Source organism: Streptomyces sp. NPDC093065 (assembly GCF_044754585.1).
Lineage (GTDB): Bacteria > Actinomycetota > Actinomycetes > Streptomycetales > Streptomycetaceae > Streptomyces.
Genome location: NZ_JBIVPJ010000032.1, coordinates 1 through 56,004 on the forward strand (window position 1 = coordinate 1; position 56,004 = coordinate 56,004).

Annotated in this window: 51 protein-coding genes, 3 pseudogenes and 1 riboswitch (1 of these 55 only partly in view); of the genes and pseudogenes, 26 read left to right on the forward strand and 28 right to left on the reverse strand. The window is 69.9% G+C overall.

Annotated elements, in window-relative coordinates; translation table 11 throughout:
- Positions 1-83 precede the first annotated feature (83 nt).
- Complete coding sequence (locus ACIQFU_RS35375) at positions 84-611, forward strand: LysR family transcriptional regulator (protein ID WP_402557180.1); 528 nt, start codon at positions 84-86, stop codon at positions 609-611.
- 12 nt (positions 612-623) lie between these two features.
- Here the strand turns inward: ACIQFU_RS35375 and ACIQFU_RS35380 are convergent, their stop codons facing one another.
- The 3 genes from ACIQFU_RS35380 to ACIQFU_RS35390 all read right to left on the reverse strand — a co-directional run bounded on the left by ACIQFU_RS35380 (position 624) and on the right by ACIQFU_RS35390 (position 2,987).
- Complete coding sequence (locus tag ACIQFU_RS35380) at positions 624-1,025, reverse strand: hypothetical protein (protein ID WP_402557181.1); 402 nt, start codon at positions 1,023-1,025, stop codon at positions 624-626.
- Positions 1,022-1,420 (reverse strand): hypothetical protein, encoded by a 399-nt coding sequence (locus ACIQFU_RS35385; RefSeq protein WP_055592324.1) that lies wholly within the window; start codon positions 1,418-1,420, stop codon positions 1,022-1,024. The genes ACIQFU_RS35380 and ACIQFU_RS35385 overlap by 4 nt, the downstream gene beginning before the upstream one ends.
- 325 nt (positions 1,421-1,745) lie before the next feature.
- Positions 1,746-2,987, reverse strand: coding sequence for a hypothetical protein (locus ACIQFU_RS35390; RefSeq protein ID WP_402557183.1), 1,242 nt, complete (start codon positions 2,985-2,987; stop codon positions 1,746-1,748).
- Positions 2,988-3,106: 119 nt separating this feature from the next.
- On the opposite strand from ACIQFU_RS35390, the gene ACIQFU_RS35395 reads away from it, so the two are divergent.
- Both ACIQFU_RS35395 and ACIQFU_RS35400 read left to right on the forward strand, forming a co-directional pair.
- Positions 3,107-3,523 (forward strand): hypothetical protein, encoded by a 417-nt coding sequence (locus ACIQFU_RS35395; protein ID WP_402557185.1) that lies wholly within the window; start codon positions 3,107-3,109, stop codon positions 3,521-3,523.
- A gap of 58 nt (positions 3,524-3,581) precedes the next feature.
- Entirely contained in the window at positions 3,582-3,884 is a 303-nt protein-coding gene (locus ACIQFU_RS35400) for a hypothetical protein (protein WP_402557269.1), read from the forward strand.
- 22 nt (positions 3,885-3,906) lie between these two features.
- Here ACIQFU_RS35400 and ACIQFU_RS35405 read toward each other — a convergent pair whose 3' ends face one another.
- Entirely contained in the window at positions 3,907-4,701 is a 795-nt protein-coding gene (locus ACIQFU_RS35405; RefSeq protein WP_402557187.1) for a DUF6193 family natural product biosynthesis protein, read from the reverse strand.
- A gap of 225 nt (positions 4,702-4,926) precedes the next feature.
- Between ACIQFU_RS35405 and ACIQFU_RS35410 the strand changes: the two genes are divergently transcribed.
- The 3 genes and pseudogenes from ACIQFU_RS35410 to ACIQFU_RS35420 all read left to right on the forward strand — a co-directional run bounded on the left by ACIQFU_RS35410 (position 4,927) and on the right by ACIQFU_RS35420 (position 7,814).
- Positions 4,927-5,505, forward strand: coding sequence for a TetR/AcrR family transcriptional regulator (locus ACIQFU_RS35410; protein ID WP_402557188.1), 579 nt, complete (start codon positions 4,927-4,929; stop codon positions 5,503-5,505).
- 77 nt (positions 5,506-5,582) lie between these two features.
- Positions 5,583-6,364 (forward strand): annotated as a pseudogene (locus ACIQFU_RS35415) (oxidoreductase).
- Between the two features lie 64 nt (positions 6,365-6,428).
- Positions 6,429-7,814: a serine hydrolase domain-containing protein gene (locus ACIQFU_RS35420; RefSeq protein ID WP_402557189.1), complete on the forward strand. Its 1,386-nt coding sequence runs from the start codon at positions 6,429-6,431 to the stop codon at positions 7,812-7,814.
- A 70-nt stretch (positions 7,815-7,884) separates the two neighbouring features.
- Here the strand turns inward: ACIQFU_RS35420 and ACIQFU_RS35425 are convergent, their stop codons facing one another.
- Together ACIQFU_RS35425 and ACIQFU_RS35430 are read right to left on the reverse strand one after the other, a co-directional pair.
- Positions 7,885-8,337, reverse strand: coding sequence for a GNAT family N-acetyltransferase (locus ACIQFU_RS35425; protein WP_402557191.1), 453 nt, complete (start codon positions 8,335-8,337; stop codon positions 7,885-7,887).
- A gap of 19 nt (positions 8,338-8,356) precedes the next feature.
- Positions 8,357-8,821, reverse strand: coding sequence for a MarR family winged helix-turn-helix transcriptional regulator (locus ACIQFU_RS35430; protein ID WP_402557192.1), 465 nt, complete (start codon positions 8,819-8,821; stop codon positions 8,357-8,359).
- Between the two features lie 140 nt (positions 8,822-8,961).
- Here ACIQFU_RS35430 and ACIQFU_RS35435 point away from each other — a divergent pair, with 140 nt between their 5' ends.
- Complete coding sequence (locus tag ACIQFU_RS35435; RefSeq protein ID WP_402557194.1) at positions 8,962-10,173, forward strand: MFS transporter; 1,212 nt, start codon at positions 8,962-8,964, stop codon at positions 10,171-10,173.
- Positions 10,174-10,289: 116 nt separating this feature from the next.
- Entirely contained in the window at positions 10,290-10,709 is a 420-nt protein-coding gene (locus ACIQFU_RS35440) for a heme-binding protein (RefSeq protein ID WP_402557195.1), read from the forward strand.
- 95 nt (positions 10,710-10,804) lie between these two features.
- On the opposite strand, the gene ACIQFU_RS35445 is transcribed toward ACIQFU_RS35440, so the two are convergent.
- The 6 genes and pseudogenes from ACIQFU_RS35445 to ACIQFU_RS35470 all read right to left on the reverse strand — a co-directional run bounded on the left by ACIQFU_RS35445 (position 10,805) and on the right by ACIQFU_RS35470 (position 15,474).
- Positions 10,805-11,671, reverse strand: a complete 867-nt coding sequence (locus ACIQFU_RS35445) for a GNAT family N-acetyltransferase (protein WP_402557196.1) — start codon at positions 11,669-11,671, stop codon at positions 10,805-10,807.
- 77 nt (positions 11,672-11,748) lie between these two features.
- Positions 11,749-12,231, reverse strand: coding sequence for an NUDIX domain-containing protein (locus ACIQFU_RS35450; RefSeq protein WP_402557198.1), 483 nt, complete (start codon positions 12,229-12,231; stop codon positions 11,749-11,751).
- Positions 12,228-13,164: pseudogene (locus ACIQFU_RS35455) on the reverse strand (LysR family transcriptional regulator). The gene ACIQFU_RS35450 and the pseudogene ACIQFU_RS35455 overlap by 4 nt, the downstream one beginning before the upstream one ends.
- A 257-nt stretch (positions 13,165-13,421) precedes the next feature.
- The gene (locus ACIQFU_RS35460) at positions 13,422-14,600 is read right to left on the reverse strand and encodes a cystathionine gamma-lyase (protein ID WP_402557199.1); all 1,179 of its coding nucleotides are present in this window, start codon (positions 14,598-14,600) and stop codon (positions 13,422-13,424) included.
- Positions 14,597-15,091, reverse strand: a complete 495-nt coding sequence (locus ACIQFU_RS35465; protein WP_402557201.1) for a low molecular weight protein-tyrosine-phosphatase — start codon at positions 15,089-15,091, stop codon at positions 14,597-14,599. The genes ACIQFU_RS35460 and ACIQFU_RS35465 overlap by 4 nt, the downstream gene beginning before the upstream one ends.
- Positions 15,092-15,096: 5 nt before the next feature.
- A complete protein-coding gene (locus ACIQFU_RS35470; protein WP_402557202.1) occupies positions 15,097-15,474 on the reverse strand; it encodes a phage holin family protein in 378 nt (125 codons plus the stop codon).
- 59 nt (positions 15,475-15,533) lie between these two features.
- Here ACIQFU_RS35470 and ACIQFU_RS35475 point away from each other — a divergent pair, with 59 nt between their 5' ends.
- The 4 genes from ACIQFU_RS35475 (at position 15,534) to ACIQFU_RS35490 (ending at position 17,798) form a co-directional block, all read left to right on the forward strand.
- Positions 15,534-15,851 carry a cupin domain-containing protein gene (locus ACIQFU_RS35475; protein ID WP_053133839.1) on the forward strand — a complete coding sequence of 106 codons (318 nt, stop codon included), beginning with the start codon at positions 15,534-15,536 and terminating at the stop codon, positions 15,849-15,851.
- Between the two features lie 152 nt (positions 15,852-16,003).
- Positions 16,004-16,216, forward strand: coding sequence for a DUF5326 family protein (locus ACIQFU_RS35480; protein WP_030042262.1), 213 nt, complete (start codon positions 16,004-16,006; stop codon positions 16,214-16,216).
- 306 nt (positions 16,217-16,522) lie between these two features.
- Positions 16,523-17,260 (forward strand): IclR family transcriptional regulator, encoded by a 738-nt coding sequence (locus tag ACIQFU_RS35485; RefSeq protein ID WP_402557270.1) that lies wholly within the window; start codon positions 16,523-16,525, stop codon positions 17,258-17,260.
- 100 nt (positions 17,261-17,360) lie between these two features.
- Positions 17,361-17,798: an SsgA family sporulation/cell division regulator gene (locus ACIQFU_RS35490; protein ID WP_007388906.1), complete on the forward strand. Its 438-nt coding sequence runs from the start codon at positions 17,361-17,363 to the stop codon at positions 17,796-17,798.
- 49 nt (positions 17,799-17,847) lie between these two features.
- On the opposite strand, the gene ACIQFU_RS35495 is transcribed toward ACIQFU_RS35490, so the two are convergent.
- Positions 17,848-19,404, reverse strand: a complete 1,557-nt coding sequence (locus ACIQFU_RS35495; protein WP_402557205.1) for a YibE/F family protein — start codon at positions 19,402-19,404, stop codon at positions 17,848-17,850.
- A gap of 71 nt (positions 19,405-19,475) precedes the next feature.
- A riboswitch (TPP riboswitch) is annotated at positions 19,476-19,665 on the forward strand.
- On the opposite strand from ACIQFU_RS35495, the gene thiC reads away from it, so the two are divergent.
- The 4 genes and pseudogenes from thiC (at position 19,658) to ACIQFU_RS35515 (ending at position 24,523) form a co-directional block, all read left to right on the forward strand.
- A complete protein-coding gene (thiC, locus tag ACIQFU_RS35500; protein WP_402557207.1) occupies positions 19,658-21,499 on the forward strand; it encodes a phosphomethylpyrimidine synthase ThiC in 1,842 nt (613 codons plus the stop codon). (Overlaps the previous riboswitch by 8 nt.)
- A gap of 146 nt (positions 21,500-21,645) precedes the next feature.
- Entirely contained in the window at positions 21,646-22,707 is a 1,062-nt protein-coding gene (locus ACIQFU_RS35505; RefSeq protein ID WP_402557208.1) for a pentapeptide repeat-containing protein, read from the forward strand.
- A gap of 126 nt (positions 22,708-22,833) precedes the next feature.
- A pseudogene (locus ACIQFU_RS35510) lies at positions 22,834-22,965 on the forward strand (thiamine biosynthesis protein ThiC); the annotation flags it as partial.
- Between the two features lie 82 nt (positions 22,966-23,047).
- Positions 23,048-24,523, forward strand: coding sequence for a VWA domain-containing protein (locus tag ACIQFU_RS35515; RefSeq protein WP_402557210.1), 1,476 nt, complete (start codon positions 23,048-23,050; stop codon positions 24,521-24,523).
- A gap of 24 nt (positions 24,524-24,547) precedes the next feature.
- Here the strand turns inward: ACIQFU_RS35515 and ACIQFU_RS35520 are convergent, their stop codons facing one another.
- From ACIQFU_RS35520 to ACIQFU_RS35530, 3 genes are all read right to left on the reverse strand, one after another.
- Positions 24,548-25,417: a hypothetical protein gene (locus tag ACIQFU_RS35520; RefSeq protein WP_402557211.1), complete on the reverse strand. Its 870-nt coding sequence runs from the start codon at positions 25,415-25,417 to the stop codon at positions 24,548-24,550.
- Between the two features lie 204 nt (positions 25,418-25,621).
- Positions 25,622-26,728: a Ser/Thr/Tyr protein phosphatase SppA gene (gene sppA / locus ACIQFU_RS35525; RefSeq protein ID WP_402557213.1), complete on the reverse strand. Its 1,107-nt coding sequence runs from the start codon at positions 26,726-26,728 to the stop codon at positions 25,622-25,624.
- A gap of 399 nt (positions 26,729-27,127) precedes the next feature.
- Positions 27,128-28,240, reverse strand: a complete 1,113-nt coding sequence (locus ACIQFU_RS35530; protein WP_402557214.1) for a LacI family DNA-binding transcriptional regulator — start codon at positions 28,238-28,240, stop codon at positions 27,128-27,130.
- A 420-nt stretch (positions 28,241-28,660) separates the two neighbouring features.
- Here ACIQFU_RS35530 and hisC point away from each other — a divergent pair, with 420 nt between their 5' ends.
- From hisC to ACIQFU_RS35560, 6 genes are all read left to right on the forward strand, one after another.
- On the forward strand, positions 28,661-29,740 hold the full coding sequence (gene hisC, locus ACIQFU_RS35535) for a histidinol-phosphate transaminase (RefSeq protein ID WP_402557215.1): 1,080 nt from the start codon (positions 28,661-28,663) through the stop codon (positions 29,738-29,740).
- Between the two features lie 290 nt (positions 29,741-30,030).
- The gene (locus ACIQFU_RS35540; RefSeq protein WP_402557217.1) at positions 30,031-31,536 is read left to right on the forward strand and encodes a cytochrome ubiquinol oxidase subunit I; all 1,506 of its coding nucleotides are present in this window, start codon (positions 30,031-30,033) and stop codon (positions 31,534-31,536) included.
- A gap of 20 nt (positions 31,537-31,556) precedes the next feature.
- Positions 31,557-32,561 (forward strand): cytochrome d ubiquinol oxidase subunit II, encoded by a 1,005-nt coding sequence (gene cydB, locus ACIQFU_RS35545; RefSeq protein ID WP_402557218.1) that lies wholly within the window; start codon positions 31,557-31,559, stop codon positions 32,559-32,561.
- A 57-nt stretch (positions 32,562-32,618) separates the two neighbouring features.
- The gene (gene cydD, locus ACIQFU_RS35550) at positions 32,619-36,137 is read left to right on the forward strand and encodes a thiol reductant ABC exporter subunit CydD (protein WP_402557220.1); all 3,519 of its coding nucleotides are present in this window, start codon (positions 32,619-32,621) and stop codon (positions 36,135-36,137) included.
- A gap of 79 nt (positions 36,138-36,216) precedes the next feature.
- On the forward strand, positions 36,217-37,899 hold the full coding sequence (locus ACIQFU_RS35555) for a GAF domain-containing sensor histidine kinase (RefSeq protein WP_402557221.1): 1,683 nt from the start codon (positions 36,217-36,219) through the stop codon (positions 37,897-37,899).
- A gap of 122 nt (positions 37,900-38,021) precedes the next feature.
- A complete protein-coding gene (locus ACIQFU_RS35560; protein WP_402557223.1) occupies positions 38,022-39,074 on the forward strand; it encodes a peptidoglycan DD-metalloendopeptidase family protein in 1,053 nt (350 codons plus the stop codon).
- 29 nt (positions 39,075-39,103) lie between these two features.
- Here the strand turns inward: ACIQFU_RS35560 and ACIQFU_RS35565 are convergent, their stop codons facing one another.
- The 5 genes from ACIQFU_RS35565 to ACIQFU_RS35585 form a co-directional block, all read right to left on the reverse strand.
- A complete protein-coding gene (locus ACIQFU_RS35565) occupies positions 39,104-39,991 on the reverse strand; it encodes an HAD family hydrolase (protein ID WP_402557224.1) in 888 nt (295 codons plus the stop codon).
- Positions 39,992-40,066: 75 nt separating this feature from the next.
- The gene (locus ACIQFU_RS35570; RefSeq protein ID WP_402557225.1) at positions 40,067-40,972 is read right to left on the reverse strand and encodes an LLM class flavin-dependent oxidoreductase; all 906 of its coding nucleotides are present in this window, start codon (positions 40,970-40,972) and stop codon (positions 40,067-40,069) included.
- Between the two features lie 52 nt (positions 40,973-41,024).
- Positions 41,025-41,483: a hypothetical protein gene (locus ACIQFU_RS35575; protein WP_402557227.1), complete on the reverse strand. Its 459-nt coding sequence runs from the start codon at positions 41,481-41,483 to the stop codon at positions 41,025-41,027.
- Positions 41,484-41,489: 6 nt separating this feature from the next.
- Positions 41,490-42,077, reverse strand: coding sequence for an RNA 2'-phosphotransferase (locus ACIQFU_RS35580; RefSeq protein WP_402557229.1), 588 nt, complete (start codon positions 42,075-42,077; stop codon positions 41,490-41,492).
- A gap of 110 nt (positions 42,078-42,187) precedes the next feature.
- On the reverse strand, positions 42,188-43,939 hold the full coding sequence (locus ACIQFU_RS35585; protein ID WP_402557230.1) for an SDR family oxidoreductase: 1,752 nt from the start codon (positions 43,937-43,939) through the stop codon (positions 42,188-42,190).
- A 234-nt stretch (positions 43,940-44,173) separates the two neighbouring features.
- Here ACIQFU_RS35585 and ACIQFU_RS35590 point away from each other — a divergent pair, with 234 nt between their 5' ends.
- From ACIQFU_RS35590 to ACIQFU_RS35605, 4 genes are read left to right on the forward strand one after another with little or no spacing between them, the layout of a single operon-like run.
- Positions 44,174-45,136, forward strand: a complete 963-nt coding sequence (locus tag ACIQFU_RS35590; protein WP_402557231.1) for an ABC transporter ATP-binding protein — start codon at positions 44,174-44,176, stop codon at positions 45,134-45,136.
- A complete protein-coding gene (locus tag ACIQFU_RS35595; protein ID WP_402557232.1) occupies positions 45,126-46,034 on the forward strand; it encodes an ABC transporter permease in 909 nt (302 codons plus the stop codon). Before ACIQFU_RS35590 ends, ACIQFU_RS35595 begins: the two co-directional genes overlap by 11 nt.
- Positions 46,031-46,942: an ABC transporter ATP-binding protein gene (locus ACIQFU_RS35600; protein WP_402557234.1), complete on the forward strand. Its 912-nt coding sequence runs from the start codon at positions 46,031-46,033 to the stop codon at positions 46,940-46,942. The genes ACIQFU_RS35595 and ACIQFU_RS35600 overlap by 4 nt, the downstream gene beginning before the upstream one ends.
- Before the next feature lie 11 nt (positions 46,943-46,953).
- Positions 46,954-47,673 (forward strand): ABC transporter permease subunit, encoded by a 720-nt coding sequence (locus ACIQFU_RS35605; protein WP_055422078.1) that lies wholly within the window; start codon positions 46,954-46,956, stop codon positions 47,671-47,673.
- Positions 47,674-47,937: 264 nt separating this feature from the next.
- On the opposite strand, the gene ACIQFU_RS35610 is transcribed toward ACIQFU_RS35605, so the two are convergent.
- The 7 genes from ACIQFU_RS35610 to ACIQFU_RS35640 form a co-directional block, all read right to left on the reverse strand.
- A complete protein-coding gene (locus ACIQFU_RS35610; protein ID WP_402557235.1) occupies positions 47,938-48,780 on the reverse strand; it encodes an HAD family hydrolase in 843 nt (280 codons plus the stop codon).
- The gene (gene serS / locus ACIQFU_RS35615) at positions 48,777-50,054 is read right to left on the reverse strand and encodes a serine--tRNA ligase (RefSeq protein WP_402557237.1); all 1,278 of its coding nucleotides are present in this window, start codon (positions 50,052-50,054) and stop codon (positions 48,777-48,779) included. Before serS ends, ACIQFU_RS35610 begins: the two co-directional genes overlap by 4 nt.
- A gap of 509 nt (positions 50,055-50,563) precedes the next feature.
- Positions 50,564-51,496, reverse strand: a complete 933-nt coding sequence (gene pheA, locus ACIQFU_RS35620) for a prephenate dehydratase (RefSeq protein ID WP_402557238.1) — start codon at positions 51,494-51,496, stop codon at positions 50,564-50,566.
- Between the two features lie 80 nt (positions 51,497-51,576).
- Positions 51,577-52,932 carry an iron uptake transporter deferrochelatase/peroxidase subunit gene (gene efeB / locus ACIQFU_RS35625; RefSeq protein ID WP_402557239.1) on the reverse strand — a complete coding sequence of 452 codons (1,356 nt, stop codon included), beginning with the start codon at positions 52,930-52,932 and terminating at the stop codon, positions 51,577-51,579.
- Positions 52,933-52,940: 8 nt separating this feature from the next.
- On the reverse strand, positions 52,941-54,995 hold the full coding sequence (locus ACIQFU_RS35630) for a copper resistance CopC/CopD family protein (protein ID WP_402557241.1): 2,055 nt from the start codon (positions 54,993-54,995) through the stop codon (positions 52,941-52,943).
- 13 nt (positions 54,996-55,008) lie between these two features.
- The gene (locus ACIQFU_RS35635) at positions 55,009-55,500 is read right to left on the reverse strand and encodes a copper chaperone PCu(A)C (protein ID WP_402557243.1); all 492 of its coding nucleotides are present in this window, start codon (positions 55,498-55,500) and stop codon (positions 55,009-55,011) included.
- Positions 55,497-56,004, reverse strand: the 3' portion of a protein-coding gene (locus ACIQFU_RS35640; protein ID WP_402557245.1) for an SCO family protein. 143 nt of this gene lie beyond the right edge of the window; the window shows 508 of its 651 coding nt (coding positions 144-651); its start codon lies off the right edge, out of view — the gene reads right to left on this strand; the stop codon is at positions 55,497-55,499. Before ACIQFU_RS35640 ends, ACIQFU_RS35635 begins: the two co-directional genes overlap by 4 nt.

Here is a 56,004-nt window from a genome sequence, read left to right on the forward strand (position 1 = left end):
ACTGAACGCCTTCGACATCACCTTCGACGGCCGCCTGACGGCGGCCCGCCAGTAACCCCAACCACCCTGGTTACACCGCTCGTTTGACAGACCCGGAGTACGGCATCCCGCTCCGCGAGGGCCCCAAGGACTACAAGCGCCGCGGCACTGTCGAACGGGCCTGGCTCATCGAGCAGTACGTCCACCGCCGCCGGACCCTGCCGGACCTCGCCCGAGAAGCTGGCATGAGCACCGCGAACATGGCCCGCTGGGCCAAGACCCACAACGTTCCGCTGCGACCACGCGGAGGGTCCAGTCACAGCCAGGTACTTCGGGCAATCGACCAGGCCAGCCGAGCACCAAGCATCCTTCGGCCGGCACTCGGCGGCCAGGGGGCCAGCGAACGGTTGAGCCGATTCGCGGCTGCATCTCCCTACCCCAGCCTCGGTGCCGCAGCGAGCGGCCTCGGCCTCAACACGTTCACCCTCGTCGCACAGATCAACCGGATCGAACGAGAACTCGGTGGACCACTCCTGGTCCGGGCGGAACGAGGTAGGCACATGACGCTCACTCCCCTGGGGAAGAAGGTGCTCAAGGCCATTCGAAAGATGCAGGACAACACGATGCCCTGAGACGCGGCGTGATCATTCCGGGTCGGCAATGCGTCGGAACACCCCGTCCAACTCGCCGGAGGCCACGAGCCCGGCAATCACGCGCACCATGCTGCCGATGCCGGGATTCCGCACGATCAGCCCGTCCGCGCAGAAGAAGCACTGCCCGGAGACCGCCTCTCCGCTCGCCTCCCAGCTCCGCATGAGCCGATCCACCTCGGCGAGAGTGAAGATCGTGGAACTCCAGCGCGACCCGTCGGCAAGATGAACCTTGGCATCGACGTTGCAGACCTCTTCGATCGCCTCGTCCGGTTCCACGAGGAAGAGCACCTGGAAGCCGGCGGCCCGAACCCGGTAGTAGGGAGCCTCCCAGTCGGCATCAGAAGTCCGACCCTCGGACGCCGGGCCCGCCTGTTGCGGCATCGACGCCGTCACTGAAGTTCCTCACCCGGCGGTATGAAGGCGTCGGCGCTGTCGGCGTCCTCCACATGCCCCTGAGCATCGACTGTGATGGCAGTCGCCCGGCCCTGCGAAGTGATCAACCAGGCCAGCACCTGCTCCGTGAGAGGTGATCCACCCGGCCCTTCATCCGTCCAGTGTGCCCGCCATCCCCCACCGGGTATCGCGGCGACCACCTGATCGGCCCGCTCCAAGTGGGAGAAGTCCACGTAGTCCGTGACCTGGCGCAGTGCCCCTCGTTGCGGGTCGACCACCAAGGCTGTCCCGGTTGCGGGATCCCATCCCTCCACGCGCACCATGCGACCGATCTCGGTCTCAGTGCCATTGAAGATGGCGGTCCATCCGGTCTGATTGAAGTATCGGAGTTGCATGGCGTCATGATCCCGGAGGTCCGGCGACCTGCTCGACCTCCGTGTCGTGGAAGCCGTGGTTATCAAGAAACCAGCAGGCCGGTGATACTGATGTCAAAGACCCGACGGACTGTGGAAGCGGACCCAGACACTCCTGTAGGGCTCACGGAGCTTGTGGCCGACCAGCGGGCAGCCGGGCCAGCGTTGCTGCCACAGATCCGTCAGAAGCACCCGCACATCTCCAGTCAGTGGAGCCGCGACTGGCTCCCCAAGCAGGGGAGGCCGCCGAGTAGGCGGGAGAGAGTGCGGTCAGTGGATTGCTGCTTTTCTATGCTGGTGCACACATTCACTCGTTGGGGGATTCCGTTGCCAGCGGGATACCGCACCGCCAGCAGTCGTTCGCGTGGTCGTCCTGGCAGACGTAGCCGATGGCACCATCCACGCACCATTCGGCGGCCTCCTCGGAAAGCAGGTCGGGCCCGGCAAGGAGCAGCCGACGAAATTCCGTGGTATCCGCAATGTCGGCCGGCCGGTTGGTGAACCACTCGTTGAACCAAGGCTTGTCCTGGTATATGCCCCAGTGCGCATTCTCCCGGTCGTCGACAGCCGTAAGGAACCGATCGACGATGCGCCCCCAACTCGGTGCTCCGAACCAGCCGTTGTCGGACGCACAGAAGGATTCGATCAGGGTTCGCAGGCCGAACTCCTTCTCGTGAAGGCAGTACCTTCGCCCCCATGAGATCGCGACCTGCGCCATCTCCGCGAGTTCTTCTCGCGGATCAACCTCGTGCGCCGGGTCGTCAGGGTTGTGGCAGGCCAGCCCGAGCTCGAGTACGGACTGCCCTGTCGGTAGAACCCGGGACGGGTTGACGATCGCGAGACCGAGACCGATCCAGTCGACATGGTCGAACGACAGCATCGAGCGCACGAGTCGGGTGGTTGCCGTGTTGATCCGCATCATCGTGCCGTCGTGCAGCGGACTCTTCCCGGCATGCCAGTTCTCGACGGGTGTGTTGCGCCACACGGCGAGCGTGATGCGGGTGGCAGCAAGCCACAGCAGGGCGTCGTCGTCGAGGTGCCCGAACCGCTTGGCACACTCCTGGGCGCCGTAGGTGATCAACTCTTCCGGTTTCGGCCACCTGTGGCTGTCGGGCCCTTCAGGCGCGTACTCATAGTCGTCGGCGTACTCGTCAAGGATCGCACTCAACTCGGTTGCGCTGTAAGCCTCGCTGTACTCGGAGCCGTCCGGCCCCTCGACGGTGTACATGTCGTGGTCCCAGGAGACGTACACGTCGCCCCAGAGCACGACGTCATCGCACTCGCTGGCGTTGTCCGTCACAACCGGCCTGATGGTGATCGGGGCAGTACGCCCGTCGGTTCGCTCGCCGTCCTTCTCGGCGGCCCATGCGGTGATGACCCCGAGCGGCTTCGGAAGGAGAGGACCGACCTCGGTGATGCTGAACGGCTCGTCGTCGTCATCGGTGTCGAACCGGCTGTTGACGAACGCGACCGCCTCGGAGGGCGTGCTGACGATGGACTGGCTACCACTCTCGTTGTCAACCACTCGCCACAACGGGCTGTTCTTCACGGTGCTCTCCGATCGCGGTGAGTGCACCCGGGGTGGGTGCGATGCGCCGGGTCGCTCGGCACTGACACCAACTTATGGGCTGATCAACCCATCCGTAGTCCCGAAGGTACTTGTCGGCGATGACGTTCGGTACGTTCGCGTGCAACCTGCTTTTCGCGCCCGCGGCGACACAGCACAGTCCAACAGCGGAGGAGGCGAAGATGGCGCTGAACAAGAAGGGTTCCCGGCGCATAACCGTTGACGGAATCGAGTACCGCTGGCGGATCCGCAGGAAGCCCTCCTACATGCAGGGACTCTGCTGGACACCGATGACCTACGCGGTCGAAGCGGCCGTCGGCAGCCGGCCGGGCACGACCTTGATCGTCACCAGCGGCCAGGCCCATCCCAGCAACTGGGTGGGCGTCGAGACGGAGCCCATTCGCCCAGCGCACGTTGCTGCCGGCATTCGAGCGGCACGGGATCAGGGCTGGGTTCCCACCCGGGTCGGTTCTCCTTTCCAGCTCGATCGATCCGCAGGATTCATCGCCCAGTCATGAGGCGAAGCGGAGCAGCGCGGTGCACCTGGCCCGTCATCATGGCCTGGTGACCACCTGGATGCGCTGCTACTGGGACGAGGAAGACACCTGGTTCTACTTCGAGGTCGACGCCGAAGGCTGGGTGATCCGGCAGGTCGAACTCGAAGGGCCTGAGCTGACCCCGATCGCAGCTGCCTCCCTCGCCGAGTGGCAGCGGGCCCGCGACGCAAGCCGCCTCGACGCGTACGACAACAGGTTCGGGATCACAGCCGAACAGCCCGTCTCCGAGTGGGAAGGCCACGATCCGGAGCAGCTGACCTCCGACGGGTTCGAGGAGGTCTGGAACTCCGCCCGTCGGCAGATCGCAGCCCGGCCGTCATGAGATCGGACGGGCGGAGGAGGAACTACAAAGACTGTTGATCGTTGACAGTGCCGGCGACTGCTGGTCCGCAGTTCGCCGGAAGCCCGCCCACCACCAAAGCGATCGCGTGCTCAGCGGTGTCCGCCTCACCGATCACTCTTCCTCGTGAAGGGCCGCAGACTCGATATCGCCCGTCGCTCAGGGGATCGATGAACGGCACGTCCCATGAGTACGGGAACCCAGTGCAGGTTGTGAAATGAAGCGACCAGTGGCTGGTGAACGGAAGCAGCTGGCGCAGCTGTGGTTCGGCATGCGCAAGCTCGGCAACCTTCAGCGTCCGATGGGCGAGCTCCCGGCGGTCCGAATCTCGGCGCAGGCCTTCAAGGAGCAAGCGCCACTTCACCGCGACCGCCTCGGCCGGACCCTTTTCATGGGCTTCGGCCAGCTCGGTGACCTTGACGAATGGGCTCACCTCGCGGATCCCTTTGAGCCTCAGGCCGTTCCGCCATGCCTCCAGGGCCCGTGCCATCTCGCCCAAGTCCTGAGTCGCGCCCGAGACCAACTGCACCCCCATGGACCAACCGCTGAAGATGAACCACCGCTCCACAGACCCCAGGCTGATCCAGCACGCCTCACGGTCAGCCACCGTGCTCTCGACGCCTGCCGTCCGGAGCGGGTTCGAATCATCCACAAGAACCCTGCCTAGGGAGAGACCGAGCTCAGCAGCCACGGCTTCCAGCGCTCCGGCGAAGCTGCCGGCGGACGCCAGGTCTGGATACAAGGAAGCGTCGGCCGGGAGTGGCTCGTGCCGGGCAGGGGGTGTCGCGTTCGAGGTCACCGAGGCAGTCTCCCTCGTGCTGAGGAATCTGCCACGTCCGTGAGATTGATCAAGCTCGTCACGCTGTGAGACTCAAAGAGAAGCTGCAGGTCAACGCGATGCTCTATGACACGAACCGCGGGATCCTACACCGACCAGGCAGCTTCCCGCCCGTTGGCGCAGGGTGGCTCCCGGTGTCGGATGCTTCTTGACTTGCAGGTAAAGAATCGTGCTAGTGTCGCGTCCATGGGAAGGCCCAAGCAGTTCGATCCAGACGTCGCCGTCGATCAGGCCATGGACGTGTTCTGGCGAAAGGGATATGCCGGGACCACTCCGCAGGACCTCGTCGAGGCCCTCGGTATCGGCAAGGGCAGCCTCTACAACACCTTCGGCAGCAAGCACGCCCTGTACGAACGGGCGCTCCGCCGTTACCGCGACCAGCAGGCCGCCGCTCTGGTGGCCGCGCTCGAGGAGGGAGGGCCGGTCAAGGCGCGTCTGCGCAGAACGCTGGAGTTCCTCGTCGAGATGGATCTCGCCGACCCGGGTCGCCGGGGCTGCATGGCCGTGAACGCGGCGGCGGAACTCGCCGGGACGGACGAGGTGGCGACCGAACTCGTCCAGCGGATGCTCGACCGAACCGAGGGCGCCTTCCGTGCGCTGATCGAGGAAGGCCTGCGCTCGGGGGAGATCGCGCCCGGCCGCGATCCGGCGGCCCTGGGGAGCATGCTGCTCAACACGGTCGTGGGTCTGCGGCTCATGGCGCGCGTCGCTGAAAGCCCTGACCGGCTCGTCCGGGTGATCGACGCGACGCTCGACTGCCTCTGATCCCACCGCGGCACCCACCGCAGGTGGTCCTTCTCTACCCAAATTTTGTACTCGCAGTTAAAGAATTGGAGAGCGTTGTGGACCTCAACCTCACTTCCAAGGCGGCCGTCGTCACCGGCGCCGGCCGGGGCATCGGCCTCGCCACGGTCCGGGCCCTGACGGCCGAAGGCGTCCACGTCGTGGGTGCCGCCCGCACCATCACGCCCGAGCTGAAGGAAACCGGCGCGCACACGGTGTCGGCCGACCTGAGCACCGCCGAAGGTGTCGCGACCCTCATGGACAGCGCCCTCGTCGACTGGGCGGCATCGACCTGCTGGTGAACAACGTGGGTGGCGGGGACGACGTGGAGCCCGTCGGCTTCCTCGACACCGACGACACCCAGTGGACCCGCGTCTTCGATCTCAATCTGCTCAGTGCCGTCCGCGCGACCCGCGCGGCCCTGCCCAGCCTGATCGAGCGCCGCGGATCGATCGTCAACGTCTCCTCCATCAACTCGCGGCTGCCCGCTGCCGGGCCGGTCGCCTACAGCGCGGCCAAGGCGGCTCTCGCCGCGTTGGGCAAGTCCCTGACCGAGGAGTTCGGGCCCCAGGGCGTGCGTGTGAACACCGTCTCTCCCGGAGCGGTCCGCACTTCCATCTGGGAGGACCCCGACGGTTTCGGTGGCAAGGTGGCGGCCGGACTCGGCGCGGAGCACGCCGCCTTCCTCCAGCAGCTCCCGGAAGCGTTCAACATCACCAGCGGCCGGATCACCGAACCCGAAGAGGTCGCGGCCCTGATCGTGTTCCTTCTCTCCGATGTCGCCGGCAACGTCACCGGGGCCGACTACGTCATCGACGGCGGCACGGTCAAGGCGCTCTGAACCGGAGACGGTGCCACGGGTAAATCGGCTCGACGTGAGGTGCCCCGACCGGTGGACTGGGTGCATGACGACACCTCAGGAAGAGCTGCTGCCCACCACCCGCCGGGCGCTGACTCACCGCATCGCCGTGGCCCAGGCCGAGGGGCGTACGCCCTCGCTCGTCGCGGCGGTGGTCCGGGGCGGGCGGACCGTGTGGCACGGGGCGCGGACCTCGGTCGACGGGCACGGACCGGACGAGAACGTGCAGTACCGGATCGGCTCGATCACCAAGACGTTCACTGCCGTCCTCGTGCTGAGGCTGCGCGACGAGGGCGTGCTCGGTCTCGGGGATCCGCTGGAGAAGCATCTGCCGGGCACCGGAGCGGGGGAGGCCACGATCGCCGAGCTGCTCGCGCACTCGGGCGGACTGGCCGCCGAGTCGCCCGCGCCCTGGTGGGAGCGGACACCGGGCTCGCTTCGGCCCGAGTTGGCCGACGTGCTGGGCGAGCAGCCCTTCCTGCACCCGGTGGGCCGTCGCCACCACTACTCCAACCCCGGCTACACCCTGCTCGGCGCGCTGGTCGAGAAGCTGCGCGGTGCTCCCTGGGAGGAGGTGCTGCAGAGGGAGGTGCTGGAACCGCTGGGGCTGGAGCGTACGGCCACACGCCCCAGCGCCCCGCATGCCGGTGGCTGGGCGGTGCACCCCTGGGCCGACGTGATGCTGGCCGAGCCGGTCGAGGACCTGGGGCTGATGGCGCCGGCAGGTCAGCTCTGGTCGACCACCGCGGATCTGGCGCGGTTCGCCGTCTTCCTGACGCGGGGAGACGACAAGGTGCTCGGCGCGGAGACCGTGCGGGAGATGCGGGAGCCCGCCGCGCCGGCCGAGGCCGCGGACGTGGTGGACGGTGCGGCGTACGGTCTGGGACTTCAGCTTCAGCACCGGGACGGGCGGTTGCTCGTGGGGCACTCCGGGTCCTTGCCAGGCTTCCTGGCCAACCTCACCATCGCGGTGGAGGACGACGTGGCCGCGGTGGTCCTGACCAACTGCACCTCCGGGCCGCTGCTCGCCGGGGTCGGAGCCGACCTCGTGCGCATCGTCGCTGAGGCGGAGCCCCGGATCCCCGAACCATGGAGTCCCCTGCGAGACGTCGACTCCTCCGTGCTGGAGCTGGCGGGGCAGTGGTACTGGGGGACTCATGCCTTCGTCCTGCGGCTGACGCCCGACGGAGGGGTGTCACTGGGGCCGCTGTCGGGCCAGGGCAGGCGCTCACGGTTCCGGGCGGGCGGTGACGGCACCTGGACGGGACTGGAGGGTTACTACACAGGGGAGTTGCTACGAGCGGTGAGGCGCCCGGACGGCACCGTAAGCCATCTGGACCTCGGTTCCTTCGTCTTCACGCGCCAGCCGTACGAAGAGGACGCCGGCGTGCCGGGTGGTGTGGACCCGCAGGGGTGGCGGGGGATCGGCTGACGACAGCCCGGCCCTGTTTCACGTGAAACAGGGCCGGACTGCCGGCCCGGGCCTGCCACGGGGCTCTGCCTCAGAGCTGGAGCTTGAATCCCGTGTGCGAGGCCGAGAAGCCCAGACGTTCGTAGAAGCGGTGGGCGTCGGTCCGCGTCCTGTCGGAGGTGAGCTGTACCAGGTGACATCCCTGCCGCCGGGACTCGTCGATCGCCCACTCGATGAGCTGGGTGCCCAGCCCGCTGCCACGCTCGTCGCCGTGGATGCGTACGCCTTCGACGATCGAACGGGTGGCGCCGCGCCGGGACAGGCCGGGGACGATCGTCAGCTGAAGTGTGCCGACGACACGGCCGTCGCGGACGGCCACCACCAGATGCTGGTTCGGGTCCGTCCTGAGCCGTTCGAACGCGGCCAGGTACGGGCCCAGGTCGTCCGGTGATTCGCGCTGTGCGCCCAGCGGGTCGTCGGCGAGCATCGCGACGACCGCCGGGATGTCGTCGGCGGTGGTGGGCCGTATTTCGAGATCTCCCATGACCGCACTCTAGAACCGGCTAGGCCGGCACCGGTGCCTTCAGGGTCTCCACCGCCCGGACCAGCGGCGCGAGGTCGGGGTTCGTGGCCGCCTCGTCGAGGGCCTCGCGCAGGGCGGCGTCATTGGTGGGCCGTGCCTCGTCCAGCAGCCGCAGGCCCGTCGCAGTGACGTTGGTGTAGATGCCGCGTCGGTCGGTGGGGCAGAGGTAGCGCTCGAGCAGGCCCCGGTCCTCTAGCCGGGTGACCAGCCGGGTGGTCGCGCTCTGACTGAGGACGACGGCGTCGGCGACCTGTTTCATCTGCAGATGCCCCCCGTCGCCGTCGTGCTGCCGGCTGAGCACGTCGAGCAGTGAGTACTCGCGGACACTCAGATCGTGCCCGGTCTGCAGCGCGCGCTCGATGTGCGCCTCGATCCTTCCGTGCAGCAGGGAGAGGGCGCACCAGCCCTGGGAGAGGGCGGTGAGCGCGGGGTCCGTCGCTGTCATGTGGTTCCTCCGTCCAGGAGCGGCTGAGACCAGGGTAGACCAGTGCCGCAATTGCCTGCGCTTGCATATAGCCCGCGTGTGCAATTATTGTGAGCGAGCGAAAGACGCTCCTGCAATGTTCTCGGAAGGTGTACTCCTCCATGCCTCTCGCGCTACTGGCCCTCGCGATCGGGGCCTTCGGGATCGGAACGACCGAATTCGTGATCATGGGTTTGCTGCCCGAGGTCGCGAGCGACTACGGAGTCTCCATCCCCACCGCCGGATACCTGGTGACCGGGTACGCGCTCGGCGTGATGTTCGGCGCCCCGCTGATGACCGTGCTCGGCACCAAGGTGCCGCGCAAGCGGATGCTGATGCTGCTGATGGGCCTGTTCGTCGTCGGCAACCTGCTCTCCGCCCTCGCCCCCGTCTTCTCCGTCATGCTGATCGGCCGCGTGGTCGCCTCGCTCGCGCACGGCGCCTTCTTTGGCATCGGATCGGTGGTCGCGGCCGGTCTGGTCGCCCCGCACAAGAAGGCCGGCGCGATCGCGATGATGTTCACCGGTCTGACCGTCGCCAATGTCATCGGTGTCCCGCTGGGAACGCTGATCGGACAGTCCGTCGGCTGGCGCGTCACCTTCGCCGTCGTTGCCGCGCTCGGAGTCGTCGGCCTGGCCGGGATCGCCAAGCTGGTTCCCGACGTGCCCAGGGCCGAGGGCGTGCGGCTGCGCCATGAGCTGGCCGCGTTCAAGAACGCACAGGTCCTGCTCGCGATGGCCATGACCGTTCTCGGCTTCGGCGGGGTCTTCGCGGCCATCACCTACATCGCGCCGATGATGACCCATGTCGCGGGCTTCGCCGACGGCTCGGTCACCTGGCTGCTGGTCCTCTTCGGCCTCGGCATGGTCGGCGGCAACCTCGTCGGCGGCCGGCTCGCCGACCGCGCCCTGATGCCCCTGCTGTACATCGCCCTGGGCGCGCTGTCCGTCGTACTCGCCCTCTTCACGCTCACCGCGCACGACAAGATCGCGTCCGCCGTGACCGTCGTCCTGATCGGTGCCCTGGGCTTCGCCACCGTCCCCCCGCTGCAGAAGCGCGTCCTGGACCACGCACACGGCGCACCCACGCTGGCCTCCGCGGTGAACATCGGTGCATTCAACCTGGGCAACGCGCTCTCCGCGTGGCTCGGCGGCGTCGTCATCGCGGCGGGCCTCGGATACACGGCCCCCAACTGGGTCGGCGCCGTGCTCGCCGCCGCCGCCCTCGTCCTCGCCGCCCTCTCGGCCGCCCTGGAACGGCGCGCGAGTACTCCCGGGCCGGGCGTCGCGGGCTCCGTACCCGGGGAGCAGCGAGCCGCAGTCGTCCACCACTGAACGACCAGTCCCCTGCCCGGGGTACGGGGCCAGGGCCGCCCCGCATCCCTCGGCCCACGGTGCCTCGCCGACCACCGAGGCACCGCACCACTCGGCACAACCAAGGAGAAGGAACCATGAGCACCACCGCTGTCACCCCGCTGACGATCCAGGACGCCGAAGCCCTCGTCGCCGCTGTCCAGCATGCCGCCGCGGCGGCCGGTGTCACCGTCAGCGTCACGGTCCTCGACGCCGGCGGCCACCTGCTCGCCTTCCGGCGCGACGACCGCGCCGTGCTGATCTCCGGAGAGACCAGCACCCGTAAGGCCTACACGGCGCTCCAGCTGAACGCTCCGACCGCCGACCTCGTCGACGCCGTTCAGCCCGGAGGCCTCTTCCACACCCTGCCCACGGCGCTCGACCGGCCGCTGCTGTTCATCGCGGGCGGCGTGCCCGTGCACCGCGGAGGCCGGCTGATCGGTGCGATCGGGGTGGGCGGTGGCGCGCCCGAGCAGGACCACGGCTTCGCCACGGCCGCCGTGCGGAGCCTCGCCTGACGGCAGCGGTCATTGAGTGACCGTCCGACCGACGCGCGGTACCCGGGCAGCCCGGGTACCGCGCGTCGCCGTGTCGTGGGGGCGTACGGCCGAAGTCAGCCCGCAGCCACCGTCAGCGGCGCGAACCGTCGGGTCCAGTCCCCGGGCAGCTCGGTGATCCCGTAGGTCATGACCGCGTTGGGGGCGACCGTGGACAGGCCGTGCTCCTTCACCCACGTCAGCAGCTCCCTGTGCCGCACGTCGATGTCCGTGCGCAGTGGCCGGTCGGTGCGGGCGGCGAGGGAGCTGATCAGCGCCTTGGCCGTCTCGGTGTCACGGGCGATCATCGGGCCCACGACGTGGGTGTCCATGTTCGGCCAGGCCGCGGCGTACCCGGTGATCCGGCCGTCCTCCTCGGCGATGCGCAGCTGGTCGGCGAAAGCGGGCAGCCGCGCGACGACGTGGGTGCGGTCGGCGCCGAACACCTCCTCGTCGAGCCGGAGGATGGTGGTGACGTCCCCGGCGGTGGCCGCGCGAGTGACGGCCTTCGGTTCCGGTCCGCCCGGGAGGAAGCGGCCGCGCACCATCTCCGCCCCGCCCGTCACCTTGAAGCCGAGCTCCTCGTAGAGCGGCCGTCCGTACGGCGTCGCGTGCAGAGTGAGGGGAACGGTGCCCAGGGCGGAGACGATGTGGCGCATCAGGCGACGTCCGACGCCTTGCCGGGCGTGCCGCTCGGCGACCAGCACCATGCCGATGGCGGCGAGTGCGGGGCGTTCCTGGGGCCCGTACTCGGTAACGGTGCAGGCGGCGACGAGACCGCCACCGGGGTCGTCGATCCCGTATCCCTTTCCGGCCGTGAGGAGGAACCCCCACTTGTGCTCCTCACGCGGCCACCCCCGGTCCTCGGACAGGTCGGCGCAGGCGGTGAGATCGCGGAGCGTCAGACGGCGGATCGGTGCAGAGGCGGGGAAAGGTGTCGGCACGCAGGTCAGGCTGTCCGACGGCGGCCGTCCGCGTCCACCTCTTTCCGGCGTAACACGCGAGCTTTCGGCCACGTCGTTCAGCCGAGGTCGGGGGCGTGCATGGCACGCACACCCTCGATGTTGCCGTCCAGATAGTGCCGCAGCGACAGTGGTACGAGGTGGACCGAGGCGATCCCGACCCGGGTGAACGGCACCCGGACGATCTCGTACTCACCGGCGGGCTCGTCGACTTCGGGGCCGTGCCGCAGGGACGGGTCCATGGACAGCAGGTGGCAGACGAAGAAGTGCTGCACCTTCACACCGGTCGCGCCACCGTCCTCGCCGATGTGCTCCACGGTGTCCACGAAGCAGGGCACCACGTCGCTGATCTTGGCACCGAGTTCCTCGTACACCTCACGGTGCAGGGCCTCCACGACGGTGGCGTCGTCCGGCTCGACCCCGCCGCCGGGAGTGACCCAGTAGGGGTCGACACCGGGCTTGGTCCGCTTGATCAGGATCAGGTGGTCGCCGTCCAGCAGGACGGCGCGAGCGGTGCGCTTGACCACGGGTCGGACGGTCATGGAGGAAATGTGGCCCGGCTGGTTCCACGTGAAACATCGTGAAGCACGCCCGGTTTCATGAGTTCCTGCGTCCAGTTCCAGGTGGTGGCCGCCCGCAGCAATCCCTCGTGGGCCCGGACGATGTGCGGCATCGCCAGTGTGCCGGTGCGTGCCGCCAGGAAATACGTCCGCAACGGCGGCACCGGCGGATCGCGCAGGGCGACGACGTCGCCGCGTTCCAGTGCCGCCGCGCACGGTGCAGGCGAGGACCGCACGCAAGTCGGGGACGACGACGGTGGCCGGGCTGCAGGACAGGCGTCGAAGACGGACGCCCAGTAGCGGGCGACAAAGGGCAGCGACTCGTGCACTTCGACCACGGGGACGTGCTTCAGGGCGTCGGTGTCGCGGAGCTTTTTGGCCGCCGGCGCGCTCTGCCCAGTGAGACGTGGCGATCAGGATGTGTTCCTCGTCGCAGAGTGGAGTCGAGGTGAGCAGTGAGCCGCGTGGGCGAGCTGTTCCGATGGCCAGATCGTGGTGTCCGGCTGCCAAGCCCTCCAGCGTCTGCTCGGCGTTCCCGAACGAGGCGCGCAGGGCGAAGGCCCGGCCGTCCTCGCCGGTGAGCCCGGTGAGCGCGGGCAGCGCCCGCTCGGCGGTGAACTCGGGTGGTCCGGCCAGATGCAGGGTCCGCAGCGAGGAGGCGTCCCCCGGCCCGGCCTCGGCGATCTCCACCAGGGTGTCGAGATGCGGGGCGGCCTTGTGGGCGAGTTCGTCGCCGATGGCCGTCGGAGTCACTCCGCGGGCCTGCCGGAGGAACAGCGGGCGGCCGATCTGAAGCTCCAGCGTACGGATCTGTGAGGTGACGGCGGGCTGTGAGAGGCCGAGCAGGGCAGCGGCGCGGGTGAACGAACCGGCCCGGTGCACGGTGACGAAGGTGCGGAGCAAGGCCAGATCCACGGAAAGCCCGTCCCCTCTCCTGTTCTTCTCCAGCCCCCGCCCGTGCCCAACCATAAATATGTCGACAGGTCGCTGTCGTTTCTGTGATTGGATACTGACGCTCGGTCAACTAGCCTGGAGCGCGCGGTTCTTCGCGCGTGGAAACGGAAGGCGCGTGGAACCGGTGGACGGTCCGAGCCACGAGGGGGGAGGCTCGGACCGTCCGCCGTAAGCGGCCGCGTCTGCCGGTGAGGGTCCGCAGGGGCAGCGCGGCGGCGTCAGTCCGCCGTTTCGTCCAGCGCGCGCAGCAGATCCGCCACCAGGTCGTCGGGGTCCTCCGCGCCGACCGAGAGCCGGATGAAGCCCTCCGGCACCGCGTCGCCGCCCCAGCGTCCGCGCCGCTCCGCGGTGGACCGCACCCCGCCGAAGCTCGTCGCACCCTCGACCAGGTGGAGCGCGTCGAGGAAGCGATCGGCACGCGCGCGCGAGGGCAGCGTGAAGGAGACGACACAGCCGTAGCGCAGCATCTGCTGCGAGGCGACCTTGTGGGACGGGTCGTCGGGCAGTCCGGGGTAGCGCAGAGCGGTGATCTCGGGCCGGGACCGGAGTGCCTCGGCCACCCTGAGCGCGGTGGCGTCCTGCCGGTCCACTCGCAGCTGGAGGGTGGCGATCGAGCGGTGCGCGAGCCAGGCCTCCATGGGGCCGGGAATAGCACCGGCGATCTTGCGCCAGCGCCGTACGGTGGCCATCGCCCGGGCGTCGCGGCCGGCCACGTAGCCCAGCAGGACGTCGCCGTGGCCGGTTAGCTGCTTGGTGCCGCTGGCCACCGAGAAGTCGGCGCCGAGCTCGAGCGGACGCTGCCCGAGCGGTGTGGCGAGGGTGTTGTCGACGGCCACCAGGGCACCGCGGGCGTGTGCCGCCTCGGCCAGCCTCCGCACGTCGCACACGTCGAGCCCGGGGTTCGACGGCGTCTCGATCCACAGCAGCTTCGCTCCGTCCAGCACGTCGAGCTGGGCGTCCTGGCCGGTCGGCGCGGTGCGTACCTCGATGCCGTACGCCTCCAGCTGCGCGCGGACCAGCGGCAGTGCCTGGTAGCCGTCGTCGGGCAGAACGGCCGTGTCGCCGGCGCGCAGCTGCGAGAAGAGCACCGAGGAGATGGCGGCCATGCCCGAGGCGAAGACGAGTGTCTCCACGTCGTCCGGGCCGGGTCCCTCGAGCTCGCCGATGGCGCGCTCGAGGTGGGTCCAGGTGGGGTTCTCGTCGCGGCCGTAGGTGTACGGACCGGTCGGGTCGCCCGGCAGGTGGAAGTGGGCGGCGAACACCGGGCCGGGCAGGGTCGGCTCGTGCTTGACGGGTTCGGGCAGCCCGGCGCGCACCGCGCGCGTGCCGTCACCGGGGACGGAAGCGGATCCGTCCGTACCCGTACCGGCAGTGTCGTTCGTGGCGGAATCGCTCATGCCGCCCGTCCTTCCACTTGCTCGCGTACCGCGGCGAGCAGTCCGCTGCTCGCCGCTTCCACCATCTCAAGGCATTGCTCGAAGCCGTCCTGGCCTCCGTAGTAGGGGTCCGGGACGTCCAGGTCACCGCCGTCGGCGGCGGGGTCGTACGACCGCAGCAGGCGCACCTTGGCCGCGTCCCGCTCCGTGGGGGCGAGGCGCCGCAGGGCCCTGAGGTGCCCGGCGTCGAGGGCGACGACCAGGTCGAGGCGGGAGAACCAGGACTGCTGGAACTGGCGGGCCGTGTGGTCGAGGCCGTAGCCGTTCTCCGCCAGGACGGCCACGGTGCGCGGGTCGGCGTCCTCGCCCTCGTGCCAGCCGCCGGTGCCGGCGCTGTCGGCCTCGACCAGGTCGTCGAGCCCGGCGTCCGCCACGCGCGCGTGGAAGACGGCCTCGGCCATCGGGGAGCGGCAGATGTTTCCCGTGCACACGAAACAGACGCGGTAGGTCATCGCGATCAGTCCCCGTCGGGCAGGAACGCGTTGAGGGCCCAGGAGACGATCGAGACGATCAGGCCGCCCAGGACGGCGGTCCAGAACCCGTCGACGTGGAAACTCAGGTCGAGCTTGTCGGCCACCCACGACGTGAGCAACAGCATCAGGGCGTTGACCACCAGCGTGAACAGGCCGAGGGTCAGGATGAACAGCGGGAAGGTCAGCACCTGCACGATGGGCTTGACCACCATGTTGACCAGGCCGAACACCAGGGCGACCACGATCAGGGTGGCGGCCTTCTCCCCGGTGCTGCCCCCGGTCAGCGTGATTTTATCGAGCAGCCATACCGCGACCGCGAGGGCGCCCGCGTTGGCGATCGTCTTGACTAGGAAATTCTTCATGTGTCTGATCGTGGCAGACGCGATCGGAAACGAACGGTGAGGCAGGGACGGACAAGGCGATGAAGGCATTCCGGCTGGACGAACTGGAGGCGGAGCGCGCCGCCAACGACGGTGCCTATCTGCAGTTCCTGCGTGAGCGGAACATGTCGGTCGGCCTGTACGCCCTCGACGCGGGGACGGCCGACCCGCAGAAACCGCACGCACAGGACGAGGTGTACTTCGTGGTGAGCGGGCGGGCCGCGATCACCGTGGGCATGGAGACCACCCAGGTCGCCCGCGGCAGCGTGGTCTACGTGCCGGCCGGGGTCGCCCACAAGTTCCACCACATCAGCGAGGACCTGCGGGTCCTGGTGGTGTTCTCTCCGCCGGAGAGCTGAGAGGGGCCCCGGGGTTCCCTAGGGGATCGGTCAGGGGGAGACAAGGGGTGCTGGGCCCCTGCCGCGGCGCTCGCGGCTCTAGCATCGAGTGCAGGACATCAGAGGACTCCCCAGGACTTCCTGGGCTCCCCCGAAAGGTAAGGGCAAGGGCGATGCGAGAGATCTTCACGGGACTGCCGTGGTGGGTGAAGTGGGTCGCGGTGCCGGTCATCGCCCTGGTCGTGTTCGGCGGTCTGATCGCCAGCGTGGTCGGGTTCGTGATCGGACTGCTGTTCAAGCTGCTGGTGTTCGTCGCACTCGTCGGCGGACTGATCTACGTCGTACGCAAGTTCATGTCGAGCTCGTCTTCCCGCAGCGACTGGTGAGCGAGGTGGGGCACCGGTGGCGGTAACAGGAACCACCGGTTCCCTCGGCCGGGGGAAGTTTCCCGTACGGGCCGTCGGTAAGCGCTGACCGGCGGTTAGAGTCCGGAACTCCACGCGGGGGCGACCTCGCGAGCGGCGTACACCCCCACCCGTGTTCTCCGCACGGTCTGCCACCTCGCGTTCCGGGAGTGACCCTTGGCCACGGCTGACACCGCATTCGCTCAGCTGCACGCCCTTCCCGTGCAGCCCCGCTCGACGCCTCGGACACCCCCCGCGCCCTCCTCCGCCGACCCGCCCACCGCCACCCTGATCGGCTCCGTGCAGCGGGCGATGCGCCTGCTCGAGTGCGTCGCCGAGCACGAATACGGAGCCCCCGCCAAACAACTGGCCCGGGAGACGGGGCTGGCGCTGCCCACGGCGTACCACCTGCTGCGCACCCTGGTGCACGAGGGCTACCTGCGCCGCGAGAAGGGGCTGTTCTTCCTCGGTGAGGCCGCCGAGCGGCTGAGCAGCAGCGGAGCCGAGCAGAAACGTCGCAGCACGGTGGTCGACACCATGGCACGCTGGCGCGACGCGATCGGCTTCCCCGTGTACTACGCCATGTACCGGGACGGCGAGATCGAGGTCATGTGCGTGTCCGACACCCCGGGCAACCCGGCGGTCGAGGAGTGGGCGGACTTCCGCGAGACGGGACACGCGCACGCCATCGGGCAGTGCCTGCTGTCCCAGTTGGACGAGGACGCCCGCCGCGACCACCTCGACCGCTATCCGGCGCAGCCGGTCACGCCGTACACGGTGCGTGACGGCCACACTCTGCTGAGACGGCTGGAACGCACGCGCCGGATGACGCCGGTGACCGAGCGCCAGGAGTACGCGCTCGGGACGGTCTGCGCGGCGATTCCGATCACTGTCGGCACCACCGCCGCGACGATGGCCATCTCACTGCCCCTGCATCAGGCGGACCGGTTGCTCCCGGCGGCACAGCGTTTGCAGCACGAAGTGGGTCGGCGTCTGGGTTCGCTCGCGCTCTCTATCAGTATCTGAAAACTCACTCCTTGTGATCTGGTGTGTACGTTGAGCAAGATGCCACCAGTGTTAGAGGTTTGATTCCCGGACAGTCGACGGCGAATGACGGGGTAGGCGAATGGGCGAGTCCGTACAGGCAGAGGTCATGATGAGCTTTCTCGTGTCCGAGGAGCTCTCTTTCCGCATCCCCGTGGAGCTGCGGTACGAGACCCGTGATCCCTATGCCGTACGACTGACCTTCCACCTGCCCGGAGACGCGCCGGTGACCTGGGCCTTCGGCCGGGAGCTGCTGGTCGACGGGGTGGGCCGGCCGTGTGGGGACGGTGACGTGCGCATCGCGCCGGTCGACCCCGAGCCGTTGGCCGAGGTGCTGATCCGCCTTCAGGTCGGCAGCGATCAGGCGCTGTTCCGCTCCTCGGCCGCGCCCCTTGTGGCCTTCCTCGACCGCACCGACAAGCTGGTGCCCCTCGGCCAGGAGGGCGCGCTCGCCGACTTCGACAGTCACCTCGACGAAGCCCTGGACCGCATCCTGGCGGAGGAACAGAGCGCGGGCTGAACCGTTACGGCACCGCCCGCAGCGGTGGCGTAACGCTTCGCCCGGCGCGTCAGCGCTTACGGCGGCGGCCCCGCCCGCCACGTGCGGGTGCCCCCGCGGCGGTCGCCGCCCCCGCGGTCCCGGCCGGCCGGTCCGCCGCCACGACCAGGGCGGCGAGGGCCGTGGTGACCGGCACGGAGGCCACCAGCCCGATCGAGCCGACCAGCGTACGCACGATCTCCTCCGCCACCAGTTCACTGTTGGCGACCGTCCCCACGCCGCTCTGCGCGATCGAGAACAGCAGCAGCAGGGGCAGCGCGGCGCCCGCGTAGGCGAGGACCAGCGTGTTCACGACCGAGGCGATGTGGTCGCGGCCGATGCGGATGCCCGCGCGGTACAGGCCGCGCCAGCCCATCGTCGGGTTGGCCTCGTGCAGTTCCCAGACCGCCGACGTCTGGGTGACCGTCACGTCGTCGAGGACACCGAGCGAACCGATGATGACCCCGGCGAGCAGCAGACCGCTCATGTCGATGGACGGGTACAGGCCGTGGATGAGACCCGTGTTGTCGTCCGTGTTGCCGGTGAGTGCGGCCCAGCCGATGAACAGCGATCCCAGCACGCCGATCAGCAGCAACGAGATCAGGGTGCCGAGCACTGCCACGGAGGTCCGGGCCGACAGTCCATGACACAGATACAGGGCGATCAGCATGATGGCGCTGGATCCGACCACCACCACGACCAGGGGGTTCGAGCCCTGCAGGATCGCGGGCAGGATGAAGAAGTTCAGCAGCAGGAAGCTGATGGCCAGCGAGACCAGCGCCATCAGGCCGCGCAGTCGTCCGACGACCACGACGGCGAGGGCGAAGATGCCGGCGAGCAGCGCCAAGGGGAGCCGGCGGTTGATGTCGGTCACCGAGTACTGCAGGTCCTTGGGCGCGGAGGGCTCGTAGGCGACCACCACCTTCTGCCCCTCGTGCAACTGCCGTGACTGGTCCGGCTGGACGATCTCGTCGAACGTACGGCCCTTGTCGTCGCCGGTGTCGACGCGGACGGTGGCCCGCTTGCACTCGCCCGTCGCCTGCTGCACCGCGGAGGAACCCTCGGCGGTGGACGTGTCGCCGGTGGGGGTGGCGCCCGAGCCGTTGACCGACTGGCAGCTCAGTTCGACCACCTTGGTGACGGTGGCCTGCTGTGTCTGCCGGTCGAAGCCGACGCCGGTGCGCTCGTGGGGCGGCGCACCGCCCGGCCACAGCACCGCGAGCCCGATCACCACGGCCGCGGCGAAGGGGATCAGGATCGCCGCGATGACCTTGCGCAGGTGCCGGGAGACGGGTGCCGCGGGCCCGTGACTGTGCGAGTGCCCGTGCCCGTGTCCGCCTCCCGATCCGTGTCCGCCGCCGGCGTCGTGTCCCCCACTCCCCGCTCCGTGCCCGTGGCCTGCCCCGTGTCCGTCCCCCGGACCGGGGCCCTGGCCCGCAGCGTGTCCGTGATCGGCCTCAGGTCTGCCGTCGCTCGCGCCGTGAGTGACGACGGGGACATGGCCGGTGGTACGACCGTCGCCCTCTGCGGCGTTCGGTCCGCGGCGGGGGCGGCGCGGCGGAAAGGAGGGGTGCTGCGGTGTGGTCACCGCCCGATCATCGCAAGAACGAGGGGGGCCCTCTGTTCACCGCGCCCGAATGGGCGCTAGCGTGGAGGCACCTTTGTACACGCGGGAGCTCGGAGCACCGGGCTGAGAGGGCGCTGACCTCCGTCCCAGCGATGTTTCACGGGAAACGTCACCGAAGTCGAGTGACGTATCCCACGAAACACCGTCGGACGGAAGCCGCTGCGTCGACCGCCGAACCTGTTACCGGGTAATGCCGGCGTAGGGAGTAGGTCTCATGACCATCAAGGACGCACGCACGCCTGCCTCCACGCAGAACTCCGCCCAGGCGGACACCGCGGACACCGAGAACGCGAACACCGAGAGCGCGGAGGCCGGGAAGTCCATCGGCTGGCACAAGGCGTACGTCGAGGGCTCGCGCCCCGATCTGCGGGTGCCGGTCCGTCAGGTGCACCTCACCAACGGGCAGTCGGTCACGCTGTACGACACCTCGGGCCCGTACACCGATCCACTCGTCGACACCGATGTCCGCAGGGGACTGGCCCCGCTGCGGGAGAACTGGATCATCGCCCGCGGCGACACCGAGGAGTACGCGGGCCGTCCCGTCCGTCCCGAGGACGACGGAGTCAAGCACACCTCGCCGCGCGGCGGCCTGCGCAACCTGGACGCCGTCTTCCCAGGCCGCCCGCGCCAGCCGCGCCGGAGCCGGAACGGGGTCGCGGTGACGCAGCTCGCGTACGCGCGACGGGGCGAGATCACCCCGGAGATGGAGTACGTGGCCGTCCGGGAGAACGTCTCACCGGAAGTGGTCCGCGAGGAGATCGCCGCGGGACGTGCCGTACTGCCCGCCAACGTCAACCATCCCGAGATCGAGCCGATGATCATCGGCAAGCGGTTCCTGGTGAAGGTCAACGCCAACATCGGTAACTCGGCGGTGACGTCCTCCATCGAGGAGGAGGTGGAGAAGATGACCTGGGCGACCCGGTGGGGCGCCGACACGGTCATGGACCTTTCCACCGGCCGCAACATCCACACCACGCGCGAGTGGGTCCTGCGCAACTCTCCCGTTCCCATCGGAACCGTGCCGCTCTACCAGGCCCTGGAGAAGGTCGACGGCCGGGCCGAGGAGCTGAGCTGGGAGATTTACAAGGACACCGTGATCGAACAGGCCGAGCAGGGCGTGGACTACATGACGGTCCACGCGGGAGTGCGCCTTCCGTACGTCCCGCTGACCGCGAACCGCAAGACCGGCATCGTCTCGCGCGGCGGCTCGATCATGGCGGCGTGGTGCCTGGCGCACCACAGGGAGTCGTTCCTGTACGAGAACTTCGAGGAACTCTGCGAGATCCTCGCCGCCTACGACGTCACGTACTCCCTCGGCGACGGCCTGCGGCCCGGATCGATCGCGGACGCCAACGACGAGGCGCAGTTCGCCGAGTTGCGCACTCTCGGGGAACTCAACCGGATCGCCAAGCGTTGCAACGTACAGACCATGATCGAAGGCCCGGGACACGTTCCGATGCACAAGATCAAGGAGAACATCGACCTTCAGCAGGAGATCTGCGATGAAGCTCCGTTCTATACCCTCGGCCCGCTGACGACGGACGTCGCGCCGGCGTACGACCACATCACCTCCGGCATCGGTGCCGCGATGATCGCCTGGTGGGGCACGGCCATGCTCTGCTACGTCACGCCCAAGGAACACCTGGGGCTGCCCAACCGTGACGACGTCAAGACCGGCGTCATCACCTACAAGATCGCCGCCCATGCCGCCGACCTCGCCAAGGGTCACCCAGGTGCGCAGGAGTGGGACGACGCGCTGTCGGACGCCCGGTTCGAGTTTCGGTGGGAGGACCAGTTCAACCTGGCCCTCGACCCGGACACGGCACGGGAGTTCCACGACGAGACGCTGCCGGCCGAGCCCGCCAAGACGGCCCACTTCTGCTCCATGTGCGGGCCCAAGTTCTGCTCCATGAAGATTAGTCAAAGCATCACAGAGCAGTTCGGCGGCACGGCGGCTGCGGGGGCGACGGCTGACGAGGTCGCTGCGGGGATGCTCCAGAAGTCGAAGGAGTTCGCCGAGAGCGGGAACCGGGTGTACCTGCCGCTCGCAGACTGACTCTCACCTAGCGGTGGTCTGCACTCTCTGGTTGGCCTTCCGCCTGGCCTGGAGTGCAGAACACCGTGTCTCGCCGACCTCAATTTCTGCTCTGAAATGCACTGTTCGGAGGCTGGAGGACAGCGGCAGGGGTCATCCTGCTCGGCATGAAGCCGAAGATGAAGCGAATCGCCTTCACTGTGGTCGCTGTCCCGGCGGTCGTCGGGTACATCCTGCTGCTTTGGCACGGCCCCTGGTGGGTCGATGGCGCCCACCTCCGTAGCACAAACCTTCAGCCGGCCGACGGTGTTGTCATCACGGGCTTCCGCACCATGCTCGTTGCGCTCGGCGCGGGGGCGGTAGCCGCTGTCAGCCTTTACTACACCCACCGCAACCATTTCTTGGGTTTGCGGCAGTACGAACAGGTACAAGAGCAGTTTGAGCATACGAGGGTTCGTGATCAGGAGCAGTCTGAACTAACTCGTGAAGGTCAGGTCACCGAAAGGTACGTTGAAGCAATCAAGCTCGTGGCGTCGGAGAACGTCACGGAGCGACTTGGCGGCATTTATGCGCTAGAGCGTATAATGCGAGACTCCAAGAAAGATCACGCAACCGTGGTCGAAGTGCTGGCAGCCTTTGTTCGACAGCACGCCGCTGCTGGGAACGAAGAGGGCTCAGACGAGAAGGATGTTAAGCCTAATGAGGACGTACAAGCTGCGCTAACTGTTCTTGGCCGACGACCGATCCATGATGACGTTCCCATCTACATCGACCTTCGTCACACAGATCTCCGTGGTGCGGACTTCAGCGATGCCAAGCTCGATCAGGCAGACCTGAGGGGCGCTCGTTTGCAGCGGGCCTACTTCGCCCGGTCTTTTATGAGGGATGCGGTCTTCCAGGGCGCTGCACTGCACAACGCGGACTTCTCTTTCACGCACCTCAACGGGGCAATTTTCTACCGGGCCGACATGGAAGAAACCACACTATGGCAGGCTGACGCCAGAAACGCCGTCTTTTCTTACGCCAAGATGGAGCGGGCTCGCCTGAGGGAAACCAATCTTCAGGGCGCTGCCTTCATTGGCACTCAAGTAGCATCTGCCGAGTTCCATGGCGCTAATCTCAGGGGTGCCGTGCTGAAAACGTGCATCTATCCTCCTCGCAGGGCCTACGCATCGAACAACTCGCCACTGCGGCTCTTTCTCAAATCCAGGACCTTCCCCCAGGGATGAGTCTCGAAGAGCTTGAGAAAGCCAAAGGGAGCATCGCGCCGCTTCGACGGTCGTGAGTGCCGGTCCTGGGCGTAGAGTCTCCCGGCATTGAGTAGGAGAACATAGGCATCATGACGGGTGTTGTCGTCCATGAAGATCTCGCAGGACATTCGCCGGGAGCACGGAGGCAGCAAGGGCGAGATCGAGCAGGGCATGGCGCAGAAGTCGAAGGAGTTCGCGGCGGCGGGCAACCGCGTGTACCTGCCGATCACGGACTGAGCGCCCGGGTGCGGGGAGGGGGGGACAGGCCGCAGGGCCGTCCCTCTCCCCGCCCAGGGGTCCCGCTCGGCAGACTGGAGGCATGACAGCCACCTCACTGAGCAAGGGTGCCAACATCGCCGTCGCCTCCCCCGCGGTGCGCGTCGAACTGGTGTGGTCCGCAGGGCCGGGCGTCCCGGAGGTCGACGCCTCCGCGCTGCTGCTCACCTCGGCCGGACGGGTGCGGGATGACGGTGACTTCGTCTTCTACAACCAGCCCCGTCACACGTCCGGCGCGGTACGGCACCTGGGCAAGCGGGGCGGCCCCGGCGGGGACGCGGGCGTGACGAGCGATGCCGTCGAGGTGGATCTGCGGTCGGTGGAAACGGCCGTCGAGCGCATCGTCCTGTGCGCCTCGGCTGACGGCGGGACGTTCGGCCGGGTTCCGGGGCTGTCGCTGCGGATGCTGGACACCGGGACCGGTGCCGAGCTGGCCCGGTTCGACATCACGGCCGGGCCGGAGACCGCTCTGGTCGGCGGCGAGTTGTACCGGCGCCAGGGGTCGTGGAAGTTCCGCGCGGTCGGACAGGGATACGCCGCCGGACTCGCGGGGCTGGCCACGGACTTCGGCATCACCGTGGACGACACTCCCCCGGCGGCGGCTCCCGCCCCTGCCCCCGGCGCGCCGACGACCACCGCTCCCCCGGCGTCCCCGCCGTCCGCGGCGCCGGTAGCCCCGCCGATGCCCCCTGCGCCGCCCGTACCGCGGAGCGCGCCGCCCGTACCGCCCAGCGCGCCGTCGGCCGCCACCGGTCCCCGTCTCACCAAGGGCGAGGAACGCCTCCCCGTGGACATGCGCAAGCGGCTGTCCCTGCGCAAGGAGCAGGTGGCGGTCAGCCTGAGCAAGCACGGAGCAGCCGGTGTCACCGCGCGTGTGGTCCTCGTACTGGACGCCTCCGGGTCCATGGCCCCCCTCTACTCCAAGGGCGTCGTCGCGGACGTCGTGGAGCGGATGGCCGCCGTGGCCGCGCAGTTGGACGACGACGGGGAGATGCAGGCATGGACCTTCGCCTCGAACCCGGCGCGCCTGCCCGACCTGCGCCTGGGCGAGCTGCCGGAGTGGCTGCGGCTGCATGTCCGCGTGGGGGAGATCAGCCTGTTCCGGCGGGGCAGGAAGAAGGGTCTGCACCCCGAGCAAGTCGACATGCGGGCGGTCGGCATCCAGAACGAGGAGCAGAAGGTGATCGCCGAGGTCCGCGCCTTCGTCCGGGCCGACCCGGCGCCGGTGCCGACCCTGGTGCTGTTCTTCTCCGACGGCGGTGTCTACCGTAACGCCGAGATCGAGCGGGAGCTGCGGGAGGCCGTGGAGGAACCCGTCTTCTGGCAGTTCGTCGGGCTGGGGCGGGCCGGCTACGGGGTACTGGAGCGGTTCGACACCCTGCCGGGCCGTCGCGTCGACAACGTGGGCTTCTTCGCCGTCGACGACATCGGCACCGTACCGGACGCGGAGTTGTACGACCGCCTGCTGTCCGAGTTCCCGTCCTGGATCACTGCCGCCGGCCGGGCGGGCATCCTCTGAGTCGCTGCCCGCCCGTGCCGGTGGCTACTCGGGCCGGTGTTCCGGGCCGCCGAAGTCCGGACTGCTGTAGTCCGGGCTCGAGTAGCTCGGACGCGAGCCCGCGTCGGAGCCGCCGTCGGGGCTGCTGAACCCGGGGCGGCCGTAGCCGAGGTGCGGCATGCGGCTGCTCGGGGCCGCCGGCCCCGCACGGTGCAGCGCCGCCGCACCCGGGTCGCTGAGCGCCTCCCGCAGGAAGGGCAGGATGCCGCGTTCCAGCAGGGCCTCGTGCCAGGCGTCCCTGGCCCGGGCCACCTCCTCGTCGCGCGCGGTGTAGAAGGCGGACTCGGCGGAGGGGCGGTTGCGCAGCGCGGTGAGCAGCAGTCCGACCGCGGCGACGAGGATCGCCACCGCGGTGACGGCGCCGAACACCCACCCCGTGGTGAGCATGGTCTGCGCGAAGGTCTGCCCGGGGTCGAGCATCTTGAGGAGGTAGCCGACCAGGAGGAAGATCGCCGCGGCGGTGCCGGCCAGGACCGGTGCCAGGACGGCGACGACGGCGACGGCCCCCGCGCCCGTCGCCTCGGCCATCTCGCCCATGGTGGCGGCGAGTCCCCCCGCGCCTGTGCCTGGCTCCTGGGAGCCGGGTCCGCGCGCGGTGGTCGACGGGCCCGACGGAGCCGGTTGGCGCGATTCCTCGCGGACCTTCACGTAGTGCTGGTACTCGGTCGTGGCCGCCGCCGTGATGAGGGCGGATGCGTTGAGTGCCATGGTGCGCAGCTGTTCGGAGTTGAGCCGCTGACCGACAGCGGCCAGTTCCGGGCGGTGTGGTGCGGAGCGCAGCGCCCCGTCGAGGACCCGCTCGTACTCTTGGCGGTCCTCGTTCGACAGGTACTGCGGAACGCTGTTCATGTGCATCCCCCGATGCTCCGTAGGGCTTGGGGCTCGCATGCCAACGAGCCGTCGGGCAGAAACGGAGGGGAGCCTGCTACGGATAAGCCGATGGTAGAGCGGTGACGGTGGAGGGTGACAGGGGGTTTCCAGAAATTGGGTGCCGCTTCGTGAGGACGGCGCTCCCGGAAAGCCCGCGCGAAACCGCCGCGAAGCCCGTACGACGAATGGTCAGGATCCCAGCGGGAGTTGCTGGACCAGCAGCTTTCCGGCCATGGTGACGCCGCCGTCCATCGCGATGGCCAGGCCGTCCGCGTAGACGTGCGGGCCCTCGACGACCGTACGGGTGTCGTCCTCGCCGTCCTCGGAGCCCACTTCGCCCAGCAGGTAGGGGATGGGGCTGTGGCCGTGGACGATCCGGGTGCCGCCGTATGTGTCGAGCAGTGAGCGCACGGCGTCGGCGCCGCCCTCGTCGCGGAAGGAGAAGCGCTTGGTGAGCTTGCGGAACAGGTCCCACACCTCCTCGGCGTCGTTGCGCGTGAGCGTCTCGCGGACGGTGTCGTTGACCTCTTCGATGGAGCGGCCGTAGTCGAGGTAGGTGGTGGCGTCCGAGTGGACCAGGAGGTGGTCGTCCACCTCTTCCATGGCGTCGAGGCGGGCCATCCACTGCAGGTGGTGGTCCTGCAGGCGGTCCATGTCGGTCTTCTGGCCGCCGTTCAGCAGCCAGGCGGCCTGGAAGGTGGCGGTGCCCGCGCCGGAGTTGACGGGGGTGTCGCCGAACCGCTTGGCGCCGAGCAGCAGCAGTTCGTGGTTGCCCATCAGCGCCTTGCAGTATCCGCCGGCCGCGGCGGCCTCCGCGGACAGCCGCATCACCAGGTCGATGACGCCGATGCCGTCCGGGCCGCGGTCGGTGAAGTCACCGAGGAACCACAGCCGGGAGGTGCCCGCGCACCACTGGCCGGCGTCGTCGACGAGGTCCTTCTCCCGCAGGGCGGCCAGCAGCTCGTCGAGGTAGCCGTGCACGTCGCCGACGACGAACAGGGGGCCCTGACCGGTGACGGGCTGCTGCACCGCGACCGGCTCGGGGTCGACCGCGACCTGGACCGTGTCACCACGACGGATGACGGGCAGATCGCGCTGGGTGGGCGTGTAGCCGTCGGGGAGGGCCTCGTCGAGCCCCTCCTCGGAGGGAGGCGCCGACTCGCCCGTGTGCATGCCGGGGCCAGCGTACGGAGCGGCATCGTGGACGTACGCGGGCACTCGGAAGTCGCGCACCGTCGCCGTCCGCTCCACCTCGGGTCCCTGACCGGCCCCCTGAGTCATCGACCCCTCCACCATCGCGCCGCATCTGCACCGCTTCGGACTGCCTGGTCGCAGCGGCCCGCGGTGTGTGGGCCCATCATAGGAATGCGGATCGCGCTGTGTGATGACCCAGGGGTGGTGAATCAGGACAGGACTCCGGTTCCCCGCGGCTTTCGCCCCGATTGGGCCTGGCTTCGCCCGTCCGTAACCGGGGTCCGGTCGTGTTCCGGACGTGCCGGATGTGGCGTTCGCCGCCCTGTTTCGCCGCCGTTCCGCGTCGTTGCCGTTGTTCCGCGTCGTCGCCCCTCGCCGTCCTTCGGCGCTCCCGCCCGCGACCGGGACGCGCCGCCGCGCGGTGCGCCGCTCGGTGGCGCGTCGGCCGCGGGGACGTGTCCCGGTCGGGTCGTGGGTACGGCCCCGGCCCGCAGGGCCGCCCTATTCGCCCTCCGGCGACCGCGGCGGGCTGACCGTCGTGCGTGGTGGCCGCCGCTGCGACGACGTACGCACGATCAGTTCAGTCGGTATCACCTGCTCGACCGGCTGGTCGGTGTGCAGCCCCTCGATCGCGTCGATGAGGACCTGGATCACCGCGGTGCCGATGCGCCGGGGCTTCAGCGACAGGGTGGTGATGGGCGGCTCGGTGCTGGCGTACACGGTGGACTCGCTGCAGCAGACCAGCAGCAGGTCCTCGGGGACGCGCAGACCGTAGCGGCGGGCGGCGGCGAGCAGGTCGGTGCCGTTCGGGTCGAACAGGCCGTAGACGGCGTCGGGCCGGTCGGGGCGGGCGAGCAGCCGGTCGGCGGCTACCGCGCCGGCGCACGGGTCGTGCGCGGGGTAGGACTCGTAGACCGGGTCCTGGCCGACGCGCTCGCACCAGCGCAGGTAGGCGGTGGTCGACAGGTGCGTGTACGTGTCGGTCGTGGTGCCGGTGAGCAGGCCGATCCTGCGGGCGCCGGCGTCGGCGAGGTGGTCCAGGATGCCGAGTACGGCCGCCTCGTGGTCGTTGTCGACCCAGGCGGTGACCGGCAGTGAACCGGCCGGGCGGCCGTCGGACACGACGGGCAGCCCCTGGCGGACCAGTTCGCTGACGACCGGGTCGTGGTCCGAGGGGTCGATGACGACCGTGCCGTCGAGCGCGACGTTGGACCACACGTCGTGACGGGAGGTCGCCGGGAGGATGACGAGGGCGTAGCCGCGGGCGAGCGCGGCCGACGTGGCGGCGCGCGCCATTTCGGCGAAGTACGCGAACTCGGTGAAGGTGAAAGGTTCATCCCCGTACGTCGTCACGGTCAGGCCGATCAGTCCGGACTTGCCGGTGCGGAGCGTGCGGGCGGCGGCCGAGGGCCGGTAGCCCAGACGGTCGGCGACCTCGCGCACATGGCGCCGGGTGGCATCCGGGAGTCGGCCCTTGCCGTTGAGGGCATCGGAGACGGTAGTGATGGATACTCCGGCGGCGGCGGCCACGTCCCTGATACCCGCCCGGCCCGGCCGGCTGCCTCGACGTGAGGTTTCCGCGCGGCTCACCTGGTGCTTCCCTGCTGCTGTCATGGCGAGCCGATAGTAGGGCTCATGGGGTGGGGTAGTGCGGACGCATATGCACGCGTTGACAGTCACGTTTCTGCATGATCATTAACGGTGAACAGCCTTGGAAAGAAAGCTAGTTGGGTCCACCCATCCCATTACCTGACGTGTTGACCAGTGAGGGCCTGCCAAGGGTTGGATGTTGCGAAGAGGTCTCAACTCACCTGCACGAGGGATGCGCGCCACGGCGCGAGCCACCGGCGCGTAGATATATGTGCGGCGCGCCCCCCGAATCGTGCGCCTTCGTGTGCTGATGCCCCTGATGCCGCTGTGACGGATGAGGTTCGGCCACCCGGCATCGGGTCCGGTCCACCTATACGCAGCGGCGGCGAATCCTCATAGGGTGAGAAGTATTCGATGCCGGTGGTGGTCACGAGGAGGACTGCGGTGAGCGAGAAGAGCCCCAAGCTGCGCGCCGAGCTGGAGGGGATTCCCACCTACAAGCCGGGCAAGCCCGCCGCGGCCGGCGGCCCGGTGGCCTACAAGCTGTCCTCCAACGAGAACCCTTACCCGCCCCTGCCGGGGGTGATGGAGACGGTGACGGCCGCTGCCGCCTCCTTCAACCGGTATCCGGACATGGCCTGCACGTCGCTGATGGCCGAGCTGTCGGACCGGTTCGGCGTGCCCCTTTCCCACCTGGCCACCGGCACCGGGTCGGTCGGTGTGGCGCAGCAGCTGATCCAGGCGACCTCGGGCCCCGGCGACGAGGTGATCTACGCCTGGCGCTCCTTCGAGGCGTACCCGATCGTCGCGCAGATCAGCGGGGCGACGTCCGTGCAGGTCCCGCTGACGCCGGGCGAGGTGCACGACCTCGACGCGATGGCGGACGCGATCACCGACCGGACCCGGATGATCTTCGTCTGCAACCCCAACAACCCGACCGGCACGGTGGTGCGGCGGGCCGAGCTGGAGCGGTTCCTGGACCGGGTGCCGAGCGACGTGCTGGTGGTCCTGGACGAGGCCTACCGCGAGTTCATCCGCGACGCCGAGGTCCCGGACGGCGTCGAGTTCTACCGTGAGCGGCCCAACGTCTGCGTCCTGCGCACCTTCTCCAAGGCCTACGGCCTGGCGGGGCTGCGGGTCGGGTTCGCGATCGCCCACGAGCCGGTGGCGGCGGCGCTGCGCAAGACGGCGGTGCCCTTCGGGGTCAGCCAGATCGCCCAGGAGGCGGCGATCGCCTCGCTGCGCGCGGAGGACGCGCTGATCGGCCGGGTCGGCTCGCTGGTGTGCGAGCGCACCCGGGTGGTCGACGCGCTGCGCGCGCAGGGCTGGACGGTGCCGGAGACCCAGGCCAACTTCGTCTGGCTGCGGCTGGGGGAGCGCACGCTCGCCTTCGCCGACGCCTGCGAGCGGGCCGGTGTGGTCATCCGCCCCTTCGCGGGTGAGGGTGTGCGCGTGACGGTCGGGGAGGGCGAGGCGAACGACCTCTTCCTGAAGGTGTCGGAGGAGTTCCGCAAGGAGTTGTAGCCCCCGCGAGGCGGGACGAGGAGTCGCGGGACGGCCACTGCCGTTCCGCGATTTCTGTATGCCGTGGGGCCGTCTCCCAACCTTCGGGTCCAGCGGTTCGCCGAAGGTCCGGCGAAGGGGTTGACGTCACAGGGGACCCCCCTTCCGGTGTCTAAAAGCTGTAGGTCATAATTGCTTGTGAATGTGAACGCGTTCACAAGCGTGTCCCGGTTGCGCCCGCGTTGGGTGTGACAAACGCGCTCAAAATGCCGCTGAACACGGCGATGTGGTGAGGTAAGGAGAGTGACGACGTGGACATGGCTCTGGCGCCGGAGACGCTGGCGCGATGGCAGTTCGGCATCACGACCGTCTACCACTTCCTGTTCGTCCCGCTGACGATCTCGCTGGCCGCCCTGACGGCCGGACTGCAGACCGCCTGGGTCCGCACGGAGAAGGAGAAGTACCTCAGGGCGACCAAGTTCTGGGGCAAGCTCTTCCTGATCAACATCGCGATGGGCGTCGTCACCGGCATCGTGCAGGAGTTCCAGTTCGGCATGAACTGGTCCGACTACTCCCGCTTCGTCGGAGATGTCTTCGGTGCTCCGCTGGCCTTCGAGGCGCTGATCGCCTTCTTCTTCGAGTCCACCTTCATCGGCCTGTGGATCTTCGGCTGGGACAGGCTGCCGAAGAAGATCCACCTGGCCTGCATCTGGATGGTCTCGATCGGGACCCTGCTGTCGGCGTACTTCATCCTCGCGGCCAACTCCTGGATGCAGCACCCCGTCGGCTACCGGATCAACGAGGAGAAGGGCCGCGCCGAACTCACCGACTTCTGGCAGGTCCTCACCCAGAACACCACCCTCAACCAGGTCTTCCACAGCTTCTCGGCTGCCTTCCTCACGGGTGGCGCCTTCATGGTCGGCATCGCCGCCTTCCACCTGATGCGCAAGAAGCACATCCCGGTGATGCGTACCTCGCTCCGGCTCGGCCTGGTGACCCTGGCGGTCGGCGGCCTGCTCACCGCGGTCAGTGGCGACACCCTCGGCAAGGTCATGTACGAGCAGCAGCCGATGAAGATGGCCGCCGCCGAGGCCCTGTGGGACGGCGAGGAGCCGGCACCGTTCTCGGTGTTCGCCTACGGGGACGTCGACAAGGGGCACAACAAGGTCGCCCTGGAGATCCCCGGACTGCTCTCCTTCCTCGCGCACAGCGACTTCGAGTCCTATGTGCCCGGCGTCAACGACACCAACAAGGCCCTCCAGGAGCAGTTCGGCCCCGGTGACTACAAGCCCATCGTCCCCGTCGCCTACTGGGGCTTCCGCTGGATGATCGGCTTCGGCATGGCGTCCTTCTCACTCGGTCTGCTGGGCCTGTGGCTGACCCGGAAGCGGTTCCTGCTGCCACCGGCCCTGCGCACCGGAGAGGACGAGGTGCCGCATCTGGTGCTGCTGAAGAAGCCGCTGGGGGCGAAGCTCACCCGGATGTACTGGCTGCTGGCGCTGTGGACGATGGCCTTCCCCCTGATAGCCAACTCCTGGGGCTGGATCTTCACGGAGATGGGCCGGCAGCCCTGGGTGGTCTACGGCGTGATGCAGACCCGCGACGCCGTCTCCCCCGGGGTCTCCACCGCCGAGGTCGTCATCTCGATGTCCGTCTTCACCCTGCTGTACGCCGTCCTGGCCGTCATCGAGGTCAAGCTCCTGGCGAAGTACGTGAAGGCGGGTCCGCCCGAGCTGACCGAGGCCGACCTCAACCCGCCCACGAAGATCGGCGGCGATCTCCGTGACGCCGACAAGCCGATGGCCTTCTCGTACTAGGCCGAGGGAGCTGCACAGTCATGGAACTGCACGACGTCTGGTTCGTTCTGATCGCCGTCCTGTGGACCGGCTACTTCTTCCTGGAGGGCTTCGACTTCGGAGTCGGTGTGCTCACCAGGCTGCTCGCCCGGAACCGGGCCGAGAAGCGGGTGCTGATCAACACCATCGGCCCCGTGTGGGACGGCAACGAGGTCTGGCTGCTCACGGCCGGCGGTGCCACCTTCGCCGCCTTCCCCGAGTGGTACGCCACCCTCTTCTCCGGGTTCTACCTTCCGCTGCTGGTCATCCTGGTCTGCCTGATCGTCCGGGGCGTCGCCTTCGAGTACCGCGTGAAGCGGTCCGAGGAGAGGTGGCAGCGCAACTGGGAGACCGCGATCTTCTGGACCTCGCTGATCCCCGCGTTCCTGTGGGGCGTGGCCTTCGGCAACATCGTCCACGGCGTGGAGATCGACCGGGACCTGGAGTACGTCGGCTCGGTCTGGGACCTGCTCAACCCGTACGCCCTCCTCGGCGGCCTGGTGACGCTGACGCTGTTCACCTTCCACGGGACGGTGTTCACCGCCCTCAAGACCGTCGGTGAGATCCGTGAGCGGGCGCGGACCCTGGCGCTGCGCGTCGGTCTGCTCACGGCCGTGCTGGCCCTTGCCTTCCTGCTCTGGACCCAGGCCGACAGCGGGGACGCCAAGAGCCTGGCCGCCCTCGTGGTGGCCGTCGCCGCCCTGGTCGCCGCACTGGTGGCGAACCAGGCCGGGCGCGAGGGCTGGTCGTTCGCCCTGTCCGGCGTCACCATCGTGGCCGCCGTGGCGATGCTCTTCCTGACGCTCTTCCCGAACGTCATGCCGTCCACGCTGAACGCGGACTGGAGCCTCACCGTCACCAACGCCTCGTCCAGCGCCTACACGCTGAAGATCATGACCTGGCTGGCCGTGATCGCCACGCCGGTCGTCCTGCTCTACCAGGGCTGGACGTACTGGGTGTTCCGCAAGCGCATCGGCACCCAGCACCTCGCCGACGCCGCGCACTGAGCCCTGCGGGGGCGTTTCACGTGAAACGCCCCCGCAGGACAGGAAGGCCTGTTTCACGTGAAACCCATCGATCCACGTCTTCTGCGGTATGCCCGCGCCACCCGCTTCTTCCTGGCGGCGGTAGTCGCCCTGGGTGCCGTCGGAGCCGGACTGCTCGTCGCGCAGGCGATGCTCATCGCCGAGGTGGTGGTCGGCGCCTTCCAGCACGGCACGACGGCCGGCGGACTCCGCACCCCGCTGCTGCTGTTGGTGGCCGTCGCCTGCGGTCGGGCGCTGGTCGGCTGGCTCACCGAACTGGCCGCGCACCGGGCGAGCGCGGCGGTGAAGTCGGAGCTGCGGGGCCGGCTTCTGGAGCGTGCCACCGCGCTCGGCCCCGGCTGGCTGAGCGGTCAGCGGACCGGGTCGCTGGTCGCCCTCGCCACCCGGGGCGTCGACGCCCTCGACGACTATTTCTCGCGCTACCTGCCGCAACTGGGCCTCGCAGTGGTCGTGCCCGTGGCAGTGCTGGCCCGCGTCGTCACCGAGGACTGGGTCTCGGCGGCCATCATCGTCGGCACCCTGCCGCTCATCCCGGTCTTCATGATGCTGATCGGCTGGGCCACCCAGTCCCGGATGGACCGCCAGTGGCGACTGCTGTCGCGGCTGTCCGGGCACTTCCTGGACGTGGTCGCGGGACTGCCGACGCTGAAGGTCTTCGGCCGGGCCAAGGCACAGGCCGAGTCGATCAGACACATCACCGGCGAGTACCGCCAGGCGACCATGCGGACCCTGCGGATCGCCTTCCTGTCGTCCTTCGCGCTGGAACTGCTCGCCACGCTGTCCGTGGCGCTCGTCGCCGTCACCATCGGCATGCGCCTCGTCCACGGTGACATGGCCCTGTACGACGGCCTGGTCGTGCTGGTCCTCGCACCCGAGGCCTACCTGCCGTTGCGGCAGGTGGGGGCGCAGTACCACGCGGCGGCCGAGGGTCTTGCCGCCGCCGAGGACATCTTCTCGGTGCTGGAGCGGCCCGTGCCGGCGTCGGGGACCGGCCGGGTTCCGGCGGACGGTGCCCTGGCCTTCGAGGACGTGACGGTTCGCTATCCCGGACGCGGCGCGGCGGCCGTCAGGGACGTGAACTTCACCGTCGAGCCCGGGGAGACGGTGGCGCTCGTCGGCCCCAGCGGCGCGGGCAAGTCGACCCTCCTCAACGCCCTCCTCGGCTTCGTGCCCCCGACCGGCGGACGGGTGCGGGTCGGGGGAGCCGACCTCGGCTCCCTCGACCTGGCGCAGTGGCACGCCCACGTTGCCTGGGTGCCGCAGCATCCGCACCTGTACGCCGGCACCATCGCGGAGAACGTACGGCTGGCCCGGCCCGATGCCGACGACACCGCCGTACGGCGGGCGCTGCGCGACGCGGGCGCCCTGGAGTTCGTGGACGCGCTGCCCGAGGGCACGGCGACGGTCCTCGGGGAAGACGGAACCGGTCTGTCCGCGGGACAGCGGCAGCGGCTCGCGCTGGCCAGAGCGTTTCTCGCGGACCGGCCGGTACTGCTGCTCGACGAGCCGACGGCGGCGCTGGACGGTGCCACCGAGTCCGAGGTGGTGGACGCCGTACGCAGGCTGGCACAGGGGCGGACGGTCCTGCTGGTGGTGCACCGGCCGGCGCTGCTGGAGGTGGCCGACCGAGTGGTGCGGCTGGAGGCGCCGGCCGTCGTCGCCGCGTCCGAGGACACCGGCGGGCAGCCGGTCGCCGCGGAGGGAAGCACGCGGACACCTGCAGCGGACGCCTTCGACGAGCCGGCCACCGAGTCCCCTCGGCGCGCCGAGCCCGCCCCCGAGGTGCGGAGAGGCGTGCTGTCCCGGGTCCGGGCCATGTCCGGCGCCCGGAGCGGGCGGCTGGGTCTGGCGCTGCTGCTCAGCAGCCTTGCCCTCGGCAGCGCCGTCGGCCTGATGGCGACCTCCGGGTACCTCATCTCGCGGGCCTCCGAGCAGCCGCCGGTGCTGTATCTGATGGTGGCCGTGACGGCGACGCGCGCCTTCGGCATCGGGCGGGCCGTGTTCCGCTACGCGGAGCGGCTCGTGTCGCACGACGCAGTGCTGCGGATGCTGGCCGACACGAGGGTCGCCGTGTACCGGAGGCTGGAGCGGCTGGCCCCCGCGGGGCTGCGCAGCAGCCGCCGGGGCGACCTGCTGTCCCGGCTCGTCGCCGACGTCGACGCCCTGCAGGACTACTGGTTGCGCTGGCTGCTGCCCGCAGGCAGCGCGCTGATCGTCTCCGCCGCATCGGTGGGATTCACGGCCTGGCTGCTGCCGGAGGCGGGTGCCGTACTCGCGGTCGGCCTGCTCGCGGCCGGTGCCGGCGTCCCGCTGGTCACCGCCGCGGTGGCTCGGCGTGCCGAGCGCAGTCTCGCCCCCGCCAGGGGTGTGCTCGCCACCCGGGTGACGGACCTGCTCACCGGCACCGCCGAGCTGACCGTCGCCGGTGCCCTGCCCGGTCGTGCCGCCGAGGCCCGACGGGCCGACGGCACCCTCACCGGGATCGCCTCGCGTGCCGCCACGGCCACCGCGCTGGGCGACGGACTGACCGCGCTCGTCTCCGGTCTGACCGTCGCGGGTGCCGCCCTCGCCGGTGTCCAGGCGGTCGCCGACGGCCGACTCGCCGGCGTGGCCGTGGCCGTCGTCGTCCTCACGCCGCTGGCCGCCTTCGAGGCCGTACTCGGGCTGCCGCTCGCCGTGCAGTACCGGCAGCGGGTGCTCAGGAGCGCCGAGCGGGTGTACGAGGTGCTCGACGCCCCGGAGCCGGTGCGGGAGCTGGCGGCGCCCCGGCAGGCACCCGCCTCGCCGTTCCCGGTGGTGCTCAAGGGACTGTCCGCGCGTCACGCCGGGCAGGACAGGGACGCGCTCGCGGGGCTGGACCTCACGCTGGCCCAGGGGCGCCGCGTCGCCGTGGTCGGACCGTCCGGGTCCGGCAAGACGACGCTGGCCCAGGTTCTGCTGCGCTTCCTCGACTCGGACGCGGGCTCCTACACGCTGGCCGGTGTCGACGCCTACGCCCTGGCCGGCGACGACGTACGGCGGCTCGTCGGGCTGTGCGCCCAGGACGCCCACCTCTTCGACAGCTCGGTCCGCGAGAACCTGCTTCTGGCCAGGAAGGACGCCACCGAGGGCGAGCTGCGCGACGCACTGGCGCGGGCGCGGCTGCTGGAGTGGGCCGACGGCCTGCCCGACGGCCTGGACACGCTGGTCGGTGAGCACGGGGCCCGGCTGTCCGGCGGCCAGCGCCAGCGGCTGGCCCTGGCCCGGGCGCTGCTCGCCGACTTCCCCGTCCTGGTGCTCGACGAGCCCGCCGAGCACCTAGACCTGCCGACCGCCGACGCGCTCACCGCCGACCTGCTGGCCGCCACCGAAGGCCGTACGACCCTGCTGATCACGCACCGGCTGGCAGGGCTGCGGGCCGTGGACGAGGTGATCGTCCTGGACCGGGGCCGGGTCGTGCAGCGGGGCACGTACGCCGAGCTGGCGGCCGTGCCGGGAGCGTTGCGGGAGATGGCCGGGCGGGAGGCGGCGGCGGAGTTGCTGGTGGCGGCGCGGTGAGCGGTAGTCCGATCAAGGTGGCGGAAGGAATCCCGGAATCCGACTTTCCTGTACAAAGAGGTCTCATTAGGCTCGGGTCATGCCCTCAGCACCGCCTCCGGGCTCCCTGCCGTCCCGTGCGGAGGCCTCGGCCGAACTACTGGCGCGGGTGCCGAAACTGCTGGACGCGATGCGGTCCGTCGGCAGCGGACTGGAGCTGCACTCCACGCTGCACCGGATCTGCGAGACGGCCGCCGACCTGGCACACGCCCGGTACGCGGCCATCGGCGTCGTCGACGAGGACGGTGACGGCCTCGCCGACTTCGTGCACCACGGCCTCGACGAGGCGACCGCACGGCGCGTCGGTCACCTCCCCGACGGTCGCAGGGGTCTGCTCGGCGCGCTCATCAGCGATCCGGGGCCGGTCCGGCCGGCCGACCTGACCCCGGACACGCGCTCGTGCGGACTTCCCGGGCACCACCCGCCGATGCGCAGCTTCCTGGGAGTCCCCATCCGGGTGCAGGGCGAGATCTTCGGCAACCTCTACGTGACCGGCAAGCACGCGGGCGAGCCCTTCAACGACTACGACCTCGCCATGGTCCGGGTCCTGGCCACGGAGGCCGGTATCGCCATCGGCAACGCGCGACTGCACGAGGCCGCCCAGCAGCGGGAGCGCTGGATCGACGGATCGGTCGCCGTCACCACCGCCCTGCTGGCGGGTGGCGACGTCGACGACGCCCTGCAGATCGTCGCCGAGCAGGCCCGCCGCCTCTCCGGGGCGGCCGCCGGGATCGTGCTGCTGCCGGCCGACGGGGGCGGACTGGAGATCGCGGCCGTCGACGCTCCGCACCCCACCAACGCCCTCGGCGAGGTCATCCCGCCGCAGAACGGCATCGTGGCGGAACTGCTCGCCGGACGTCCCGTGTTCGTGGACGACGCCGCCACCGACCCTCGCCTGGACGCCGGACCGGCGCGCTCCTACGGGCCGGTGATGCTCTTGCCGCTGTGCAGGGACGGGAAGGTGCTCGGGAGTCTCGTCATGCCGCGCGCCCGGGGCGACCGCCCGTTCACCCGGACGGAGCGTGCGCTCGGCGACCGGTTCGCCTCGCAGGCGGCGCTGGCCCTCACGATGGCCGAGGCCCAGCGCGACCGGGAACGGCTCGCCGTGTACGAGGACCGGGACCGCATCGCCCGGGACCTGCACGACCTCGTCATCCAGCGGCTGTTCGCGACGGGGATGATGCTGGAGAGCGCCCAGCGCAGGTCGGCCGTGCCGGAAGTGCGTGACGGGGTCGGCGGGGCCGTCGACGAACTCGACGTCACCATCCAGGAGATCCGCTCGGCGATCTTCGCGCTCCAGCAGCCTGCCGAGGCGCCCGCGGGGCTGCGCACCCGCGTACTGCGCGAGATCACCATGGCCGCCGTACCGCTGGGCTTCACGCCCACCCACCGTTTCGTCGGTCCGGTCGACACCGCCGTCGGCGAACTGACGGGCAAGAATCTCATCGCCGCGCTGCGCGAGACCCTGTCCAACGCCTTCCGGCACGCCCACGCGGCCCGGATCGAGGTGGTCGTGGACGCGACGGCGACGCTGCGGGACGGCCGGCCGGGCGTCCGGCTGACCGTCGCGGACGACGGCGTCGGCATTCCGCGGGGCGGTCGGCGCAGCGGCCTGCACAATCTGGAGCGCCGTGCCGAGAGCGTGGGCGGCGCCAGCCGGCTCGGGCCGGGCATCGGAGCGGACGGCGCCGGCACGACGGTGTGGTGGGAAGCGCCGTACTGAGCGCCGCCGACGCCGTGTTGCCCCGTGTGCAGCAGCCGCACTGAGCCGTGTGCAGCAACGGGTCCCCCACTCGTACGAGCCGAACGAGACCCCGGGGGCCGCGCAGGTCCACGATCGCTGACATGCCCTCATCCCGCCGCCGTCCGCTGCTCGTTCCGGTGCTGCTGTGCGCACTCGCGGTGCTCGCGGCCCGCCCCACCGACGGCATGGACGGAGACGGTGGATCCGGTGCCGCTCTCGGTCCCCAGGTGGCGCGCCTGTACGAGGACGCGGCGACGGCGACCCGCCAGTACGAGGAGGGGCGGCGAGCGGCCGAGGAGCAACGGGTCAAGGCCCTGGAGTACGAGCGGCTGCTCGACGGCCAGCGGCAGAAGACCGACGCCATGCGCGAGGACCTGGGCCGCATCGCCCGGGCCCAGTACCGCGGCGGCGGTGGGCTCCCGCTCACCGCGCGGATGCTGCTCGCCGACGATCCGGACGAACTGATGCGCGGTCAGCGGGCGGTGGCCCGCGCGAATCTGGCCGTCGACAGGGCCATCGGCAAGAATCTGCGGGCCGAGGCCCGGCTCGCCGCCGACGAGGCCAAGGCGCAGTCGGCCTGGCAGGCCCTGGCGAAGCGCAACGCGGATCTGGCAGCGCTGAAGAAGAAGATCGAGGGCAAGCTGGAGGCGGCGCGGTCACGGCTGGAGGGCCGGGCGGACTCCTCCGTCGCGGCCGGCTCGTGCCCCGGCGCGGTCCGTCTCGACCAGCCGGACCTGCCCGCCGGCCCCTCCTGGGTGGCCCCGGTCGAGACCTACGAACTGTCGGCGTCCTTCGGCAGCGGGGGGTCGCGGTGGGCGAACCGGCACACCGGCCAGGACTTCGCGGTGCCGGTCGGGACACCGGTGCGCTCGGCCGGCGCGGGCCGGGTCCTGAAGGTGTCCTGCGGAGGGGCCTTCGGCATCCAGGTCGTCATCCAGCACGCGGGCGGCTACTACACGCAGTACGCCCATCTCGCCGCCGTTGCCGTCGACCAGGGCGACCGGGTCGAGGCCGGGCAGTGGATCGGTCAGTCCGGCACCACGGGCAACTCCACCGGCCCCCACCTGCACTTCGAGGTACGGGTCACCCCGGAGACGGGCTCGGCGCTGGACCCGGTGCCGTGGCTCTCACAGCGCGGGGTGCCGCTGCAGTGACGGCACCTGACGTGTTGCGGGGCGGCACGTCAGGACAGGTCGGCCAGCATCCGCTCGATCACGACCGCCACCCCGTCGTCGTTGTTGGCGACCGTCCGTCCCGAGGCGGCGGTGACCACGTCCGGGTGCGCGTTGCCCATCGCGTACGACTGGCCCGCCCAGGTGAGCATCTCGACGTCGTTCGGCATGTCTCCGAAGGCGACGACCTCCTCGTGCGAGATGCCGCGCTCGGCACAGCACAGGGCGAGCGTGCTTGCCTTGGAGACGTCCGGACCGCTTATCTCCAGCAGGGCGCTGGGGCTTGAGCGGGTGACGTTGGCGCGGTCGCCGAGGGCGAGGCGGGCCAGCGTGAGGAAGCCGTCGGGGTCCAGCTCCGGGTGGAAGGCAAGGATCTTGAGGACCGGTTCGGCGGCGGCGCGACCGCCGGGCGCCAGGATCTCCTCGGCGGGCAGGAGGTCGTCGGGGTCCTCCATGTGCAGCTTCGGATAGGCCGGCTCCTGGTGGAAGCCGTATGTCTGCTCGACCGCGTACACCGTGCCGGGCGCCGCCTCGCGCAGCAGCCGTACGGCGTCCAGCGCGTTCTCCTGCGGCAGTTCGCGGACCTTGACGAACCTGTGCCTGCCGGGGCCGCCGTGGAGGTCGACCACGGCGGCGCCGTTGCCGCAGATGGCGAGGCCGTGCCCGTGGACGTGGGCACTGACGACGTCCATCCAGCGGGCGGGGCGGCCGGTGACGAAGAAGACCTCGATGCCCGCCTGCTCCGCGGCGGCCAGCGCGGCGACCGTGCGCGAGGAGACCGACTTGTCGTCGCGCAGCAGGGTGCCGTCGAGGTCGGTGGCGATGAGCCGCGGGCGAGTGGCGGCGGCCGGGGGCTCGGGCTTTCGGGTCGCTGAGGTCACCCGGTCATTGTCACGCATATGCGTGCACGCCCGTGCGCGGGACCGCACATATGTGAGCTACGGCTCTCATGCGCGTCCCTCCGTTCGCCGTTTTCATCGCTTCAGCTGCGCCGGCGCCTCCATGGCGATCCGCTCGAAGACCTTCTCGTCCGCGGCGAAGTCCGAGTCGGCGATCGGCCAGTGGACGACAAGCTCGGTGAAGCCCAGATCCCGGTGGCGTCCGGCGAAGTCCACGAACGCGTCCACGGACTCCAGCGGGCGGTTGCGCTCCGGCGTGAAGCCGGTGAGCAGGACCCGGTCCAGCTCTCCCGCCTCGCGGCCGATCGCCGCGCAGGCGTCGGCCAGCCGGTCGGCCTGCTGCCGCAAGGCCCGGTCCGACTGCTCGGGGGTGCCGTCCTCGAACAGCTTCGGGTCGCCGGTGGTCACCCACGCCTGCCCGTACCGTGCGGCGAGCGCCAGTCCCCGCGGACCGGTCGCCGCCACCGCGAAGGGCAGCCGGGGCCGCTGCACGCACCCGGGGATGTTGCGCGCCTCGTGCGCCGAGTAGAAGTCGCCCTCGTACGACACGGCGTCCTCGGTCAGCAGTCGGTCGAGCAACGGCAGGAACTCGCCGAACCGGTCAGCCCGCTCCCGCGGCGTCCACGGCTCCTGGCCCAGTGCCGTGGCGTCGAAGCCGGTGCCGCCCGCTCCTATGCCGAGGGTCATCCGTCCGCCGGAGATGTCGTCGAGGGAGATCAGTTCCTTGGCGAGCGTCACGGGGTGCCGGAAGTTGGGCGAGGTGACCAGGGTGCCCAGGCGCAACCGCTCCGTGACGGCCGCGGCGGCGGTGAGTGTCGGGACGGCGCCGAACCACGGCCCGTCCCTGAAGCTGCGCCAGGAGAGGTGGTCGTAGGTGTAAGCGGTGTGGAAGCCGAGCTGTTCGGCCCGCGTCCAGGTCGAACGGCCGCCCTCGTGCCAGCGGCGGTACGGAAGGATCACGGTGCTCAGACGCAGGCTCATGCCTCCGAGCCTATGCGGCCACTCGCGGTTTCACGTGAAACAGCCTGCGGCGTCACCGTACGCGACTGCTCAGCCACGGACTGAGGAAGACCATCGGCACGTACTCCCGGTGGGTGCGGTCGCCGGGCAGAGGGACGATCAGGTGGTAGCCGGGCGGGAAACGTCGTCCCTTGACGAAGGCGCGGTCGCCGAAGACGGAGCGCAGGAACGCGGGCACCTCGTCGCGCGGGATGTCGGGGCACTCCACGTTCTCGACGGTGATCAGGGCATCGTCCTCGGGGAAGAGCCGGACGCTCACCCGGGGAACGCCGCCGAACTCGACGAACGCCTCGTGCGGGAGGGAACCGTCGGTGTCGGTGGTCACGCCGACGCCGGCGGCGCTGCGGCGGGAGGTCTGGTCGGCACCGATGTCGTCGGTGACCTCGATCTCCAGCGCGAATTCCTCGGCGATGGCACGCAGGGCGGTGACGGCGGACTGGGTGGTGGGGAGGTGCTCCATGCCTTCGATCATGCTGCGTCAGTGCGGAGCGGGAAAGCGCAGATAGCGGGATGGCACGGACTTCGTCAGCCAGACCCCGTTGGCGCTGACGTGGAAAACGCGTCCGTCGCGGTGCATGGCGGCCGCGTCCACCGAGAGCACGACGGGCCGGCCGCGGCGGGCTCCGACGCGGGTCGCGGTCGCACGGTCCGCCGAGAGGTGCACGTCGTGCCGGTTCATCGGCCGCAGGCCCTCGGTGCGGATGGCCTCCAGGTACCGGGCCACGGTGCCGTGGTACAGGTACGGCGGCGGGGTCGCCGACGGCAGGCCGAGATCCACGTCGATGCTGTGGCCCTGGCTGGCGCGGATGCGGGTGCCCTCGACGGCGAAGCGCTGCTTGTCATTGGTGGCGACCACGTGGTCGAGCTCCGCGCGGGTGAAACGGAAGCCGTGTGCGGCCGCCGCGGCGATCAGTGTGTCGATCTCGGTCCAGCCGGCCTCGTCGAGTGTGAGCCCGATTCTCTCCGGCTGGTGGCGCAGGTGCTTCGAGAGGTACTTGGACACCTTCACCGTACGTCGGTCGTCGGGCGCGTCTCCACGTCTGTCGTTGTTGTGTTCCTCTTGCATGGCACCAGCCTGCCTGGTGAGACGGGCGTCACGCGATTGCTTTTCGCGCTGGGGTTTGATCCACAGTCAAGTCGAGTTATCCACAGGCTGGTTGGCGGTTTCTGTGGAAACTACAGAGGCGGCTTCACTCGCGCGAGGCGCCTCAACACCCGTGGTGCGAAGCGTGACATGAGGTGGGCACCTCGCGCTTCCGGCGTCACCGGGACCACGGCCCTGTTGTGCGCGACCGCCTCCAGGACGGCGTCGGCCACCTTCTCCGGCGGGTAGTTGCGCATCCCGTACAGCCGGGAAGTGCGCTGCTGCCGGCGCTTCTCCTCCGCCGCGTCGACACCCGCGAAGTGCGCCGTGGCCGTGATGTTGGTGTTGACGAGGCCGGGGCAGATCGCCGTGACACCGATCCCCCGACCGGTCAGCTCGGCCCGCAGGCACTCGCTCAGCATCAGTACGGCCGCTTTGGAGGTGGCGTAGGCGGGCAGTGCCCTGGAGGGCTGGAAGGCCGCCGCCGACGCGGTGTTGACGATGTGACCGCCCTGCCCGCGTTCGGCCATCTGCCGGCCGAACAGACGGCAGCCGTGGATGACGCCCCACAGGTTGACGTCCAGGACCTTCTGCCAGTCCTGAGGCGTGGTGTCGAAGAAGGAGCCGGACAGGCCGATACCGGCGTTGTTCACGAGCACGTCCACCACGCCGTACTCGGTGGCGACCCTGGCCGCCAGCTTCTCCATGGCCTGCGCGTCGGAGACGTCCGCAACCTCCGCCCAGGCGGCCGGCGCACCGATCAGCCGGGACAGCTCAGCGGTCCGGGTGGCGGCCTCGGCGTCCCGGTCGACGGCCACCACGCGCGCACCGGCCTCGGCGAACGCGAAGGCCGTCGCCCGTCCGATGCCGTTGCCCGCGCCGGTGACCAGGACCAGCTGCCCGCCGAAGCGGTCGGCGTACTTCCCCTTCGCCGTGGTCTCGGAGCGGCCGTCCTCGGTGGCGGTGACGAAGTCCGTGATCCAGTGCGCCAGCCGGTCCGGCCGGGTCCGCGGCACCCAGTGCTTCGCGGGCAGCGTGCGCCGGGTGAGCCGCGGTGCCCACAGCTCCAGCTCGTCGTAGAGCCGCTCCGACAGGAACGCGTCGCCGAGGGGCGTGACGAGCTGCACGGGCGCGTGAGCGTAGGCGTCCGCACGCGGCCTGCGCAGCCGGGGCCGGACGTTGTCCCGGTACAGCCACGCCCCGTGCGCGGCGTCCGACGGGAGGGACGCGGTCGGGTAGTCGCCGCCGGGCACCTTCTCGACGCGCTCCAGGATGCCCGGCCAGCGCTTGCCGAGGGGGCCGCGCCAGGCCAGCTCGGGAAGCACCGGCGTGTGCAGCAGATAGACGTACCAGGACTTGGCGCCCTGGCCGAGGAGTTGTCCGACCCGGCGCGGGGTGGGCCGCCTGAGGCGCTTGTTGATCCAGTGCCCGAAGTGGTCCAGGGAGGGACCGGACATCGACGTGAAGGAGGCGATGCGGCCCTCGGTGCGCTTGACCGTGACGAACTCCCACGACTGCACCGAGCCCCAGTCGTGGCCCACCAGGTGCACCGGGCGGTCCGGGCTGACCGCGTCGGCCACGGCCAGGAAGTCGTCCGTCAGCTTCTCCAGCGTGAACCCGCCCCGCAGCGGGCTCGGCGCGGTGGAGCGGCCGTGGCCGCGGACGTCGTAGAGGACCACGTGGAAGCGGCCCGCCAGGCGGGCGGCGACCTCGGACCAGACCTCCTTGCTGTCCGGGTAGCCGTGCACCAGGACGACCGTGGGCCGTCGCGGATCGCCCAGCTCCGCCACGCACAGTTCGACCCCGCCCGTGCGCACCCAGCGCTCCCGCACACCGTCCAGCACCGTCGTTCCTCCCCCGTGCTACTCGCCCGTAACGTGACGTCGCCGAATCTCCCAGTTGTTAGACCGGACGTCAATAGAGTGCTCGCAGGGGAGCCCGCGCGGTCCCGGAGGGACGTGCTGTGGCTCTCAGGTACCGCACCCCCTACGGGCCCGTACTACTCGAGTCTGACGTGAAGACGGCTCTGCGGTCTGACGACCGCAGTGGCGCCCGTCACTACTGTCGTGGATGTGACTGTGATCGCGACCGAAAGCCTGAGCAAGCGGTTCCCCCGGGTGACCGCGCTCGACCGGCTCTCCGTGGACGTCGGACCCGGTGTGACCGGACTCGTCGGTGCCAACGGCGCCGGCAAGTCCACTCTGATCAAGATCCTTCTGGGTCTGTCTCCCGCCACCGAGGGCCGGGCCGAAGTGCTCGGACTCGATGTCGCCACGAAGGGCGCCGAGATCCGCGAGCGGGTCGGCTACATGCCGGAACACGACTGCCTGCCACCCGACGTCTCGGCCACCGAGTTCGTCGTCCACATGGCACGGATGTCCGGCCTGCCGCCCACCGCCGCCCGCGAGCGCACGGCCGACACCCTGCGCCACGTCGGCCTGTACGAGGAGCGCTACCGCCCCATCGGCGGCTACTCGACGGGCATGAAGCAGCGTGTGAAGCTCGCTCAGGCCCTCGTTCACGACCCCCAGCTGGTCTTCCTCGACGAGCCGACCAACGGCCTCGACCCGGTCGGCCGCGACGAGATGCTCGGCCTCATCCGCCGCATCCACACGGACTTCGGCATCTCCGTCCTGGTCACCTCCCACCTGCTGGGCGAGCTGGAACGCACCTGCGACCACGTCGTCGTCGTGGACGGCGGCAAGCTGCTGCGCTCCAGCTCCACCACGGACTTCACCCAGACCACCACGACCCTCGCGATCGAGGTCACCGACACCGACGAGCACCCCGACGGCACCCGGGCGGTGCGTGACGCGCTCGACGCGCGCGGGGTGAGCGTCCAGGACGGCAGCGGCCTGCCCGGCGCCGGCCACGTCCTGCTGCTCACGGCGGCGGGCGAGGAGACCTACGACCTGGTCCGGGACGTCATAGCCGACCTCGGTCTCGGCCTGGTCCGCATGGAGCAGCGCCGGCACCACATCTCGGAGGTCTTCACCGACAGCGACGCAGAACGGAAGGAGGCGGTCGGCCATGGCAGCTGAACAGCCCACAGCCACGGTGCCGGGTGACCAGACCCGCATCCACAACATCGGCTACCGCAGCTACGACGGCCCCCGCCTCGGCCGCGCCTACGCCCGCCGCTCGCTGTACTCGCAGTCCCTGCGCGGCGCCTACGGCCTCGGCCGCTCGGCCAAGTCCAAGGTGCTGCCGATGCTGCTGTTCGTGGTGATGTGCCTCCCGGCGGCCATCATGGTCGCCGTCGCGGTAGCCACCAAGGCCAACGACCTGCCCGTGGACTACACGCGTTACGCGATCATCCTGCAGGCCGTCATCAGCCTCTACGTCGCGGCCCAGGCCCCGCAGTCCGTCTCGCGCGACCTGCGCTTCAAGACCGTGCCGCTGTACTTCTCCCGGCCGATCGAGACCTCCGACTACGTCCGTGCCAAGTACGCGTCGCTGGCCTCCGCCCTCTTCATCCTCACCGCCGCACCACTGCTGGTGCTCTACGTGGGCGCGCTGCTCGCCAAACTCGACTTCGCGGACCAGACCGAGGGGTTCGCACAGGGACTGGTCTCCGTGGCACTGCTCTCCCTGCTCTTCGCCGGACTCGGCCTGGTCGTCGCCTCGGTCACCCCGCGCCGCGGCTTCGGCATCGCGGCCGTCATCGCCGTCCTGACCATCACCTACGGCGCGGTCTCCACGCTCCAGGCCATCGCGGACGTCCAGGGCAGCTCCGGAGCCGTCGCCTGGATAGGCCTGTTCTCGCCGATCACCCTCATCGACGGAGTGCAGTCCGCCTTCCTGGGCGCCAACTCGGCCTCCCCCGGCGGGGTCGGCCCGAGCAACGGTGAGGGCGCCGTCTACGTCCTCGTCACCCTCGGCCTGATCGCCGGCGCCTACGGCCTGCTGATGCGCCGCTACAAGAAGGTGGGACTGTGACCACGCTGAACATCGACCACGTCTCCCGCTGGTTCGGCAACGTGGTCGCCGTCAACGACATCACCATGACGATCGGCCCCGGCGTCACCGGCCTGCTCGGCCCCAACGGCGCGGGAAAGTCCACCCTCATCAACATGATGGGCGGCTTCCTCGCCCCCTCCACCGGCAGCGTCACCCTCGACGGCCGGCCGGTCTGGCGCAACGAGGACATCTACCGGCACATCGGCATCGTCCCCGAGCGGGAGGCGATGTACGACTTCCTCACCGGCCGCGAGTTCGTCCTCGCCAACGCCGAGCTGCACGGCCTGGGCGCCAAGGCGGCCGACGAGGCGCTCGCCACCGTGGAGATGGCCTACGCGCAGGACCGGAAGATCGCCACCTACTCCAAGGGCATGCGCCAGCGCGTGAAGATGGCCTCCGCCCTCGTCCACCAGCCGTCGCTGCTCCTGCTCGACGAGCCGTTCAACGGCATGGACCCGCGCCAGCGCATGCAGCTGATGGACCTGCTGCGGCGCATGGGCGACGAGGGCCGCACCGTGCTGTTCTCCTCGCACATCCTGGAAGAGGTCGAACAGCTCGCCTGGCACATCGAGGTCATCGTCGCCGGCCGCCACGCGGCCAGCGGCGACTTCCGCAAGATCCGCCGCCTGATGACCGACCGGCCGCACCGCTACCTGGTGCGTTCCAGCGACGACCGGGCCCTCGCGGCAGCACTGATCGCCGATCCGTCGACGTCCGGCATCGAGGTCGACCTCGCCGAGGGCGCCCTGCGCATCCAGGCCGTCGACTTCGGCCGGTTCACGGCCCTGCTGCCGAAGGTCGCCCGCGACCACGGCATCCGACTCCTCACGGTCTCGCCCTCCGACGAGTCCCTCGAGTCAGTCTTCTCGTATCTCGTCGCGGCGTAGGAGGCCGAAGAATGTACGACCCCACAGTCGCCCGGCTCACCTACCGGGCCCTGCTCGGCCGCCGCCGAGCCCTCATCCTCGGCGCGCTCCCGCTGCTGCTGCTCGTCATCGCCGTCGCCGTGCGCGCGCTCGCCGGAGCCGACGACCAGACCGCGGCGGACGTGCTGGGCGGATTCGCCCTCGCCACCATGGTGCCGATCATCGGCGTCATCGCCGGTACCGGTGCCATCGGCCCCGAGATCGACGACGGCTCGGTGGTGTACCTGCTGTCGAAGCCGATCAAACGGCCGACGATCATCTTCACCAAGCTGATCGTCGCGATAGCCGTGACGATGGTCTTCTCCGCCGTGCCCACCCTCCTCGCCGGTCTGATCCTCAACGGCAACGGCCAGCAGGTCGCCGTCGCCTACACGATCGCCGCGCTGGTCGCCTCGATCGCCTACGCCGCACTGTTCCTGCTGCTGGGCACGGTGTCCCGGCACGCGGTGGTCTTCGGGCTCGTCTACGCCCTGGTCTGGGAGGCCCTGTTCGGTTCCCTGGTGCCGGGCGCCCGCACGCTGAGCGTCCAGCAGTGGTCGCTCGCGGTGGCCCAGAAGGTCGCCGACGGGAACCTGGTGACGTCCGACGTAGGCCTGCCGACCGCGACGGTGCTGCTCGCCGGGGTGACGGTGCTCGCCACCTGGTACGCCGGCCAGAAGCTGCGGTCGCTGACACTCGCCGGAGAGGAGTGAGCGCGCGGCTGGACCCCGGGCGGACAGTCCGTACGGGGACGCGGTGGCCCGCGAGCCGTCGGTAACACCGTGTACGTCCGATTTAATCGGTGGCGCCCGGCTCTCCGTGGCGGCACTGTGGAGCATGCACGAGGCCGGACGGCGTCGGCGCAACGGAAGGCCGCTTCGAGCACGCGGGATGCCCCGCGTGGGCCGACCGACGGGGACGCCGGCGCCGTCCGGACCGTGCGCGGGGCCGCCTCGGAGAGTCCCTCCGGGCCGGGATCAGGCCGACAGACGCTCCAGTACCACCGCGATGCCGTCCTCGTCGTTGGAGGAGGTCACCTCGTCGGCCACCGCCTTCAGCTCCTCGTGGGCGTTGGCCATCGCCACGCCCCGGGCCGCCCAGCCGAACATCGGGACGTCGTTGGGCATGTCGCCGAACGCGATGGTGTCCGCGGCCTTCAGACCGAGCCGGCGTGCCGCCAGCGAGAGGCCGGTCGCCTTGGACAGACCGAGGGGGAGCAGTTCGACGACGCCCGCGCCTGCCATGGTCACCGTGACGAAGCCACCGGCGGCGTGCCGGGCCACCTCCGCCAGCTCGTCGTCCGACAGGGTCGGATGCTGGATGTAGATCTTGTTCAACGGCGCCGACCACAGGTCCGAGGCGTCGGTGAACGGCAGCGCGGGAAGATTGCCGCCGACCTCGTAGCCAGGGCCGACCAGTACGTCGCCGTCCAGGCCGTCCCGGCTCGCCGCCAGGTACAGCGGACCGGTCTCCGCCTCGATCTTGGCCAGGGCCACCCCGGCCAGCTGCCGGTCCAGGGTGACGGAGGTCAGCAGCCGGTGTTCGCCGGCGTGGTACACCTGCGCGCCCTGACCGCAGACGGCCAGCCCCTCGTAGCCGAGGTCGTCCAGGATGTGCCGGGTCCACGGCACCGCCCGCCCGGTGACCACGATGTGGGCCGCGCCCGCCGCGGTGGCCGCGGCGAGCGCGTCACGGGTGCGCTGCGAGACGGTGTCGTCGCCGCGCAGCAGCGTGCCGTCGAGGTCGGTCGCGATCAGCCGGTACGGGAAACCCCCGGCGGGAGCGGTGCCGGGGACCGGGGCGGTGCCGGTGTCAGTCACTTGGCCACCGGCTCCAGGACCTCCCGGCCGCCCAGGTACGGGCGCAGCACCTCGGGCACGCGGACCGAACCGTCGGCCTGCTGGTGGTTCTCCAGGATCGCCACGATCGTGCGCGGAACGGCGCACAGCGTGCCGTTGAGCGTGGCCAGCGGGCGCACCTTCTTGCCCTCGCGGACGCGGATCGACAGCCGGCGGGACTGGAACTCGGTGCAGTCCGAGGTCGAGGTCAGCTCGCGGTACTTGCCCTGGGTCGGGATCCACGCCTCGCAGTCGTACTTGCGCGCGGCCGAGGAGCCCAGGTCGGCCGAGGCCACGTCGATCACCCGGAACGGCAGTTCCAGCGACGTCAGCCACTGCTTCTCCCACTCCAGCAGGCGCTGGTGCTCGGCCTGCGAGTCCTCGGGGAGGACGTAGGAGAACATCTCGACCTTGTCGAACTGGTGCACGCGGAAGATGCCCCGGGTGTCCTTGCCGTGCGAACCCGCCTCTCGGCGGAAGCAGGGCGAGAAACCGGCGTAGCGCAGCGGCAGGCGGTCGGCGTCCAGGATCTCGTCCATGTGGTACGCGGCGAGCGGCACCTCGGACGTGCCGACCAGGTACAGGTCGTCCTTGTCGAGGTGGTAGACGTCCTGGGCGGCCTGGCCGAGGAAGCCGGTGCCGGCCATCGACTGCGGGCGCACCAGCGCCGGGGTCAGCATCGGGGTGAAGCCGGCCGCCGTGGCCTGCGCGATCGCCGCGTTGACCAGGGCGAGCTCCAGGAGGGCGCCCACGCCGGTCAGGAAGTAGAAGCGCGAGCCGGAGACCTTGGCGCCGCGCTCCACGTCGATGGCGCCGAGCAGCTGGCCCAGCTCCAGGTGGTCCCTGGGCTCGAAGCCCTCGGCGGCGAAGTCGCGGTGTGTGCCGTGCGTCTCGAGCGTGACGAAGTCCTCCTCGCCGCCGACGGGCACGTCGGGGTGGACGAGGTTGCCGAGCCGCTGGAGCAGCTCCTGGGTCTCGGCGTCGGCCGCGTCGCGTTCGGCGTCTGCGGCCCTGACGTCCGTCTTGAGCTGCTCGGCCCGCTTGAGCAGATCGGCCTTCTCGTCTCCGGTGGCTTTGCCGATCAGCTTGCCGAGGCCCTTCTGCTCGGCGCGCAGCTCGTCGAAGCGGACGCCGGACGACCTGCGCCGTTCGTCGGCGGACAGGAGGGAGTCGACGAGCGCGACGTCCTCTCCTCGGGCGCGCTGCGACGCGCGCGCACGGTCGGGGTCCTCACGGAGCAGGCGAAGGTCAATCACGCGGTCAAGGCTACCGGTGCGCGGTGTCGGGTCTCGACCCACTATTGCCCGACGCGGGACTCAAACCTCGTTCGACCGGTCAACGAAGCGTTGAGGTGTCCCTGGAACGGGGCCCTGTACAGGCGGGGGGTTGACCGGATTTCCTTGTGGAGAACGGGACTTGGGGAGGGTCTGTCCACAGGGATCCACAGTCGGGAAAAGTTATCCACAGGGTGTGCGAAAGATCTGTGGACTCACGGAGGTGATCATTCCAAATCCCGGAGGACGGGTCGGTCAAACCCTCCACGCCCCCACTTTCGAGTGGAAACGGGGCACTCGGTGTCACTCCGGAGGATGGGGTGCAAGAAACAGGTGGACGAAGGGTGACCTGTGCCTCTGTGGGTGAATCGGAGGACCGTAGGGGGATATGTCGACTGAATGCCACTTCGTTGTCGACTTGTCCCCAGGTCGAGAAGCGGACCTGTGGATAACTTCTGTGGACAACGAAAATCAGCAGATAGACCCGGTGGTCAGAACCGGCCGTCCTGGCAGCGCGCCACCCAGTCCGCCGCCGCCACGAAGGCCTCGTCCGAGGTGCCCGGCCGCAGCGCGTCCACGTCCGCCGGTGCGATCTCCGCGCGCGGGTACGACCCGAGGTAGCGCACCTGGAGACAGGTCCGCTTCAGGCCCATCAATGCGTCGGCCACCCGGCGGTCGGAGATGTGCCCCTCGGCGTCGATGCAGAAGCAGTAGTTGCCGATGCCGGCACCGGTGGGCCGGGACTGCAGCAGCATCAGGTTGATGCCCCGGGTGGCGAACTCGCCCAGCAGGTCGCGCAGGCCACCGGGGTGGTCGTCCCGCTGCCAGAGCACGACGGAGGTCTTGTCCGCGCCGGTCGGAGCGGCGGGCCGGGCCGGGCGGCCCACCAGTACGAAGCGCGTCTGGGCGTTCTCCGCGTCGTGGATGTCTGCCTCCAGCACCTCCAGACCGTAGCGCTCCGCGGCGAACTCACCGGCGAAGGCCGCGTCGTACCGCCCCTCCTGCACCAGGCGGGCGCCGTCCGCGTTCGAGGCGGCCGATTCCCAGGCGACGTCCGGGAGGTGTGCCTTGAGCCAGTTGCGGACCTGGGGCTGGGCGGCCGGGTGAGCGGTGACCGTCTTGACGTCCGACAGCTTGGTGCCGGGCCGGACCAGCAGCGCGAAGGTGATGGACAGCAGCACCTCGCGGTAGATCATCAGCGGCTGGCCGGCGACCAGCTCGTCCAGGGTGGTGGTGATGCCGCCCTCGACGGAGTTCTCGATCGGCACGAACGCGGCCTCGGCCTCGCCGGTGCGCACCGCGTCGAGCGCGGACTGGACGGAGACGTACGGGACCAGTTCGCGGGTCGCCGTCTCCGGGAGGGTGCGCAGAGCGACTTCGGTGAAGGTGCCTTCAGGGCCGAGATACGCGTAACTGGCTGGCATGTCCTCACCCTAATGGGCTCGGGGGTACCCGGCTCACGCGTCTCGCACAGGCCCCTCGCCGGGGTGACGCGCCGCCGGTTTCACCCTTCCAGCAGCCGCTGCCCCACGTACTCTCCCTCCGGCGCCCCGCCCGGCACCGCGAACAGGCCGCTCGCCTCGTGCCGGACGAACTGCGAGAGCGCGTCACCGCGGTCCAGCTTGCGCTGCACGGGCACGAAGCCGCGCAGCGGGTCGGCCTGCCAGCAGATGAAGAGCAGGCCCGCGTCCGGGACACCGTCGGCGTCGAAGCCGTCGTGGTACGAGAAGGGGCGGCGGACCATGGCCGCGCCGCCGTTCTGGTCGGGTCGGGTGATCCGGGCGTGGGCGTTGATCGGGACGACGAGTTCTCCGGACGCGTCCGTCTTCTCCAGGTCCATCTCCGTCGTCTCGGTGGCGTCGCTCCCCCCGGACAACGGCGCACCGTCGGACTTGCGGCGCCCGATGACGTCCTCCTGGGCCTTGAGCGACAGCTTCTCCCAGTCGTCGAGGAGCATGCGGATGCGACGTACGACGACGTAGGAGCCGTTCGCCATCCAGGCAGGCCCGCCCTTCCGGGACTCGGGCTCCTCGGGGACGAAGATCCGCCTGTCGAAGTCGGCCTCGGCGGGCTTCGGATTGCGGGTGCCGTCGACCTGGCCCATGAGATTGCGGGCCGTCATGGGGTGGGCGGTGGCCCCCGGCGACCGGTTGAAGCCGTTCATCTGCCAGCGGACACGGGCGGCCGATCCGGCGTCCTGCTGGATGGCGCGCAGGGCGTGGAAGGCCACCAGGGCGTCGTCGGCGCCGATCTGCACCCACAGGTCGCCGTTGCTGCGCTTCTTGTCGAGGTGGTCGGAGGAGAAGTCGGGGAGCGGGTCGAGCGCGACCGGGCGCTGCTTCTCCAGCCCGGTCCGGCCGAAGAAGCTGTGCCCGAAGCCGAAGGTGACGGTCAGCGAGGAGGGCCCGGCGTCCCGGGCCACGTCCGTGTCACGGGTGGTGGCCGGCTCGCCGGCCATCAGCCGCCGGGCCGTGTCGGACCAGCGGCGCAGCAGCGCGGATGCCTCCTTGCGGCCTGAGCCGGCCGCGAGGTCGAAGGCGACGAGGTGACCGCGAGCCTGCATGGGCGTGGTGATGCCGGGCTGATGTTTCCCGTGAAACATCGCCCGCCCGCTGCCGAGCGAGGTGAGGGGCGTGGCGGCGGAGGAGGGGGTGGCCGCGTAGCCCGCGGCGGCGCCCGCCCCGCCGAGGACGAGCCCCGTGGCACCGGCGGTGCCGAGCAGCCGCCGGCGCGAGATGCCCTCCGGGGCAGTGGCGTGACCGGAGTTCTCCGGGTTCTCGGAGGCAAGCGGTCCCGGCCCGCCGGGCGCCTTGCGGGGCGCCTCGGCGTTGCGGGCCTGCGGGGCGGACTGGTCAGCCATGGTGCGGTTCAGCCGATCTGCGCGTTCTTGGAGAGGGTGACCTGGTCGATGTCGGAGGTCCGTACGGTGACGGCGACTTCCCAGTCTCCGGCCATCGGGATCTGTACTTGGCTCGCCGACCAGTGGCCGGTGGTGATGTGGTCGGGGTCGACGGGCAGGGGCCCGATGTCCTTGGCCTTCTGGGTGAGGGCCACCTTCACCTCGGGGACGTCGAAGGCGGTCCCGTCCGGGCGCTCTACGTAGAGGTGCATGTCGTTGGCGCCGACCCGGGCGGGGTCGAGCTCGACCCGCACGATGCCCTTGCCGTTCTGGCCGCCGGTGTCGAAGGGCATGTCCAGTGTCACCGCGCCGGTCGAGGGGGCGGCGGTGGCGGCGGAGGCCGTTCCGGCGGCCTTGGCCTCCTCCTCGGTCCGGCCCGGTTCGGTCTGGGTCAGGAAGGTGGTGACGGCGAGCAGGGCGACCGCGACGCCCGCCTCGGCGAGCACGGAGCGGCGCAGTCCGAAGCGGAACGGGTCGGCGTCCCGTTGCCGTTTCTGCCGGGCGGCGTCCACGGCCGCGCGCTGCCGGGCGAGCTGGGCGGCGCGCTGGGAGCCGCCGGAGCCCTTCCCCGAGCCGGACGCCGTCTTGGCGGCCTTGGTCTTCTCCGCGGTTCCGGTCTTCTCCGCGGCTTCGGTCTTCTCCGCGGCTTCGGTCTTCCCCGCGGTATCGATCGTCTCCCCGGCTTCGGCCTTCTCCGCCGCTTCGGTCTTCCCCGCGGCTTTCACCTTGTCGTTCCCACGGCCGCCCGAAGCGGTCGCGCGTTCCTTCTCCCGCCGCCCGGTGACGGCGGGCAGCGCCTCCGCGAGCTGTGCCGTCCAGCGCCGGGAGAAGTAGGCGATGCCGACGAGCACCGCCACGAGCCCGATCTTGAGGAGCAGCAACTGTCCGTACCGGGTGTCGGTGAAGGCCGTCCAGGAGCCGAGCTGTCGCCAGGACTGGTAGGTGCCGGTCGCCACCAGCGCGACCACGCTGCCGAAGGCGATGCGTGAGAACCGGCGTACGGCGAGGGCGGGCACCGGTGTGTCCGCAGGGCCCCGGTACAGGGCGACGAGCAGCGCGGTGAGTCCGCCGAGCCAGGTGGCGACGGCGATGAGGTGGACGACGTCGACCGGCATGGCAAGGCCCGCCTGGAGGCCGACGGAGGCGTGCTCGGACATGGCCCAGGTCGCCGCGAGGCCCGCCGCCACGACACTGCCGCCGACCGCGAGCCCGAAGGTGAGGTCCCGCCTCTCCTCGTCCTCCCTCTTGTCGTACGCGCCGAACAGTACGGCGATGAACAGGGCGGCCGCCGCGAGCAGCAGCAGCCGGGAGATCAGCGCGGCGCCGGCCTTGGTCTGGAGCACCTCGCCGAGCAGGCTCAGGTCGAAGATGTCGGCGACCTTGCCGGAGCCGGTGTAGGAGCCGCGCAGCAGGAGGAGCAGGAGGGTGGCGGCGGTCAGTGCGAGCCAGCCGGAGACGACGAACCGCTGCAGGACGCGCACCCCGGAACCGCGCGGCCAGCAGGCGAGCACGAAGGCGGCACCGCCCACCAGGACGGCGAAGGCGGCGTACGACACGTACCGCCCGACGCCGTACAGCCCGCCGACGAATCCGCCGCCCACCGTCTGTCCCGAGACGGAGACCGAGGTCTCGGAGGGGGCGCCGACGGAGAAGGTGTAGGCGCCGGCGACCGGGTGGCTGTCGGCCGAGACGACCTGGTAGGTCACCGTGTAGGTGCCGTCGGGGAGCCCGGCGTGCAGTTTCACGGAGTACGTCGTGCCACCGGTGCCGGACGGCCTGCCGTCGTCGACGCGCTTGCCCTTGGGGTCCAGGACGCGCAGCGAGTCGTCGTCCATGGAGACCGACTCGGAGAAGGTGAGCGACACCTGGGCCGGGGCCTTGTCGACCACCACCCCCTGCCCGGGGTCGCTGCCGGTCAGCGCGGCGTGCGCGGAGGCCGGTCCGGCGCCGGCCAGCAGCGCGCACGCCGCGGCCAGGAGCAGCAGCACCAGGGTCCGGAAGCGCGGGGCGATGGTCTGCGTCAAGGTGGTCCCTCCCTCAGTGTCCGGAGTCTTCGGTGTGCCCGGAGTGTCCGGTGGTGGGCTGGTAGGTGGCCGCCTTCACGGGCAGCTCGACCGTGACGGGGCCGGAGTGGGCGAAGTGCAGTTCGACGGCGACGGACTGCCCCTGCTTCGGCTGTCGCTTCAGCTTCTCGAACATCAGGTGGTTTCCGCCGCTCTTGAACACGAGTTGACCGTGGGCGGGGACCTTGAGGCGGTCGGCCTCCTTCATGGTCCCGTCGACGGTCTCGTGCACGGTGACCTCGCCGGCCTCGCTGGTGACGGAGGTCAGTTCGTCCGCGGTGCCGCCCGTGTTGGTGATCGTGAGGAAGCCGGCCGCCATCGAGTCGGAGACGGGCTGCGGTATGTAGGCGGCGTCGACGGAGAGTTCGGCGCCGGAGGCCGGGGATCCGGAGTCCGAGCCGCCGCAGCCCGCGAGGGTCAGGGCGCCGGCCGCCGTGACGGCGGCGAGGACGGAGCGCCGCCTCACGGGTTCTCCCCCTTGATGAGCTTGGGGAGGTCCTTGGTGTAGTCGTCGACCGTGGCGTCCTCGCCGTAGAGGACGTACCCCGCGTCGGACTTCGGGGAGAAGGCGACGACCTGGGTGCCGTGGGTCGAGACGATCTTGCCGTCCTTGTCCTTGGCCGGCGGGTCGATCGAGATGCCGAGGGTGCGGGCGCCCGCCTGGATGGTGTCGAAGTCGCCGGTCAGACCGACGATCTGCGGGTCGATGCCCTTGAGCCACTTGCCGAGCGCCGCCGGGGTGTCCCGCTCGGGGTCGGTGCTCACGAACACGACGCGGAGCTTGTCCTGCTCCGCCTGGGGCAGCTGCTTCTTGGCCACGGCCACGTTGTTCATGGTCAGCGGGCAGACGTCGGGGCAGTGGGTGTAGCCGAAGTAGATCAGGGTGGGCTTGCCGGCGGTCTGCGCGCGCAGGTCGTACTTCTCGCCGCGGGTGTCGGTGAGGACCAGGTCGGGCTTCTCGAAGGGCTTG

What these genes read in the sequence shown, in the direction of transcription:
- ACIQFU_RS35465 (WP_402557201.1), bottom strand. Translation starts at nt 15,091, where the DNA reads ATGACCTACCGCGTCTGTTTCGTGTGCACGGGAAACATCTGCCGCTCC.
- ACIQFU_RS35410 (WP_402557188.1), top strand. Translation starts at nt 4,927, where the DNA reads ATGGGAAGGCCCAAGCAGTTCGATCCAGACGTCGCCGTCGATCAGGCC.
- ACIQFU_RS35440 (WP_402557195.1), top strand. Translation starts at nt 10,290, where the DNA reads ATGAGCACCACCGCTGTCACCCCGCTGACGATCCAGGACGCCGAAGCC.
- ACIQFU_RS35385 (WP_055592324.1), bottom strand. Translation starts at nt 1,420, where the DNA reads ATGCAACTCCGATACTTCAATCAGACCGGATGGACCGCCATCTTCAAT.
- ACIQFU_RS35420 (WP_402557189.1), top strand. Translation starts at nt 6,429, where the DNA reads ATGACGACACCTCAGGAAGAGCTGCTGCCCACCACCCGCCGGGCGCTG.
- ACIQFU_RS35475 (WP_053133839.1), top strand. Translation starts at nt 15,534, where the DNA reads ATGAAGGCATTCCGGCTGGACGAACTGGAGGCGGAGCGCGCCGCCAAC.
- ACIQFU_RS35435 (WP_402557194.1), top strand. Translation starts at nt 8,962, where the DNA reads ATGCCTCTCGCGCTACTGGCCCTCGCGATCGGGGCCTTCGGGATCGGA.
- sppA (WP_402557213.1), bottom strand. Translation starts at nt 26,728, where the DNA reads ATGGTGGAGGGGTCGATGACTCAGGGGGCCGGTCAGGGACCCGAGGTG.
- thiC (WP_402557207.1), top strand. Translation starts at nt 19,658, where the DNA reads ATGACCATCAAGGACGCACGCACGCCTGCCTCCACGCAGAACTCCGCC.
- ACIQFU_RS35580 (WP_402557229.1), bottom strand. Translation starts at nt 42,077, where the DNA reads ATGCAAGAGGAACACAACAACGACAGACGTGGAGACGCGCCCGACGAC.
- ACIQFU_RS35395 (WP_402557185.1), top strand. Translation starts at nt 3,107, where the DNA reads ATGACGTTCGGTACGTTCGCGTGCAACCTGCTTTTCGCGCCCGCGGCG.
- ACIQFU_RS35570 (WP_402557225.1), bottom strand. Translation starts at nt 40,972, where the DNA reads ATGAGCCTGCGTCTGAGCACCGTGATCCTTCCGTACCGCCGCTGGCAC.
- ACIQFU_RS35565 (WP_402557224.1), bottom strand. Translation starts at nt 39,991, where the DNA reads ATGCGTGACAATGACCGGGTGACCTCAGCGACCCGAAAGCCCGAGCCC.
- ACIQFU_RS35460 (WP_402557199.1), bottom strand. Translation starts at nt 14,600, where the DNA reads ATGAGCGATTCCGCCACGAACGACACTGCCGGTACGGGTACGGACGGA.
- ACIQFU_RS35605 (WP_055422078.1), top strand. Translation starts at nt 46,954, where the DNA reads ATGTACGACCCCACAGTCGCCCGGCTCACCTACCGGGCCCTGCTCGGC.
- ACIQFU_RS35425 (WP_402557191.1), bottom strand. Translation starts at nt 8,337, where the DNA reads ATGGGAGATCTCGAAATACGGCCCACCACCGCCGACGACATCCCGGCG.
- ACIQFU_RS35450 (WP_402557198.1), bottom strand. Translation starts at nt 12,231, where the DNA reads ATGACCGTCCGACCCGTGGTCAAGCGCACCGCTCGCGCCGTCCTGCTG.
- ACIQFU_RS35470 (WP_402557202.1), bottom strand. Translation starts at nt 15,474, where the DNA reads ATGAAGAATTTCCTAGTCAAGACGATCGCCAACGCGGGCGCCCTCGCG.
- ACIQFU_RS35480 (WP_030042262.1), top strand. Translation starts at nt 16,004, where the DNA reads ATGCGAGAGATCTTCACGGGACTGCCGTGGTGGGTGAAGTGGGTCGCG.
- ACIQFU_RS35555 (WP_402557221.1), top strand. Translation starts at nt 36,217, where the DNA reads ATGCCCTCAGCACCGCCTCCGGGCTCCCTGCCGTCCCGTGCGGAGGCC.
- ACIQFU_RS35430 (WP_402557192.1), bottom strand. Translation starts at nt 8,821, where the DNA reads ATGACAGCGACGGACCCCGCGCTCACCGCCCTCTCCCAGGGCTGGTGC.
- pheA (WP_402557238.1), bottom strand. Translation starts at nt 51,496, where the DNA reads ATGCCAGCCAGTTACGCGTATCTCGGCCCTGAAGGCACCTTCACCGAA.
- cydB (WP_402557218.1), top strand. Translation starts at nt 31,557, where the DNA reads ATGGAACTGCACGACGTCTGGTTCGTTCTGATCGCCGTCCTGTGGACC.
- efeB (WP_402557239.1), bottom strand. Translation starts at nt 52,932, where the DNA reads ATGGCTGACCAGTCCGCCCCGCAGGCCCGCAACGCCGAGGCGCCCCGC.
- ACIQFU_RS35520 (WP_402557211.1), bottom strand. Translation starts at nt 25,417, where the DNA reads ATGCACATGAACAGCGTTCCGCAGTACCTGTCGAACGAGGACCGCCAA.
- ACIQFU_RS35505 (WP_402557208.1), top strand. Translation starts at nt 21,646, where the DNA reads ATGAAGCCGAAGATGAAGCGAATCGCCTTCACTGTGGTCGCTGTCCCG.
- ACIQFU_RS35515 (WP_402557210.1), top strand. Translation starts at nt 23,048, where the DNA reads ATGACAGCCACCTCACTGAGCAAGGGTGCCAACATCGCCGTCGCCTCC.
- ACIQFU_RS35575 (WP_402557227.1), bottom strand. Translation starts at nt 41,483, where the DNA reads ATGATCGAAGGCATGGAGCACCTCCCCACCACCCAGTCCGCCGTCACC.
- ACIQFU_RS35400 (WP_402557269.1), top strand. Translation starts at nt 3,582, where the DNA reads ATGCGCTGCTACTGGGACGAGGAAGACACCTGGTTCTACTTCGAGGTC.
- ACIQFU_RS35595 (WP_402557232.1), top strand. Translation starts at nt 45,126, where the DNA reads ATGGCAGCTGAACAGCCCACAGCCACGGTGCCGGGTGACCAGACCCGC.
- ACIQFU_RS35530 (WP_402557214.1), bottom strand. Translation starts at nt 28,240, where the DNA reads ATGACAGCAGCAGGGAAGCACCAGGTGAGCCGCGCGGAAACCTCACGT.
- ACIQFU_RS35560 (WP_402557223.1), top strand. Translation starts at nt 38,022, where the DNA reads ATGCCCTCATCCCGCCGCCGTCCGCTGCTCGTTCCGGTGCTGCTGTGC.
- ACIQFU_RS35490 (WP_007388906.1), top strand. Translation starts at nt 17,361, where the DNA reads ATGGGCGAGTCCGTACAGGCAGAGGTCATGATGAGCTTTCTCGTGTCC.